The following is a 54202-nucleotide window of genomic DNA, read 5'->3' on the forward strand; positions in this document are numbered from 1 at the left end:
GTACCGATCAGGTCGGGGTATCAACATATCTGGCGTTGACTTTTGGCACGCTGTTGAGTTCTCAAGGAACGGACGCTTCCTTTGTACTCACCCTCTCGGGCTTTCCTCCGGGCGCTTCCCTTCGGTCTTGCGTTTCCGACTCTATCAGATCCTTTTCGATCCGATTCCCGGTCGGCGGGTCTTGTCGAATGCGTTCGGGCTTTCGCTCGTCGGCCTTTCGACATTCACTACGTTAGCCGATTTCTCCGTGGACTCATAATCGAGTCCCGCGAGTTTGAATTCAGGCATGCGGACATGCCGAATTCGCTCCCGCTGAGGGAAGTCGTAGGTAGTGGGTTGGCCGCTTCCGGCTACGGGCGACTGCCCTACCCCGGTCAAGCGGCTCGGGCCACGTTACGCGTCTGCCCAAGGAGAGTCAACTTCGGCGCTTCCTTGGGACATGCGCCCGGTACGGGCTCACCGTCGGGTCGTCGGCGACCCAGTAGCGCCAGGGGTGCACGCCGCCTTCGCCGGCCACACCGGTCCTGGGCCCGTTGCGTACCTGGTCACCGGGGACGGGGGCGCCGGTCAGGATGCGCAGCGGGGTGTCCTCGGTCGTGCACGCGTCCGTGCCGTTCAGGGCGCGGTCCACGCCCAGGGCGGTGGCGAGGCGGGCCGGGCCTTTGGCCAGTTCCTTGTCGTTGCGGGCGGATTGCCGACGGGTCCGGGCCAGCTCGGCGCCCTCGATGATCTCGCCGGCGCGGAGCAGGACCGCGCTCGCCCTGCCCTCGGGACCGCACACCAGGTTCATGCAGAACCACATGCCGTAGGTGAAGTAGACGTACACGTGTCCGGGGGGACCGAACATCACGTCGTTGCGGGGGGTGCGACCGCGGTAGGCGTGGGAGCCGGGGTCGTTCTGACCGTCGTAGGCCTCCACCTCCGTCAGACGGAGGGCGATCGGGCCGTCGGGGGTGCCGCGCACCAGGACGCGGCCCAGGAGGTCGGGGGCCACCTCGAGAATGGGGCGGTCGAAGAAATCCCTGGGCAAGGGCGTACGGTCGGGGCTCGCGATCATGCCGTCCGAGCGTAACGCAGCCGGGACCGTGCGCGGGGTGGTCAGGGAGCGTCCGCCTTGCCAGGGTGTGGGGCGCGGAACCGGCCACGGCCGGATCGCGTTTGTAGGGATCGAGGATTCACACGCAAGCCTGGAGAGGGAGAGACATGGCGTTCAAGAAGCTGCTCGCGAGCCTGGGGGCCGGCGGGGCTTCGGTTGAGACCGTGCTGAGCGAGGTCAACGTCGTACCGGGGGGTGTCGTCCAGGGCGAGGTGCGGATCCAGGGAGGGTCCGTCGACCAGGAGATCGAAGGGCTGTCGGTCGGGCTCCAGGCCAAGGTCGAGGTGGAGAGCGGCGACCAGGAGTACAAGCAGGACATCGAGTTCACCAAGGTGCGGCTCGGTGGCGCCTTCCAGCTGAAGGCCGGTGCAGTGCACGCGGTGCCGTTCGGCCTGGAGATCCCGTGGGAGACGCCGATCACCATGATCGACGGGCAGTCGTTGCGCGGGATGAACATCGGCGTCACCACGGAGCTGGAGATCGCGCGCGCCGTGGACTCCGGTGACCTGGATCCGATCAACGTGCACCCGCTGCCGGCGCAGAAGGCGATCCTGGACGCGTTCATCGGCCTGGGCTTCCGCTTCAAGAGCGCTGACATGGAGCGCGGCCACATCCGGGGGACGCGGCAGCAGCTGCCCTTCTACCAGGAGATCGAGTTCTTCCCGCCGCAGCAGTACCGCGGGCTGAACCAGGTCGAGCTGAGCTTCGTGGCCGACGCGCAGGCGATGGACGTCGTGCTGGAGATGGACAAGAAGCCCGGTCTGTTCAGCGAGGGCAGCGACACGTTCCGTTCCTTCAAGGTCGGGCTGAACGACTACCAGGGCACCGACTGGACGGCGTACCTCAACCAGTGGCTCTCCGAGGTCGGCAGCAAGCGCAACTGGTTCTGATGGATCTAGGCTCGGTCATCTCTGCACCACACTTTTCAGGAGGTACCGAGGTGACCGAGCTGAAGCGGCGTCCGCTCCCCCATGACTTCCACCCGCCCGTGCCGTCGTTCACCGTCACGAGTGAGGACGTCCCGGAGGGCGGGACGCTCAAGGACGACCAGGTCTACTCCGCCGGCAACACCTCCCCGCACCTGCGGTGGGAGGGTTTCCCCGCCGAGACCAAGAGCTTCGCCGTGACGTGCTACGACCCGGACGCTCCGACGGGCAGCGGGTTCTGGCACTGGGTGGTGTTCGACATCCCGGCCTCGGTGACCGAGCTGCCGGTGGGCGCGGGCAACGGCGCGTTCGAGGGGCTGCCCCAGGGCGCCGTACAGGCGCGCAACGACTACGGCACCAAGGACTTCGGCGGTGCCGCGCCGCCGGCCGGGGACGGTCCGCACCGGTACGTGTTCACGGTGTACGCCGTGGACCAGGAGAAGCTCGGTCCCGACGCGGACGGCACTCCGGCGTTCGTGGGTTTCAACCTGCGGTTCCACACGCTCGCGCGGGCCCAGCTCATCGGTGAGTACGAGGTGCCCGCGGACAGCTGAGTGTTCCGAGCGTTCATGGAACGTTTGCCCGCCCCCGGTCTTGGAATGGATCAGGGGCGGGCATTTTTGTTGCCGGGGGTGGCGGGGGCGCGTCCCTCGTCGGAGCAGCAGATATTGCGTTGTCCATCCCGGCGTGCCCGGCCAGAGTTGTTCCAGCCCGCCAGGGGGTGGGCCGGTGCGCACGGGAGGTGGGCTGTGATGCGGGACACGCTGGTGCTGAACGCGAGCTTCGAGCCGTTGTCGACGGTGACGCTGAATCGAGCCGTCGTGCTGGTGCTCCAGGACAAGGCCGTCGTCGAGCAGGCCCACCCCTCGCTGCGGATGCGCGGAGCCGCGCTGGACATACCCGCGCCTCGGGTGATCAGGCTGTGTCAATACGTACGGGTGCCGTTCCGAAGACGCGCTCCGTGGTCGCGGCGGGGGGTGCTGGTCCGGGACCGGCACCGGTGCGCGTACTGCGGGCGGCGGGCGACGACCGTGGACCACGTGGTGCCGCGGTCGCACGGCGGGCAGGACACGTGGCTGAACACGGTGGCCTCGTGTGCGGAGGACAATCACCGCAAGGCGAACCGGACGCCGGAGCAGGCGGGGATGCCGTTGCTGCGGAAGCCGTTCGAGCCGACTCCCGCGGATGCGATGTTGCTGGCGCTGGCCCGGGACGACTTCGCTGCGCTGCCGGAGTGGTTGGTTCTGGACGCGGCGTGACGGCTGCGCCGTCGGGGCTGGGGTTTTTCCGCCGGGTGCGGGCCGGTCGTGGCTGGTCGCGCAGTTCCCCGCGCCCCCAGGGGCGTAGGGACTGCCCGGCGTTCAGGAGAACCCTCAGTCGATCGTCGGCTTCTCGCGGCGTTCCTGGGGCGGGACGCTCGCGCCGCCGTTGCCGCCTCCGCTGCCCGAGCCGCCGCCCAGGCCGCCGAGGTTGCCCATGGCGCCGGAGAGGCCCTTGAGGGCGTCGCCGATTTCGCTGGGGACGATCCAGAGCTTGTTGGCGTCGCCCTCGGCAATCTTGGGGAGCATCTGGAGGTACTGGTAGGAGAGCAGCTTCTGGTCCGGGTCGCCGGCGTGGATGGCCTCGAAGACGGTGCGGACGGCCTGGGCCTCGCCCTCGGCGCGCAGTGCGGCGGCCTTGGCCTCACCCTCGGCGCGCAGGATCTGGGACTGCTTCTCGCCCTCGGCGCGCAGGATCTCGGACTGCCGGACACCTTCGGCCTGGAGGATCGCGGCGCGCTTGTCGCGGTCGGCGCGCATCTGCTTCTCCATCGAGTCCTGGATGGAGGTGGGCGGTTCGATGGCCTTGAGCTCTACGCGGTTGACGCGGATGCCCCACTTGCCGGTGGCCTCGTCGAGGACGCCGCGCAGTGCCGCGTTGATCTCCTCGCGGGAGGTCAGGGTCCGCTCCAGGTCCATGCCGCCGATGATGTTGCGCAGGGTGGTGACGGTGAGCTGCTCGATCGCCTGGATGTAGCTGGCGACCTCGTAGGTCGCGGCGCGGGCGTCGGTCACCTGGTAGTAGATGACGGTGTCGATGTTGACGACCAGGTTGTCCTGGGTGATGACCGGCTGCGGCGGGAAGGGGACGACCTGTTCACGCAGGTCGATGCGGTTGCGGATGGTGTCGATGAACGGGACCACGATGTTGAGGCCCGCGTTGAGTGTCCGCGTGTAGCGGCCGAAGCGCTCGACGATGGCGGCGCTGGCCTGTGGAATGACCTGGATGGTCTTGATCAGGGCGATGAAGACCAACACCACCAGGATGATCAGGACGATGATGACCGGTTCCATCGTGGGTGTCCGTCCCCTTCTCCGCCTCGGCGCTCCGGCAGATCCTTTTGACCAGGTCCTGTTGGGCCTGGCTGACCCTGACTACTGCTGATCTTACGGCTGTTGAGGATCTTGCTGGTCGAGTCTGTCAGACCGTCGTACGACGCGGGGGACGTTCGGGCCACTTGTGCACGACCAGGTCACATGATGACGGCCGTGGCCCCGTCGATCTCCACGACGTCCACTTCCTCCCCGGGCTCGAAGGCACGCCCGGTGTCCAGGGACCGTGCCGACCAGATCTCCCCGGCCAGTTTGATCCGGCCGCCCGAGCCGTCCACCCGCTCCATCACGACGGCCTGTCTGCCTCTCAGGGCGTCCACTCCCGTGGCCAGTTGGGGCTGTTGGGAGCGGTGTCGGGCGGCGATGGGCCGGACGACGGCGATGAGGGCGACCGAGACGATGACGAAGACGAGTACCTGGACGACGAGGTCCGCGCCCAGTCCGGAGGCGACGGCCGCGGCGACCGCGCCGACGGCGAACATCCCGAACTCCGGCATCGCGGTCACGACGAGCGGGATTCCGAGCGCTGCCGCGGCGACGAGCCACCACACCCATGCGTCGATGTCGTTCACGCTGTCATGGTAGGTCCGTTGGGACCACCGGGGACAGGGCGCACGGGGGGCGGGTCAGGACAGCGGGAGCCCCTTCGCGGTCCACCGGTCCCCGGCCTGCTCGACGATGAGCGGGAGTCCGAAGCACAGGGACAGGTTGCGGGAGGTGAGTTCGAGTTCCAGCGGTCCGGCGGCCAGGACCTGGCCCTGACGGATCATCAGGACGTGGGTGAAGCCCGGGGCGATCTCCTCGACGTGGTGGGTCACCATGATCATGGAGGGCGCGATGGGGTCGCGGGCGAGCCGGCCGAGGCGGCGGACGAGGTCCTCGCGGCCGCCGAGGTCGAGACCGGCGGCAGGCTCGTCGAGGAGCAGCAGCTCGGGGTCGGTCATCAGGGCGCGGGCGATCAGCGTGCGCTTGCGCTCGCCCTCGGAGAGGGTGCCGAACCTGCGGTCCAGGTACTCGTTCATGCCGAGGCGGTCGAGGAAGGCGCGGGCGCGCTGCTCGTCGATGTCCTCGTACTCCTCCTGCCAGCCGGCGGTCATGCCGTACGCGGCGGTGAGCACGGTCTGCAGGACGGTCTGGCGCTTGGGCAGCTTGTCGGCCATGGCGATGCCGGCGACGCCGATGCGCGGGCGCAGCTCGAAGACGTCGGTGCCGGGCTTGCCGAGGGTCTCGCCGAGGATGGTGGCGGTGCCGGTGCTCGGGTAGAGGTAGCTGGACGCGACGTTGAGGAGGGTGGTCTTGCCGGCGCCGTTGGGGCCGAGGATGACCCAGCGCTCGCCCTCCTTGACCGACCAGGAGACCTGGTCCACCAGAGCCCGGCCCTCGCGGACCACGGATACGTCCTGAAGCTCCAGAACATCGCTCATGAGCGCGTTGTCTCCCCTTGCATTGTGGCCGGTCTCGGCTGTCGCGTACACCTGTGACTCGGGCCGCGGCGCCGGTGGGCGCAGGCCCCTCCAGGAAATCTACGCCACCGGTCGGCCGCACCGTTCCATCGGTCCGGTCCTTAGGGTGGGGGGATGCTCTCGGAACCACGCGCAGGGCGCCTTGCCGCCTGGGGAAATGCCCTTATTGCCCATATGGTCTCGCCGGACGACGCCGCGGTCGCGGTCGTGGGCGAGGACGCGGTGCACCGGGTGGAGGGGCTGCCGGGTGAAGACGCGCCGGTCGGTCTCACACTGGCGCTGGGGCGGCTGCGGGCGCTCGGGGCGTCCGGGCTGCGGGTCGCGCTGCCCGCGCCGGGGCATCCGCTGGGGCTGAGCGGGCCGCCGGAGTTCAACGCCCGGGCGCTGGAGGCCGAGGAGGCGGTGATCTGCGAGGGGGCCGCGCTGGGGCTGGTGCCGGAGGTGTACGAGGCGGGGCCCGAGGGTGACGTGCACGTCGAGGTCGTGTGGCACTGCCTGCCGGTGCGGGAGGCGCCGCCGGCGGACGTGCCCTCGCTCGGGGAGGCGGAGCGGGAGCTGGCGGAGGCGTTGCGGGACGCGACGGAGATGCTGACGCGGCTCGACGTCGCCGGGTCGGGACCGGTGGCGGAGGCGGCGGTCGCGGCCTATCGGGCGCGGGCGGAGCGGGGCCGGGAGGTGCTGGCGCCGGGGTATCCGCCGCGGGCGGTGCGGGTGCTGGAGCTGGCGCAGCGGGTGGGGATGCTGGTGTCGCTGGCGTCCGAGAACGGGCACGGGGGTGCGGTGAGCGCGTCCGAGATGGCCGCGCGGGGGGAGGCGCTCAGGCCGGTGGAGCGGGTGGCTCGGCGGGCGCAGGTGGCTGCGTACAACTCCGTTGTGGTGGAGCGGGGGATGCGGTGACCGTTTCTCCGGCTTGTGCTCCGTGCTGGTGTGACCGTCCCGGGGGCTGCGCCCCCGGACCCCGCTTTCGGCCCTGAACGGGCCTCGTCCTCAAGCGCCGGACGGGCTGGTTGATGCCGATGCGGCCTCCCAGTGGTCCCGGGAGGCCGCAGGCATCGTTTGCGACCGACGTCAGTGGTTGACGCCCAGGTTGCCGAAGGCCGGGTTGAGGACGCCGATGACGTTGACGCTGTTGCCGACGGCGTTGACCGGGATGTGGATCGGTGCCTGGACCAGGTTGCCGGAGGCGACGCCCGGGGAGCCGATGGCCTCGCCGTGGGCGTGGGAGCCGCCGTCGGTGGCGGAGGCCATGCCCGCACCGGCGGCGATCAGGCCGCCGGCCACCATCGTCACGGCCGCTGCCTTCTTCAGGTTCTTCACTTACAAGCCCTCCTTGCGATCACCGCGGCAGTCGCCGTGGTGCGCACTGAAGAACGGCCGGACCCCTCGAAGGATGCGCCATATGGGGGACATTCCCACGACGGTATGAATCTCCGACCGGAGGGGAACCCTCCGTCGTGCCGCCGCGTACGGGGTCAGCCCGCCACGCCGTGGCGTACGGCCCACAGGGCGGCCTGGGTACGGTCCGCGAGGTCGAGTTTCATCAGGATGTTCGAGACGTGGGTTTTCACCGTCTTCTCCGAGAGGACCAGCGCACGCGCGATCTCCCGGTTGGAGCGGCCGTCCGCTATCAGGCCCAGCACCTCGCGTTCCCGCTCCGTGAGGGACCCGGCCCGGCCGGGCCCGGGGCTGCTCTCCTCCTGGCTCAGGAGGGCGCCCGCGATCTCGGGCTGGAGCAGGATGTGGCCGGCGTGGACGGAGCGGATGGCACCGGCCAGCGCGTCGGGGTCGACGTCCTTGTACACGTACCCGGCCGCGCCCGCGCGCAGAGCCGGGACCACGGTGCGCTGCTCGGTGAAGCTGGTGACGATCAGCACGCGCGCGTGGTTGTCCAGTTCCCGGAGCCTGCGCAGCGCCTCGACGCCGTCCATGCCCGGCATCTTGACGTCCATGAGGATCACGTCGGGTTTCAGCTCCTGGGCGCGGTCGACGCCCGCGGCGCCGTCCGCGGCCTCGCCGACCACCTCGATGTCGTCCTGTACCTCCAGGAAGGTGCGCAGTCCCCGGCGGACCACCTGGTGGTCGTCGACGAGCAGCACCTTGATCGCCTCAGCCACCGGGAACCTCCATCTCGATCGTGGTGCCCTCGCCGGGCGCGGACCGCACGGTCAGCCGGCCGCCGGTGCCGCTCGCCCGGTCGCGCATCGAGACCAGGCCGAGGTGGCGTCCGGCGCGGCGCACCGTGCGCGGGTCGAAACCGCCGCCGTCGTCGGTGATCCGCAGGACGGTTCCGGTGCCCCGCCGGTGCAGGGTCACCTGGACGTGCTCCGCCCCGGAGTGGCGCAGGGCGTTGTGCAGTGCCTCCTGGGCCACCCGCAGCATCGCCTCCTCCTGGGCGGCGGGCAGGGCCTTGACGCCGTGGCCGGTGAAGGTCACGCGCGCGGTGTGGGCGCGGTCGAGGACCTGGATCTGGGTGCGCAGGGTGGCGACGAGGCCGTCCTCCTCCAGCGCGGCGGGACGCAGCTCGACGACGGCGGCGCGCAGCTCGTCGGCGGCCTCGGCGGCGAGCGTGGCGACCTGGTGCAGCTCGCCCTTGGCCCGCGCGGGGTCGCGGTCGACCAGGGCGGTGGCGGCCTGGGCGGTCAGGCGCAGCGAGAACAGCTTCTGGCTGACCGCGTCGTGCAGCTCGTGGGCGAGGCGGGAGCGCTCCTCGGCGATGGTCAGCTCGCGGCTGCGCTCGTACAGGCGCGCGTTGGTCAGGGCGATCGCGGCGTGCTGGGCGAGGATGCCGAGCAGTTCCTCGTCGTCCTGCGTGAAGCCGCAGGTACCCGTCGGTTTCGGACAGTTCTTGTTCGCCAGGAACAGGGCCCCGAGCACCTCGTCGCCGTCCCGGATCGGCAGGCCGAGGAAGTCGACCAGGTCGGGGTGGGCGGAGGGCCAGCCGCCGAAGCGGGGGTCCTTGCGGACGTCGCCGAGGCGCTCGGGGGTGGCCTCGTGGAGCATCGCGGCGAGGATGCCGTGCTGACGCGGCAGGGGGCCGATGGCCTTCCACTGCTCGTCGCTGACGCCGTCGACCACGAACTGGGCGAAACCGCCGTGGTCGTCGGGGACGCCGAGGGCGGCGTACTGCGCGTCGAGCAGCTCGCGGGCCGAGGCGACGATCGTCTTGAGGACGTCGCGCACCTCGAGGTGCCTGCTCATGGCCAGCAGCGCGGAACTCACCGCGGTGAGGCCGGACCGGGGGCCGTGACTCATGTCCTCAAGGTACTCGCGAGGGCCGGGGGCGGGATCGGCCCGGTGACGGGCGTCGCCTAGGGCGGTGGGACTAGGTCCGGGGTCCCGTCCGTCGGGCCTAGGGCGAAGGGCCCTCCCCGGTCGGGACCCGTGCCGGAGGTGACCGCCGGCGCCGGGTTCCTACGTTGGGACCACGCCGGCCGGACGGACGGCGGGGACGACGAAGGGGACGGGTGTCATGCCGGTTGCGATCATCACGGGGGCGTCCAGGGGACTGGGCCGGGCGCTCGCCGAGGCCCTGGCGGCACGGGGGTGGGACCTGGTGCTGGACGCCAGGAATCCCGAGGTGCTGAAGGAGGCGGCGACGGCCCTGGAGGCGTACGGCACGCGCGTGACGGCGTTGTCCGGCGACGTCACCGACTCCTGGCACCGGACCGGGCTGGTGACCGAGGCCCGGCGGCTGGGCGGCGTGGATCTGCTGGTCAGCAACGCGAGCGCGCTGGGCGCCGAGCCGCTGGTGCGGCTGGCCGAGCTGCCCCTGGAGGGCCTGCGGAGGGCTCTGGAGGTGAATGTGGTGGCCGCGCTGGGCCTGGTCCATGAGGCGCTGCCGTTGCTGCGGGCGGCTCCCGCGGGCACGGTGGTGACCATCAGCTCGGACGCGGCCGCCGAGGCGTACGAGACGTGGGGCGGCTACGGGGCGTCCAAGGCGGCCCTGGACCAGCTGGCGGCGGTACTGGGCGCCGAGGAGCCGGGGCTGCGGGTCTGGGCGGTCGATCCGGGCGACATGGCCACGGACCTGTACGCGGCGGCCGTGCCGGACGACGACGCCCCGCGGCCCGATCCGGCGAGTGTGGTGCCGGCGCTGCTGCGGCTGCTGGACGAGCGTCCGGCGAGCGGGCGCTACGGGGCTCCGGCGTTGCTGGAGGCGCGCTGATGTCGTCGCTGGCGGTACGGGTCCCGGAGGAGCTGTCGGCCCGGGTGCCGGTCGAGCAGCGGGAGCCGGGGCTCGACCGGGACGGCGTACGGCTGCTGGTGTCGCGCGGCACCGAGGTGTCGCACCACGCGTTCGCGGAGCTGCCGGAGCTGCTGCGGGCCGGTGATCTGCTGGTGGTCAACACCTCGCCCACGCTGGCCGCCGCGGTGGACGGCCGGGTCGGGCACGCGCGCGTGGTGGTGCACTTCTCGACGCGCGGGGACGACGGCCGGTGGGCGGTGGAGCTGCGGGAGCCGGACGGGAGGGGCACCACGCGCGCGCGTACGGACGTGACGGGCGCCCCGCGCGCGCGTGCGGAGGGAAAGGGAGTGCAGGGGCGCGGGTGCGGTGGCTTGGCGGGGACGAAGGTGCGGCTGCCGGGTGGTGCGCGGCTGGTGCTGGAGGAGCCGCTGAGCGCGCGCGGGGAGCGGTTGTGGTGGGCGCGGGTGTCGGGAGCGGAGGTACCCGCGCTGCTGCGGGAGCACGGGCGGCCCATCCGGTACTCCTACACGGCGCGGGACCAGCCGCTGTCCGTCTACCAGACGGTGTTCGCGCTGCCGTCCGCGGACGGGACGGGCAGTGCGGAGATGCCGAGCGCGGCGCGGCCCTTCACGGCGCGGCTGGTGGCGGAGCTGGTGAGCCGTGGGGTGCAGTTCGCGCCGGTGTCGCTGCACACGGGGGTGGCCTCGGCGGAGTCGCACGAGCCGCCGTATCCGGAGCGGTTCGCGGTGCCTCAGGCGTCGGCGCGGCTGATCAACGCCGTGCGCGCCGGTGACGGGCGGGTGGTGGCGGTGGGGACGACGGCCGTACGGGCGGTGGAGTCGGCGGCCGGGGCCGACGGGGTCGTACGGGCGCGGGCCGGGTGGACGGATCTGGTGGTGACCCCGGAGCGCGGGGTGCGGGTGGTGGAGGGCCTGCTGACCGGGCTGCACGAGCCGGAGGCCTCGCATCTGCTGATGCTGGAGGCGGTGGCGGGGCGGGCCGCGATCGACCGCGGGTACGAGGCGGCGGTGCGGGGCCGCTACCTGTGGCACGAGTTCGGGGACGTCCATCTCCTCCTGCCGTAGGAGGGCCGCGGACACCCACTCACACTTTGCATTGCTCCAGCAACTAACAGTGAGAACTGCGGGGGGTCGATGTGAGCCCGCGCATAGGGCGCACGTCACGTACGAAGGGGAGTAGGAGAGCGACTCGTCCGTTTTGAGCGGGGCAGATGGTCCAATCTGCCCCGCTTTGCCGTTCCCTGATCCACTATCTCGGATCGTACGTCACACCTTTGCCTCGGGATTTTGCGGCCGCTAAGAATTGCACTCGTCGCTCAGCGCCGTGGGTTCTCCCCCGCGGCGTTTGTGCCGGAAGCACCCCCTGTCCCCACCGGACGAGAGCGACCTCCGCGCTATTCGAAGAGGTCTATCCCGCCATGCTCAAGAACATCCTTCCCCGTGGTCGCAGTCGCTCCCTGAACCGCACGCACAAGATCGCGATAGCCGGTGTCGGCACGCTCGGCGCCGCCGCCGTCGCCTTCACCGCCGTCCCGGCCAGCGGTCAGACGACGACCACGAGCGAGGCCGCTCCGACGGCCAAGGTGGCGTACAGCACCAAGCAGATCCAGGACGTGCACGCCGGTGTCACCGGCCAGCTCGCCGGCGCGAGCCAGAAGGCCGCCGCCATCGAGGCCAAGCAGGAGGCGGCCGCCAAGAAGGCGACCGCCGCGAAGAAGGCCGCTGCCGAGAAGGCCGCCGCCAAGCGTGCGGCGAAGGAGACCACCAGCCGGTCCGCCAAGCGCACCGAGGTCAAGAAGGCCGCGCCGAAGTCCTACCCGAACAACCTCGACGGCTGGATCCGCGAGGCCCGGGCCATCATGAAGAAGCACGGTATCCCCGGAACCTACGAGGGCATCCACCGCAACATCATGCGGGAGTCCTCCGGCAACCCGAAGGCCATCAACGACTGGGACATCAACGCCATCAACGGCATCCCGTCGAAGGGCCTGCTCCAGGTCATCCCGCCGACGTTCGAGGCCTACCACGTGTCCGGCACCTCGAAGAACATCTACGACCCGGTCGCCAACATCGTCGCCGCGTGCAACTACGCCGCGGACAAGTACGGCACCATGGACAACGTCGACAGCGCGTACTGAGGTCGGCGCGGATCTCTTCACGACGTCGCCGACGCCGCACCGTACGCCGAAGGGCGGCACCCTCCTGACGGGGTGCCGCCCTTCGGGGCGTGCGCGGGGGCTTTCTGGCCCGCCGGGCCTCGGTCTACTTGCGCATGACCTCGGGCTCGTGCCGGCGCAGGAAGCGGGCGACGAAGAAGCCGCAGATCACGCCGAGGACGATCAGCGCGGCCATGTCCATGCCCCAGGCTCCCACGGTGTGCTCCCACAGCGGGTCCGCCTCGGCCCCCTTCTCGGGCGGGCTGATCTTGTTGAAGTCCAGCGTGGCACCGGCCGCGGCGACCGCCCAGCGCGAGGGCATCAGGTACGAGAACTGGTTGACGCCGACCGCGCCGTTCAGGGCGAAGAGGCAGCCGGTGAAGACGACCTGGATGATCGCGAACATCACCAGCAGCGGCATGGTCTTCTCGGCGGTCTTCACCAGCGAGGAGATGACCAGGCCGAACATCATCGAGGTGAAGCCCAGCGCCATGATCGGCAGCGACAGCTCGACCAGCGTCGCGCCGCCCAGGACCAGCCCCTCATCGGGGATCTCGCGGGTGGCGAAGCCGATCACACCGACCAGCAGGCCCTGGAACACCGTGATCAGGCCGAGCACGAAGACCTTGGACATCAGGTACGCGGACCGGGACAGGCCCGTCGCGCGTTCCCGCTCGTAGATCACCCGTTCCTTGATCAGCTCACGGACCGAGTTCGCGGCACCGGCGAAGCACGCGCCGACCGCGAGGATCAGCAGGACCGTGGTGGCGGTGCCGTTGGGAATGATCCGTCCGGTCTGCGGGTTCGCCGGGTTGGGCAGCAGGCCCTTGTCCGCGTCGATGAGCAGGCTGACCGCGCCCAGCACCGCCGGCAGGATCACCATCAGGGCCAGGAAGCCCTTGTCGGAGGCGATGACCGACACATAGCGCCGCACCAGCGTGACGAACTGGGACATCCAGCCCTGCGGTTTCGGCGGCTTCATCGCCTGCATCGGCGACACCTGTACGGACTGCGGCGCGACGGCGTCAAGGTCCGCGGCGTACATCTGGTAGTGCTGCGAGCCCTTCCAGCGGCCCGCCCAGTCGTAGTCGCGGTAGTTCTCGAAGGCGGAGAAGACGTCGGCCCAGGTGTCGTAGCCGAAGAAGTTCAGCGCCTCCTCCGGCGGGCCGAAGTAGGCCACGGAACCGCCCGGCGCCATCACCAGCAGCTTGTCGCAGGTCGCCAGCTCGGCCACCGAGTGGGTGACGACGAGGACGGTACGGCCGTCGTCGGCGAGGCCGCGCAGCAGCTGCATGACATCACGGTCCATGCCCGGGTCGAGGCCGGAGGTCGGCTCGTCCAGGAAGATCAGCGACGGCTTGGTGAGCAGCTCCAGGGCGACGGACACGCGCTTGCGCTGCCCGCCGGACAGGGACGTGACCTTCTTGTCCTTGTGGATGTCCAGCTTCAGCTCGCGCAGCACCTCGTCGATGCGGGCGTTGCGCTCCGCGCCGGTGGTGTCGGCCGGGAAGCGGAGCTTCGCCGCGTACTTGAGCGCCTTCTTGACGGTCAGCTCCTTGTGCAGGATGTCGTCCTGCGGGACCAGACCGATGCGCTGGCGCAGCTCGGCGAACTGCTTGTAGAGGTTCCGGTTGTCGTAGAGGACCTCGCCCTGGTCGGCGGGCCGGTAGCCGGTGAGCGCCTTGAGCAGGGTCGACTTGCCGGAGCCGGACGGGCCGATGACGGCGATCAGCGACTTCTCGGGTACGCCGAAGGAGACGTCCTTGAGGATCTGCTTGCCGCCGTCGACCGTGACGGTCAGGTGCCGGGCGGAGAAGGAGACCTCACCGGTGTCGACGAACTCCTCGAGCCGGTCGCCGACGATCTGGAACGTCGAGTGGCCGACACCGACGATGTCGGTCGGGCCGAGCAGCTGGGAGCCGCCCTTGGCGATCGGCTGGCCGTTGACGTACGTGCCGTTGTGCGAGCCGAGGTCGCGGATCTCCATGCGCCCGTCGGGCGTCGAGTGGAACTCCGCGTGGTGGCGCGAGACCTGGAGGTCGGAGACGACCAGTTCGTTCTCCAGGGCACGGCCGATGCGCATGACGCGGCCGAGCGAGAACTGGTGGAACGTGGTCGGGCTGCGGTCCCCGTAGACCGGTGGCGCCCCCGCCGCGCCGCCTGATCCCTGCTGCTGGGGGAAGTGCGGCGCGGCCTGCTGCGGCTGCGGCGCGGCCTGCTGCGGTGACTGTTGCTGCTGCCAGCCGGCCTGCTGGGCCTGGTGCTGCTGCCCTTGCTGCTGCGGCGCCTGCTGGGGCGGCGCCTGCTGCTGGAACGGCTCCTGCGCGGGCGGTGCCTGCTGCGCCCAGCCCGCGTTCGCGCCCTGTGCGGCGTACGGCTGCTGCTGCGGCTGGGACTGCGGCGTGCCGGCCGGGGCCTGGGCGCCGGTCAGGCTCACCCGCGGCCCGTCGGTCGCGTTGCCGAGGTTCAGCACCGTGCCGGTGCCGAGCTCCATCTGCTGGACCCGCTGCCCGTGCACGAACGTGCCGTTGGTGCTGCCGTGGTCCTCGACCACCCAACTGCGGCCGTTGAAACTGATCGTGGCATGCCGCCAGGAGACCCTGGCGTCGTCGAAAACAAGCTCCCCCTGCGGATCGCGTCCTAGCGCGTATGACCGGGACGGATCGAGCGTCCAGGTCCGTCCATTGGATTCCAGTACGAGTTCCGGCACTCCATGCCCCACTGAGTTGTCCCCCGATGTGCTCCCGTCGCGGGGAGTCTAGGGATGTCGAACATCGGGGGGAACTATTTCAGGCTCGGGGCCCTGACCGAAAGTCGGGCCTTGTGAAGAGTGCGTAGGCGCCCATCGGCCGTACCCGTTGACGGGGTTGAAACCTGCCCGGAGAGTGGTATTCCACGCGAGGGGGACATGCGCGGCAACCTGACCGCGCAGCGGATCGGGGGGTCTGCCATGAACGCGTCCACGAGCGCCGGAACCGAGGGGGACGGCACCCGTGTGCCGTGGGGCGACGTGCTGCTGTCCGCGATCGCCTCCGTGAGCTGGGCGTTGATCGGCATGGCGGGCACGGCGGCGCTCGGTCTGCATCTGCTGGACGCGGACGCGGCGGGTTCGCTCGGGCCGATGACCGCGGCGGTCGTGGCGCTCGGGGCGGGCGGTGCGGTCACACCGGCCGGTGATGTCTCCTCGTTCGGTCTGAAAGGGGCCCAGGCGCACACGGCCGTCGAGATCACGCCACTGGGGGTGGGCCTGGCCGGGGCGCTGTTCCTGGCCTTCTTCTTCCTGCGGTCCCTGCGGGCGGCCGGAGCCGTCGTCACTCCCGCCGAACTCCTCGCGCGCGTGGGCGCGGTGGTGGCGCTGTTCGTCGCGATGACGGACGGACTGGCCTGGGCGGGGCACGACGTCGTCACGATCGACGGCGCCTCGCTCGGGCTCGACGACCTGCCCGGCGGCGGGGAAGGCGGAGGCGGTGGGCTGGACATTCCCGGGCTCGGTGACGTGGGCGACATCGGCGGACTGCTGCCCGACCGGATCGGTGACCTCGTGGACGCCCGGGCCGCCGTCGGGTTCACCGTCGACACCGCGCCGACGGTACTGGGCGGTCTCGTCTGGTCCGCGGCGGTGCTGCTGATCGCGTTGCTGGCCTCGCGCCGCACTCCGCTGCCGCGCGGGTGGGAGGCCGTGCACCGGGTGGTGCGGCCGGCGGTGTCCGCCCTGGTCACGGTGGCCCTGACGGCGGTGGCGGCCGGGCTCGCGGCTGCAGCCTGGGCGGCGATCGGCGACGACCACCCCCGGCGGATCGCGGGGGCCGCGCTGCTGGGCGCGCCGAACGGGGTCTGGCCCGGCCTCGCGATCGGCCTGTTCGTGCCGTGGGACGGGCGGGCCACCGGTGCGCTGGCCGGGGTCCTCCCGGCTCCTCTCGACGACCTGCTCGGCTCCGGCACCGAGCGGCCGGTCACACTGGGGCGGCTGGCGGAGCTGGACGGACGGGTGTGGCTGCTGGGGGTGGCCGCGGCGCTGATGATGCTGCTGGCCGGGGTGCTGACGGCGGTACGGACGCCGGTGGGGCCCGACGACACGCGTCCACTCGTCTTCTCCCTGCGCTGTGCGCTGCGGCTGGGCGTCGCCACCGCGGTGACCCTGCCGCTGCTGGCCCGCCTCACCGAGGTGTCCGTGGACGCCTCCCTGTCGGTGCTCGGCATCGACGCCTTCGGCGCGGGCATCGACCTGCGCGGCCGTCTCGGCGCGGCCCTGCTGCTGGGCGCCGCCTGGGGCGCGGGGGCGGGAGCCGCCGGGGCGCTGCTGGCGCGGGTGAGCGGGGCGGCGGGGACCCGGGCGACGGGCTTGGCACGCGGTGCCGGGTCGGTGACGGAGGGTGGGGGCGCGAACGCGGGCGCGGGCGGTCCGGCGTGGGCGGGCTCGGAACCGTACCGGCCGGGCACACCGCACCGGCCGCCCGATCCGGGCACCAATCCCTACCTGCGGGTGCGGGAGGGAGCGGGGTCCGGGACCGGCACAGCGCCGGGACCGAGGGGACCCTCGGGAGAACCCGAGGACGCCCGCCCGGCGGGGACGGCTCCGCCGGCACGCGACGAGGCGCCCCCACGGGAGCCCGGGCCTACGCCGTCGGGCTCGCAGCCGCCCGCAGGCACGGGGCACGGGCAGGCACAGGGAGGGAGCGGCGTGGGCCGTCGGGGCGGTGGCCCCGGGCGGTACGCCGAGGGGGCAGGCCGGGAAGACGGCGGGGCGGACCCTCGGTCCGACGACGACGTGTACGGCGCCCCCACGGTGGCCGGGCCCCTGGGACCGCCCCCTGGAACCCCGCGACGACCACCGCGCCCGGGCGAACGGCCACCGTCCCGCCCCTGGGGCGAGGGCCCTCCGCCGCCTCCGCCCCCACCCCCCGCACCGCCCCGGCGCCCCCGGGACGGGCAGTGAGGGCCCAGCCCTCCGGTCCCCGGCGGCGCAGGTCTACCCGCCACCGCGCCCGGGGCGGCCCCGCAGTTGCCGCGCGGGCACCGCGGTGGGGCCGTGGGATCTCCGGTGGTGCGGGCCGTGGGATCTCCGGTGGTGCGGGCCGCCGGGACGGAGGACCCTGCTCGCTCGGCGGTCTCCGCGCGTCCACGCGCCCCGGCCACCGCCCACCGTGGCCGGCCCCGGCCATGCCGGGACTGCTCTCGTGTCCGGGGCCGCCCCGCAGTGCCGCGCGGGCACCGCGGTAGGGGCGGAGGGCCGTCTCCGGTAATGCGGGCCGCCGGGCCGGAGGACCCGGCTCGCTCGGCGGTCTCCGCGCGTCCACGCGCCCCGGCCACCGCCCACCGTGGCCGGCCCCGGCCACGCCGGGACTGCCCTCGTGCCCGGGGCCGCCCCGCAGTGCCGCGCGGGCACCGCGGTAGGGGCGGAGGACCGTCTCCGGTGGTGCGGGCCGCCGGGACGGAGGACCCGGCTCGCTCGGCGGTCTCCGCGCGTCCACGCGCCCCGGTCACCCGCCCACCGGAGCCGGGCCCCGGCCACGCCGGGACTGCTCTCGCCCCTCCCCGCGAGTCCTGTCCGCCAGTCGGACCTCGGGGGCGGGCGGCACCGCGTGCCGGATACGGTGGGAACACCATGAGCGCTTCGCAGACCTCTGACGTTCCCACTCTTCTCGTCAAGATCTTCGGCAAGGACCGGCCCGGCATCACGGCCGGCCTCTTCGACACTCTCGCCGCCTACTCCGTCGATGTCGTCGACATCGAGCAGGTCGTCACCCGTGGCCGGATCGTGCTGTGCGCGCTCGTGACCGAGCCGCCCCGTGGTCTGGAGGGCGATCTGCGGGCGACCGTCCACAGCTGGGCGGAGTCGCTGAAGCTGCAGGCGGAGATCATCTCCGGTATCGGCGACAACCGGCCGCGCGGTCTCGGCCGCTCCCTGGTGACGGTGCTGGGGCACCCGCTGACCGCGGAGGCCACCGCCGCCATAGCGGCCCGGATCACCGAGTCCGGGAGCAACATCGACCGTATCTTCCGGCTGGCCAAGTACCCGGTGACCGCCGTCGAGTTCGCGGTGTCCGGCGTGGCGACCGAACCGCTGCGCACGGCCCTGGCCACCGAGGCCGCGGCGCTCGGCGTGGACATCGCGGTCGTCGCGGCGGGGCTGCACCGGCGGGCGCAGCGCCTGGTGGTGATGGACGTGGACTCCACACTGATCCAGGACGAGGTCATCGAGCTGTTCGCCGCGCACGCCGGCTGCGAGGACGAGGTCGCCGAGGTGACGGCGGCCGCGATGCGCGGGGAGCTGGACTTCGAGCAGTCGCTGCACGCGCGCGTGGCCCTGCTGGCGGGTCTTGACGCCTCGGTGGTGGACAAGGTGCGCGCCGAGGTGCGGCTGACGCCGGGCGCCCGCACCCTGATCCGCACGCTGAAGCGGCTCGGCTACCAGGTGGGCGTCGTCTCCGGCGGCTTCACCCAGGTCACCGACGCCTTGCAGGAGCAGCTGGGGCTGGACTTCGCCCAGGCCAACACGCTGGAGATCGTCGACGGCAGGCTGACCGGCCGGGTCACCGGGGAGATCGTGGACCGGGCGGGCAAGGCGCGGCTGCTGCGCCGGTTCGCCGCCGAGGCGGGCGTACCGCTGTCGCAGACCGTGGCGATCGGTGACGGCGCCAACGACCTGGACATGCTGAACGCGGCCGGGCTCGGGGTCGCCTTCAACGCCAAGCCGGTGGTGCGCGAGGCGGCGCACACCGCGGTGAACGTCCCCTTCCTGGACACGGTGCTCTATCTGCTGGGCATCACCCGCGAGGAGGTCGAGGCCGCGGACACGCTGGACGAGGGCCTCGGCGAGAGCCTGGGGCTGCCCGCAGAGCGGCCCTGACCCGGCGGAAGTACGGACGGACGCCCGGCACGGCGAGGGCCCGGACCGCGCGGGTGCCGGGCCCTGTCACGTGGGGGCGGGTCAGTCGGTCGGCGCCCAGTAGTCGACCAGGGCGGCCCGGCCGGGCTCCACGTCCTTCCAGGAGCCCGTGAAGGTCAGGACGGCGAAGGCGGCGGTCGGGAAGCCCCGGCGGTCGATCCGCGCGCGGACCTCGTCCTCGGCCGAGCCGGCCAGGATCTCGGTCAGCGCCTCCATGCCCGGGTTGTGGCCGATCACCAGCACGTTCCGCAGGTCGTCGGGGGTCTCGTTGAGCACGGCGATCAGCTCGCCGGGCGAGGCATCGTAGATCCGCTCCTCGTAGACGGTTTTCGGCCGGTGCGGGAACTCCTGGACGGCGAGTTTCCAGGTCTCGCGGGTGCGGACCGAGGTCGAGCACAGGGCCTGGTCGAAGGGCACGCCGGTGTCCGCCAGCCGACGCCCGGCCTCCGCGGCGTCCATGCGGCCCCGGTCGGCGAGCGGTCGCTCGTGGTCGGTCACCTGTGGCCAGTCGGCTTTCGCATGCCGGAAGAGAACAATCCTGCGGAGTTCTGCGACGCTCATGTCATCCAGCTTCGCATGAAACAGGCCATGGGGCTCTGGGAGTTGACACGCGGGCTCGACACGGGAGCGGGCAGTCGGGGCTCAGCGCGCGGTCAGCTGCTCCAGCCGCTCCAGGAGGTGGGCCATCGCGGGCTGCTCCGCGGCCGCGTGGGCGTCGGCGGGCTCGAGTATCAGCAGGAGCAGCGCGACGAAGGCGAGCACGGGCAGGGCGAGGGCCCACCAGGGCAGCCGGCTGTCGACGCCGCCCCGGGTCGCCTGGGGAGGCCGGGTGTAGGTAGGGGCCGACATGAGTGCCTCCGCTGGTCTTCGGGCGTCCCTGGTCCGTGCTCCGCGGCCCGCCTGTCGCGGGCACATCTCGAAGGTACGGAATCCACGGGGCCCAACCCATCCGGAGGTCCACCCACTTGACCCTGACCCTGACCCCCTAGGGGACGGGGGGTTAACCCCACCGTCCGGCCGCCGGGGGCGGGGTCGTCACGGCGAGGCGATCGTCGCGATGACGCCGATGATCACGAAGATCGCGAGGAAGGCGCCGAAGACGATCAGCATCTTCTTCTGGCCGTGCTGGGGGTTCGGGTCGAGGACTGGCATACGGCAAGTCTCGCATCCCCCGCGCGGGCCCGGGTCAGCGGGCCGCCGCCTCGTCCTCCACCGTGCGGTCGCGCCCGGCCAGGACGCCCACCACGATCTGCGGCACCATCAGCGCGCTCATCAGGGCGATCGGCAGCCCCCAGCCGCCGCTGTGCTGGTAGAGCACGCCCACCAGGAGGGGACCCGGGATGGAGATCAGGTAGCCGGTGCTCTGTGCGAAGGCGGACAGCTGGGCGACGCCCGCTCCCGTCCTGGCCCGCATCCCGACCATGGTCAGCGCCAGCGGGAAGGCGCAGTTGGAGACGCCGAGCAGCAGGGCCCAGGCCCAGGCGCCGCCGACCGGGGCGAAGTACAGGCCGGCGTATCCGGCGAGCCCGCACAGGCCGAGGACCAGCACGATCGGGCCCTGGTGGGGCAGGCGGGTCGCCACGCGCGGGATGACGAAGGCGAGCGGCACGCCCATCACCATGATGACGGCGAGCAGCAGCCCGGCGGTGCCTGCGGACACTCCGGAGTCCCGGAAGATCTGCGCCATCCAGCCCATCGTGATGTAGGCGGCGGTGGCCTGGAGGCCGAAGAAGACGGCGAGCGCCCAGGCCGTGCGGCTGCGGGTGATCCGCAGCGGGGGCAGTTCCGCGGGCTGCTCGCCCTCCCGTCCCGGCGACGGCGTGGACGGCGCCGTGGAGGTGGACGTCGTCCGGTTCCGTACGAACGGGATCCAGGGCAGGACGGCCAGCGCGGGCAGCACGGCCCAGACCGCGAGGCCGGGCTGCCAGTGACCGCCCAGCGCGTTCGTCACCGGCACGGTCGCCGCGGCGGCGACGGAGGTGCCGAAGGCGAGGGCCATCGAGTACAGGCCGGTCATGGAACCGACGCGGTCGGGGAAGTACCGCTTGACGATGACCGGCATCAGGACGTTGCTGACCGCGATGCCCATCAGTGCCAGGGCGGTGGCGGCCAGGAAGCCGCCCGTGCCGCCGATGTACGGGCGTATCAGCAGGCCCGCGGTGATGGCGGCCATGCCGGCGCAGACCACCGCGCCGGGCCCGAAGCGGCGGGCCAGCCGGGGAGCGGTGACCCCGAAGACGGCGAAGCAGAGCGGCGGCACGGAGGTGAGCAGTCCGGCGATGCTGCCGCTCATGCCGAGCCCGTCGCGGACCTCCTCCAGGAGCGCGCCCAGGCTCGTGATGGCGGGGCGCAGGTTCACCGCGGCCAGGACGATGCCGAGGACGAGCAGCCGGGTCGTCCACGTCGTCCACGCGCGCGTGGCGGGCCCTTCGCCGGGCACCTCGGGCACACCGCTCCCGGCACGCGCCTGGGCGCGTGCCTCCGTAGGGGCCTCCGTACGTGTCTCCGTCCGGGTTTCGTCACTAGCCATGAGACCCATCATAGAATCATGGGATGATTGCTTGTCCACTCACTCGTCCACTCGTGTGGGAAGGTGAGCCATGCCGCTGAGCCATCCCCGCCGTTCGGCACTCTCCGAGCAGGTCATCGCCGCGCTGCGGCAGCAGATCGCCTCGGGCGAGTGGCCGGTCGGCTCCCGCATCCCCACCGAGCCCGAACTGGTCGAGCAGCTCGGCGTCGCCCGGAACACGATCCGTGAGGCGGTCCGCGCGCTGGCCCACAACGGTCTGCTGGACATCCGCCAGGGCTCGGGCACGTACGTCGTGGCGACCAGCGAACTGGCCGGCGTGATGCAGCGCCGCTTCGCCGACGCCGCCCCCCAGCACATCGCCGAGCTCCGTTCCACGCTGGAGTCGGCCGCCGCGCGCCTGGCCGCCGAACGGCGCACGGAGAAGGACCTCAAGCAGATCGACGCCCTGCTGCTGCGGCGGGAGGAGGCCTGGGAGTCGGGTGAGGCGGAGGCCTTCGTGGCAGCCGACGCCACGTTCCACCTGGCGGTCGTGGCCGCCTCGCACAACGACGTGATGACCGCGATGTACGCGGACCTGAGCGAGGTGCTGCGGGACTGGCTGCGGGGCGACGTGGGCGAGGGCATGTCCCCGGCGACGCACATGGACCACGGCCGGCTGGTGGACGCGATCCGCGCGCGCGACGCGGCGACGGCCGCGGAGGAGGCCGCCGCCTATCCGTTCGTGTGCCGGCCGGGGCTGTTCGGTCCGTCCTCGGGCGGCTGACCCGGACCGGCCGCGGCGCCGAGCCGCTCCGGCACAGCACGAGGGCCCGCACCCCGTACGGGACGCGGGCCCTCGGCGAGGGGTGCGGTCAGGCGCCGATGGCGTGCAGCCCGCCGTCGACGTGGACGATCTCGCCCGTGGTCTTCGGGAACCAGTCGCTCAGCAGCGCGACGATGCCGCGGCCGGCCGGCTCCGGGTCCTTCAGGTCCCACTCCAGCGGGGAGCGGGTGTCCCACACGGAGGCCAGCTCGCTGAAGCCCGGGATGGACTTGGCGGCCATGGAACCGATCGGGCCCGCCGAGATCAGATTGCAGCGGATGTTCTGCTTGGCCAGGTCACGGGCCATGTAGCGGCTGGTGGCCTCCAGCGCGGCCTTGGCCGGGCCCATCCAGTCGTACTGCGGCCAGGCGAACTGCGCGTCGAAGGTGAGGCCGACGATCGAACCGCCGTTCTGCATCAGCGGCAGGCAGGCCATGGTCAGCGACTTCAGGGAGAACGCCGAGACGTGCATGGCGGTGGCGACCGACTCGAACGGCGCGTTGAGGAAGTTGCCGCCGAGGGCGTCCTGCGGGGCGAAGCCGATGGAGTGCACGACGCCGTCGAGACCGCCCAGCTCCTCGTCGACCACGTCGGCGAGCCGGGCGAGGTGCTCCTCGTTGGTGACGTCCAGCTCGATGACCTTGGCGGGCTTCGGCAGCTTCTTGGCGATGCGCTCGGTCAGGGTGGGGCGCGGGAACGCGGTGAGGATGACCTCGGCGCCCTGCTCCTGGGCCAGCTTCGCGGCGTGGAAGGCGATGGAGGACTCCGTCAGCACTCCGGTGATCAGGACGCGCTTGCCCTCGAGAATTCCGCTCATGGTGTTCAGTGACCCATTCCCAGTCCGCCGTCAACGGGGATGACGGCTCCAGTGATGTACGAGGCGTCGTCCGAGGCGAGGAACCGCACCGTCGCGGCGATCTCCTCCGGCCGCGCGTACCGCCCCAGCGGCACCTGCGACACGATGTTGGCCCGCTGCTCGTCGGTGAGCACCTTGGTCATGTCGGTGTCGACGAAGCCGGGCGCGACGACGTTGAAGGTGATGTTGCGCGACCCCAGCTCCCGGGCGAGGGAACGCGCGAAGCCGACCAGGCCGGCCTTGGAGGCCGCGTAGTTCGCCTGCCCCGCGGAGCCGAGCAGCCCGACCACCGACGAGATGAGGACGACGCGGCCCTTCTTGGCGCGCAGCATGGCGCGGTTGGCGCGCTTGACCACGCGGAAGGTGCCGGTGAGGTTGGTCTCGACGACGGAGGTGAAGTCCTCCTCGGACATGCGCATCAGGAGCTGGTCCTTGGTCACGCCGGCGTTGGCGATCAGGACCTCGACGGGACCGTGGGTCTCCTCGATCTCCTTGTAGGCCTGCTCCACCTGCTCCGTGTCGGTGATGTCGCACTTGACGGCCAGGAAGCCCTCCGGGGGCTCACCCGAGCGGTACGTGATCGCGACGTTGTCGCCGGCGTCGGCGAAGGCGCGGGCGATGGCGAGGCCGATGCCCCGGTTTCCTCCGGTGACGAGAACCGAGCGGCTCAACGGATCACCCTTTCCCTAGCGGTCGTCCACCCGCCCGGTCACCCGTACGGCGGGCGGCTACGGCAGGCGGCTTCCTCGAAAATCTATCGGTCCCGGGCCCCGCGCAGAGACTCGGGCACCCACAGTGGCTTACGGGGCTCTCTGTCGGGTCCCTACAGAACCGTTCCCCGGCGCGGCGGGAAAGGTGTGGTCGCCGGACCCCCGACGCGACATGATGCGGCGCAGCCCCCGGTGTCGCGGCAGACGACCGGTCACGCCGACAGAAAGAGACGCAGGTGCCTCACAGCATCGACCAAGCCTTCACGGCACTCCCCCTACGCGCCCTCGCCGACGCCGCTCTCGCCCGTGCGCGTGCCCTCGGTGCGGAGCACGCCGACTTCCGTCTGGAGCGGGTGCGCAACGCCTCCTGGCGCCTCCGGGACGCCCGCCCCGCCGGGTCCTCGGACACCACCGACCTCGGGTACGCGGTGCGGGTGGTGCACGGCGGTACGTGGGGTTTCGCGTCCGGCGTGGACCTCACCCTGGACGCGGCCGCCAAGGTCGCCTCGCAGGCGGTCGCGATGGCGAAGCTGTCGGCGCAGGTGATCAAGGCGGCCGGGTCGGACGAGCGGGTGGAGCTGGCCGGTGAGCCCGTGCACGCCGACCGGACCTGGGTCTCGGCGTACGACATCGACCCCTTCACCGTGCCCGACGCGGAGAAGTCGGCGCTGCTGGCCGACTGGAGCGCGCGGCTGCTGGCGGCCGACGGGGTCGACCACGTGGACGCCTCGCTGCTCACCGTGCACGAGAACAAGTTCTACGCCGACACCGCCGGGACCGTGACCACGCAGCAGCGGGTGCGGCTGCACCCGGTACTCACCGCCGTGTCGGTGGACGACTCCAGCGGCGAGTTCGACTCCATGCGCACGCTGGCGCCGCCGGCCGGGCGGGGCTGGGAGTACCTGACCGGGACCGGCTGGAACTGGGACGCGGAGCTGGCCGAGATCCCGGAGCTGCTCGCCGAGAAGATGCGGGCGCCGAGCGTCGAGGCGGGGCTGTACGACCTGGTCGTCGACCCGTCGAACCTGTGGCTGACCATCCACGAGTCCATTGGTCACGCCACCGAGCTGGACCGCGCCCTCGGCTACGAGGCCGCCTACGCCGGCACCTCCTTCGCCACCTTCGACCAGCTCGGCACGTTGCGCTACGGCTCCGAGCTGATGAACGTGACCGGCGACCGCACCGCCGAGCACGGCCTGGCGACCGTCGGGTACGACGACGAGGGCGTCGAGGGCCAGTCCTGGGACCTGGTGAAGGACGGCACGCTGGTCGGGTACCAGCTCGACCGGCGGATCGCGCGGCTCACCGGCTTCGAGCGGTCCAACGGGTGCGCCTACGCCGACTCCCCCGCGCACGTGCCGGTGCAGCGGATGGCCAACGTGTCGCTGCGGCCGGATCCGGGCGGGCTGTCGACCGAGGACCTGATCGGGGGTGTCGACCGCGGGATCTACGTCGTCGGTGACCGGTCCTGGTCCATCGACATGCAGCGCTACAACTTCCAGTTCACCGGTCAGCGCTTCTTCCGGATCGAGAACGGGCGGCTCGCCGGTCAGCTGCGGGACGTGGCGTACCAGGCGACGACCACCGACTTCTGGGGGTCCATGGCGGCCGTCGGCGGTCCGCAGACGTACGTCCTGGGCGGCGCCTTCAACTGCGGCAAGGCCCAGCCGGGCCAGGTCGCGGCCGTCTCGCACGGCTGCCCGTCCGCCCTCTTCAAGGGAGTCAACATCCTCAACACCACCCAGGAGGCGGGTCGATGAGCGTCGGGACCAACAAGCCGCACGAGATCGTCGAGCGGGCGCTGGAGCTGTCCCGGGCGGACGGGTGCGTCGTCATCGCCGACGAGGAGTCCACCGCCAACCTGCGCTGGGCGGGCAACGCACTCACCACCAACGGCGTCACGCGCGGGCGCACGCTCACCGTCGTCGCCACCGTCGACGGGCAGCAGGGCACGGCGTCCGGGGTGGTGTCGCGCTCGGCCGTGACCGCGGACGAACTGGAGCCCCTGGTGCGCGCCGCCGAAGCCGCCGCGCGGGGCGCGGGTCCGGCCGAGGACGCGCAGCCGCTGGTCACGGGCGGGCCGGCGTCGCCGGACTTCACCGACGCGCCCGCCGAGACCTCGTCGGCGGTGTTCGCCGACTTCGCGCCGGCGCTCGGGGAGGCGTTCGCACGCGCGCGGGCGGGCGGCCGGGAGCTGTACGGGTTCGCGAACCACGAGATGACCTCGACGTACGTGGGAACGTCCACGGGGCTCAGGCTGCGGCACGACCAGCCGAACGGGACGCTGGAGCTGAACGCCAAGTCGCCGGACCGGACCCGGTCGGCGTGGGCGGGGCACGCCACCCGGGACTTCAAGGACGTCGACCCGGCCGCCCTCGACGCCGAGCTGGCCGTACGGCTCGGCTGGGCGGAGCGGCGGGTGGAGCTGCCCGCGGGGCGGTACGAGACGCTGCTGCCGCCCACCGCGGTCGCCGACCTGCTGATCTACCAGTACTGGTCGGCCTCGGGACGGGACGCGGTCGAGGGGCGCACGGTGTTCTCCAAGCCGGGCGGCGGCACCCGGGTCGGCGAGCGGCTCGGTGCGCTGCCGCTGACGCTGCGCAGTGATCCGCACGAGCCCGGTCTGGAGAGCGCGCCGTTCGTGGTCGCGCACTCCTCGGGCGGCGACCAGTCGGTGTTCGACAACGGGCTGCCGGTGACGGCGACCGACTGGATCCGCGCGGGTGAGCTGCACCGGCTGACGACCACCCGGCACGGCGCGGGCCTGGCCGGGCTGCCGGTGGCACCGGCGATCGGGAACCTGATCCTGGACGGCGGCGACCCCGGCCGGTCCCTGGACGACATGGTCGCGAGCACGGAGCGCGGGCTGCTGCTGACCTGCCTCTGGTACATCCGCGAGGTCGACCCCGCGACGCTGCTGCTGACCGGGCTGACCCGGGACGGCGTCTATCTCGTCGAGCACGGCGAGGTGGTCGGCGAGGTGAACAACTTCCGGTTCAACGAGTCGCCGGTGGGCCTGCTGGGGCGGGCCGCGGAGGCCGGGCGCACGGAGAAGACGCTGCCCAGGGAGTGGGGCGACTGGTTCACCAGGGCCGCGATGCCCGCGCTGCGGGTCCCCGATTTCAATATGAGCTCTGTCAGTCAGGGCGTATAACCTCGTAGTCGGCCGTCACCCGACTGCCCGAAGATCATCACGTACGCATGAGCACGTAGGAGACACGAGAACCGTGACGGACATCGTCGACGAGCTGAAGTGGCGCGGGCTGTTCGCCCAGTCCACCGACGAGGACGCTTTGCGCAAGGCTCTCGCGGACGGTCCCGTCACGTTCTATTGCGGTTTCGACCCGACCGCGCCGTCCCTGCACGTGGGGCACCTGGTGCAGGTGCTCACCGTGCGCCGGCTCCAGCAGGCCGGGCACCGTCCGCTGGCGCTGGTCGGCGGGGCCACCGGCCAGATCGGCGACCCGCGCCCGACCGCGGAGCGCACGCTGAACTCGCCGGAGACCGTCGCGGGCTGGGTCCAGCGGCTGCGCGGCCAGATCGAGCCGTTCCTGTCCTTCGAGGGCGAGAACGCCGCGGTGATGGTCAACAACCTCGACTGGACCGAGGGCCTGTCGGCGATCGAGTTCCTCCGGGACATCGGCAAGCACTTCCGGGTCAACAAGATGCTGACCAAGGACTCCGTCGCCCGGCGCCTGGAATCCTCCGAGGGCATCAGCTACACGGAGTTCAGCTACCAGCTGCTCCAGGCGATGGACTTCCTCCAGCTCTACCGGAGGTACGGCTGCACGATGCAGCAGGGCGGCAGCGACCAGTGGGGCAACCTCACGGCCGGCCTCGACCTGCTGCACCGGCTGGAGCCGGACGCGTCCGTGCACGCCTACGCGACCCCGCTGATGACCAAGGCGGACGGCACCAAGTTCGGCAAGACCGAGGGCGGCGCCGTCTGGCTCGACCCGGAGATGACGACGCCGTACGCGTTCTACCAGTTCTGGCTGAACGTGGACGACCGGGACATCTCGACGTACATGCGGATTCTGTCCTTCCGCTCCCGTGCGGAGCTGGAGGAGCTGGAGCGGCAGACCGAGGAGCGGCCGCAGGCGCGGGCCGCGCAGCGCGCGCTGGCCGAGGAGCTGACGACGCTGGTGCACGGCGCCGACCAGACGGCCGCCGTGATCGCCGCGTCCAAGGCCCTCTTCGGCCAGGGCGAGCTGGCGGAACTGGACGAGCGGACCCTGGCCGCCGCCCTCTCCGAGCTGCCGCACGTCCGGGTCGCCGAGCCGGCCCCGGTCGTCGACCTGTTCGCCGAGGTGGGTCTGGTGGCCAGCAAGTCCGCCGCGCGCCGCACGGTGAAGGAGGGCGGCGCCTACGTGAACAACGCCAAGGTCACCGGCGAGGACGCCGTCCCCGCCAAGGAGGACCTGCTGCACGGGCGCTGGCTGGTGCTGCGCCGCGGCAAGAAGAACCTGGCCGCGGTGGAGATCACCGGCGCCTGAGCGGGCGCACGCGCGAGGGGCGTGCTCCGGCGCCGTACGGCTGTCGGAGTCCGCCCCTTCGCCCTGCCCGGGTGGTCCCGGGGACGGTCAGGCCCGTTCGCGCCGCCTGTTGCCGCGTACCGCCGTGTAGGCCGCGTCGCCGAGGCCGACGACGATGATCGCCGCCACCAGCTGGAACAGGTGCCGCCACCAGTCGATGCCGGAGGTCGCCGCGACGCCGGCCGCACGAGCGATCGCGTTGCCGATGATCGCGCCGATCATGCCGCAGATGGTGGTCAGCCACAGCGGCATGTGCTGCTTGCCGGGAATGATCGCCTTGGCGATCAAGCCGAGCACGAATCCCACGATGATCGCCCACAACCAGCCCATGGCTGCCTCCTCGTCCGGCTCTACGCGAGCATTGCCACCAGTGTTCGGGCGTACCGCGTACGGCGCATGCCGCGTACGGCCGAACGGGGTACCGGCGCCTACGCCGGGCGGCGCACGCGGTGCGGCCGGATCGGGGGTGCCCCGGTCTCGTGAGCGGCGCGGGCGCGGCGTAACGTGGAGAGTTGTCCGGGACCGGAGTCCCCGAGCGGCCGCGGACGAGAGCGGGGCGGGGAGAGTCCGATGCGGGCGGATGGTGGAACCAGATGCGGAAGCAGAGTGCCGGCGGCAGCGCCGAGGTGTTCCGGATCACCGGGGCCCGGACGGGCCTCCAGGAGGACGTGCGCGGGCGGCAGCGGCGGTACATCATCTCGATGTCGATCCGTACGGCGTCGGTGATCCTCGCGGTCTGCCTGTGGAACGTGGAACGGCACGTCGCGATCGTGGCCCTGGTCCTCGGGGCGGTCCTGCCGTACATCGCGGTGGTGATCGCCAACGCCGGGCGTGAGAACGCGCCATCCTTGCCGTCGACGTTCGTGACGGTACCGACCCCGCCGATGATCATGCCGCCGCGGGACGGGGACGGTGCGGCGGAATCCGTCCCGGAGGGCGCCGCCGCCGATCCGGCGCCCGGTGCGGGCGGTGAGGCGCGCGGCCGGCCGTGACCGGCGCCCCCCTTTGCGGCGGCGTCGATTCCGCGCCAGGCCGAAGAAATGCTCAGATGAATCGTGCTGTTCCGGTCCCGGGCGATGGGTGGGCCGTGACATACTTCCTACGCGCTCCGCATCCCCCGTCGGAGCGACAGACCGACGCCGGGCAGCTCCCCCCGTGGCTGCTCGGCGTCGCCTTGTGTGCGGACCTGTGAGACGAAACCGTGAGTGACGAAACCACCCCGATCTGCTCCGCCAAGGGCTGCCGCACCCCCGCCGTGTGGGTGCTGGCGTGGAACAACCCGAAGCTCCACACCCCGGAACGCCGCAAGACGTGGATCGCGTGCGACGAGCACCGCGAGCACCTGTCCCAGTTCCTGGGGGTGCGGGGCTTCCTGAAGGACGTGGTCCCGCTCACCGAGTGGGAAACCCCGGAGGGGTCCGACAGGCCCTAGGTCCTCCCACCGGTCCCCCGGTCCCTAACCCCCGATCGCCGACATCGGGCGGTCGGGCTGGACGAAGGCCGGGTCGTCGAGGCCCGCGCCCGCCTTCTTGCCCCACATGGCCAGGCGCCAGATGCGGGCGATCTCCTCGTCGGGGGCGTCGGAGCGCAGGGCCGCGCGCAGGTCGGTCTCCTCGGTGGCGAACAGGCAGGTGCGCACCTGGCCGTCCGCGGTCAGGCGGGTGCGGTCGCAGGCCGAGCAGAACGGGCGGGTGACGGAGGCGATGACGCCCACGCGGTGCGGGCCGCCGTCCACCAGCCAGCGTTCGGCCGGGGCCGAGCCCCGCTCCCCGGAGCCCTCGGCGGTCAGCTCGAAGCGGGTGCGCAGGGAGGCCAGGATGTCACCGGCGGTGACCATGCCCTCGCGCTTCCAGCCGTGCTGGGCGTCCAGCGGCATCTGCTCGATGAAACGCAGCTCGTAGTCGTGCTCGACGGCCCAGGCGAGCAGGTCGGGGGCCTCGTCGTCGTTCAGCCCCGGCATCAGCACGGTGTTGACCTTGACGGGGGTCAGCCCGGCCTCGCGGGCGGCCTGGAGGCCTTCCAGGACGTCCTTGTGGCGGTCCCGGCGGGTGAGGGTCTTGAAGACGTCCGGGCGCAGGGTGTCCAGCGAGACGTTGACCCGGTCCAGGCCCGCCGCCTTCAGGGCCGTCGCCGTGCGCCTGAGGCCGATGCCGTTGGTGGTGAGGGACATCTGCGGGCGCGGGTCGAGGGCGGCGACGCGCTCGACGATGCCGACCAGGCCGGGGCGCAGCAGCGGCTCCCCGCCGGTGAAGCGGACCTCCTCGACACCGAGGGAGGTGACCGCGATGCCGATGAGGCGGACGATCTCGTCGTCGGTGAGCAGATCGGGCTTGGCGAGCCACTGGAGGCCCTCTTCGGGCATGCAGTAGGTGCAGCGCAGGTTGCAGCGGTCGGTGAGCGAGACCCTCAGGTCGGTGGCCACTCGGCCGTAGGTGTCGATGAGCACGTGGGCCCCCTCCCTCGACGCGGATCGGCGGAGCACTTCTCTCCTCCGACACCGTCGAGCCTACGTGACGGGTCCGACATCGACAGCCGCCCGATCCCATCGACGCGGGACGCGGCCGCGTCGTAGGGATCTACGAGCGGCCGCGCCGGTACCGGTCGGGCGGGGGCGTCAGTGCGCTCCGGTGCCGGTCAGGGACCGGACCTCCAGCTCCGCGTACTTCGCCTTGTCGGGCTCCTCCTTGGACAGGACCGTGCCGAGCCAGCCCATCAGGAAGCCGAACGGGATCGAGATGATGCCCGGGTTCTTCAGCGGGAACCAGGCGAAGTCCACGTCCGGGAACATCGCCTTCGGGTCGCCGGAGACGACGGGTGAGAACAGCACCAGGCCGACGGCGACGATCAGGCCTCCGTAGATCGACCACAGGGCGCCCTGGGTGGTGAACCGCTTCCAGAACAGGCTGTAGAGGATCGTCGGCAGGTTGGCGGAGGCGGCGACCGCGAAGGCCAGGGCGACCAGCCCGGCCACGTTCAGGTCGCGGGCGAGGGCGCCGAGCGCGATGGAGACGATGCCAATGAAGACGGTCGCCCAGCGGGCCGCCCGCATCTCCTCCTTCTCGGTGGCCTGGCCCTTGCGGATGACGTTGGCGTAGATGTCGTGCGCGAAGGACGAGGACGAGGCGAGGGTGAGGCCCGCGACGACGGCGAGGATGGTCGCGAAGGCCACCGCCGAGATCGTGGCGAGCAGGATCGCCCCCCAGGCCGAGTCGACGCCGCCCACGTGCAGCGCGAGCAGCGGCGCGGCCGTGTTGCCGGACGGGTTGGACGCGATGATCTCGTCCTTGCCGATGAGCGCGGCGGCGCCGAAGCCGAGGGCGATGGTCATCAGGTAGAAGGCGCCGATGATGCCGATCGCCCAGTTCACGGACTTACGGGCGGCCTTGGCGTTGGGCACCGTGTAGAAGCGGATCAGGATGTGCGGCAGACCGGCGGTGCCGAGCACCAGGGCGATGCCCAGGGAGATGAAGTCCAGCTTGGTGGTGCCGTTCGCGCCGTACTGGAGGCCGGGCTCCAGGAAGGCGGAGCCCGCGCCGCTGTTCTCCGCCGCCTTGCCGAGCAGGTCGGAGATGTTGAAGTCGAACTTCAGCAGCACCAGGAAGGTGATCAGGATGGTGCCGCCGATCAGCAGCACGGCCTTGACCATCTGGACCCAGGTGGTGCCCTTCATGCCGCCGATGGTGACGTAGACGATCATCAGGACGCCGACGAGGGCGACGATCAGGATCTTGCCCGCGTCGGAGGTGATGCCGAGCAGCAGCGAGACGAGGACGCCCGCGCCCGCCATCTGGGCCAGCAGGTAGAAGATCGAGACGACGATCGTGGAGGTGCCGGCGGCGGTGCGCACGGGCCGCTGGCGCATGCGGTAGGCGAGGACGTCGCCCATCGTGTAGCGGCCGGAGTTCCGGAGCGGCTCGGCGACCAGGAGCAGGGCCACCAGCCAGGCGACCAGGAAGCCGATGGAGTACAGGAAGCCGTCGTAGCCGAAGAGGGCGATGGCGCCGGCGATGCCGAGGAAGGACGCGGCCGACATGTAGTCGCCGGAGACCGCGAGGCCGTTCTGGAAGGCGCTGAACGACCGGCCGCCCGCGTAGAAGTCGGCGGCGTCCTTGGTCTGGCGGCCCGCCCACACGGTGATGCCGAGCGTCGCGACGACGAAGACGGCGAAGAGCGTGATGATCAGCGGCCGGTGCTCGCTGGCCTCGTTGGCGGCCAGCTCGGCGGCGAATACGGACTGTGCGGGGCTCATGCGCCGCCCTCCATCCGGGACTTGATGGCCTCGGCCTTGGGGTCGAGCTTCGCGGCGGCGTGCCGCGAGTACCACCAGGCGATGAGGAAGGTGGTGACGAACTGGGCGATGCCGAAGACGAACGCGACATTGATGTTGCCGAAGAGCTTGGTGCCCATGAAGCCGCCGGCGTAGTTCGACAGCAGCACGTAGAGCAGGTACCAGGCCACGAAGGCGATCGTCAGCGGGAACGCGAAGGAGCGGAAGGAGCGGCGCAGTTCGACGAACTCAGCGCTCTGCTGCACTTCGGAGAACTCCTCGGCGGACGGAAGCGGGCGTTCCCCTTTCGCGGGGGGTGGTGCGTCGGTGGCCACGGAGTCTCCTCGTACGACAGACATGACGGCTTGGACCTCGGTGTTCTCGCAGGGGGCAGGTGATGCTCGGGCTCCCTGTCCAACGACACGGCGCGCCGCGGGGACCGGTTCAACACCCGTGGCACTTTCCGAAGTCACCCTCGGCGGGTCATTGCTGGCCAGCGACTTCGGGGGATAACTTCACCCTGCACCACTACGTCATGTACCTGCCCGGGCCGTCATCCGTGTCCGGGCTGGTGCCGTTTGCCGGATGCTATGGAGACCCCATGGATCATCTGCGCTTCCCGCGCGACCCGCGCTCCAGACGCGGGCTCGTTTCCCGAGCTTTCCCGACGGACTGGAGACACCACGCATGACCGCACCCCACCCGCGTCACCGCCGCGCCCTCGCGATCCCGGCCGGGCTGGCCGTGGCCGCCTCGCTGGCGTTCCTGCCGGGCACCCCGGCCGCCGCGGCCCCCGCGGCGGAGGCCGCCCCCTCGACGGCGGCGGACGCGACCTCGCTCAGCTACGTCGTCAACGTCGCCGCCGGACACCGTCCTTCGGCCACCCTGCGACGGGCGATAGCCAAGGCGGGCGGCACGATCGTCACGTCGTACGACCGGATCGGCGTGATCGTCGTCCACTCCGCCAACCCCGACTTCGCCAAGACCGTCCGCAAGGTGCGCGGCGTGCAGTCGGCCGGCGCCACCCGCACCGCGCCACTGCCCTCGGCCGCCACCACCGACACGGGCGCTCCGCAGGTGCTCGGCGGCAAGGACCTGGCCGCCGCGAAGGCCGCCGCCGAGGCCGCCGGGGACCAGGACCCGCTGGAGTCGCTGCAGTGGGACCTGCCCGCCATCAAGGCGGACAAGGCGCACGAGAAGTCGCTGGGCAGCAAGAAGGTGACCGTCGCCGTCATCGACACCGGCGTCGACGACACCCACCCGGACATCGCCCCGAACTTCGACAGGCAGGCCTCCGTCAACTGTGTCGCGGGCAAGCCGGACACCGCCGACGGCGCCTGGCGGCCGAGCGCGGCGGAGAGCCCGCACGGCACCCACGTGGCCGGGGAGATAGCCGCCGCCAAGAACGGCGTCGGCATGACCGGTGTGGCGCCCGGGGTGAAGGTCGCCGGCATCAAGGTCTCCAACCCCGACGGCTTCTTCTACACCGAGGCCGTGGTCTGCGGCTTCATGTGGGCGGCCGAGCACGGCGTCGACGTGACCAACAACAGCTACTACACCGACCCTTGGTACTTCAACTGCAAGGACGACCCGGACCAGAAGGCGCTCGTCGAGGCCGTCTCGCGGGCCTCGCGGTACGCGGAGAAGAAGGGCGCGGTCAACGTCGCCGCGGCCGGCAACGAGAACTACGACCTCGCCTCCGACGAGATCACCGACCCGTCCTCGCCGAACGACACCACGCCCGGTGACCGCACGGTCGACCCGTCGAAGTGCCTGGACATCCCGACCCAGCTGCCCGGCGTCGTGACCGTCGCGGCGACCGGCGCCAAGGGCCACAAGTCGTCCTTCTCCAACTACGGCCGGGGCATCATCGACATCGCCGCGCCCGGCGGCGACTCGACGGCCTACCAGACGCCGGAGCCGCCCGCCACCAGCGGTCTGATCCTGGGCACGTTGCCCGGCGGCAAGTGGGGCTACATGGCCGGTACGTCGATGGCCTCGCCGCACGTCGCGGGCGTCGCCGCCCTCATCAAGTCGACGCACCCGCACGCCTCCGCGGCCACGGTCAAGGCCCTGCTGTACGCCGAGGCCGACGCCACGGCGTGCACCGATCCCTACGACATCGACGGCGACGGCAAGGTCGACGCGGTGTGCGAGGGCCCGAAGAACCGCAACGGCTTCTACGGCTGGGGCATGGCCGACGCCCTGGACGCGGTGACCTGGTAGTCGGTACGCGCGCGTGACGCGGGGGCGGCGGTCCGGTTCTCACCCGGTCCGCCGCCCCCGTCGTGCGGCAGTATCTGCGTCATGGAGACCTACGAAGACCCCGCCGCCTGGGCGCCCGAACCGGTGCGCCCCCGCTGGTCGCTGGCCCTGAAGTTCGTCGCGACCCTGCTGTTCTTCCCGCTGCTGTGCGCGTTCTGGCTGGCGGTGGCCGCGGTCCTCTTCGTGGTGGGTCTGTTCGCTGACGCGATCGCGGCGGTCAGTGAGGGATTCGAACGCGGCTACATGCGGTTCATGGACGACACCCTCGGCGGCATCGCCCGGCTCGGTTCCTGGTGCGTGACGTGGCCCGAGCTGCGGCACGAGGGGGACACCGATTACTACCGGGCACGGGTCGACAAGGTGGTGGGCAACTGGACCAGGCAGGCCTCCGCCCCGCGCGAGCCGAAGAAGGCGCGGCCGCCCGTGGAGTGCGAGATACCCCGGCGCGTCTACCGCGGCGTGGGCGGACGGTACGTCGCCGAAGTCGCCCTCGCCCAGGGGTGGGAGCTGCGGCCCACGGACGTGCGCAAGGAGGTGCGGCTGTGGTGGTCGGCCGCTTCCCACCCGCAGGACGCGTCCGCGGCCGACGCGGCGCGGGGCTCGTGAAGGCGACATCGGAACTTGCCCGGATCTGACGACCTGGTGAAGATCCTGGGGTGACCTCGATACGACCCCCGTCCCGGACCACCGGCAGCGGACGCCACTCGGGGCCCTCCGGCACCGGACGGACGGCGGCCGTACTCGTGCTGGTGGCGCTCGGCGCGCTGATACCGGTGCTCGGCCCGGCTCCCGCCCTGCACGGCACCGGCGAGGCCGAGGCGCCCGGCACCGGCGGCATCGCCCTGCTGCGCACGGTGCTCTTCGCCGCGCTGAGCGTTTCGCTCGGCGAACTCCTCGTGGACCGCCTGGCCCGGTCGCTGCCCGGCGCTCCCCCGGACCGGCCCCGCAGCTGGTCGCCGTACGCGGCCGCCGCCGGTCTCGCCGCCGCGCTGGGGCTGGCCTCGGTGGTGGCCACGGGCAATCTGGTCCCGGGCTCCGTCGCCGACATCGACGTCGGCGGTCTCTACGAGTCCCGCGACGGCAAGCTCGCCCTCCTCGAGGTCAACGGATTCCTCGCCGCCTGGCTGTGCGCGACCTCGCGGCGACCCGGGCTGCAGGTGTGGCCGCTGGCCGCGGTGGCCGTCGCGGACGCGCTGCGCGCACACCCCACGACCGAGTACAGCCCGCTGCTCGGCTCCGGTCTGACCCTCGTCCATCTGACCTGCGCCGCCCTGTGGTCGGGCGGCCTGCTGTACGCGCTGCGGGTGCTGCGGCGGTGGCGGGGCGCGGAGGCGGGGCCGGCCCTGCTGGGGCTCTACGCGCGCGTGGCGGCCGTTCTGCTGGCGGCCCTCACGGCGACCGGGGTGTGCAGTTCGCTGCGGCGGATGCCGGCGGGCACGATCCTGGACCAGCTGACGGACACCGCGTACGGGCGGGTCCTGCTCGCCAAGGTGCTCCTGGTGGCCGCCGTCGCCGTCCTCGCGCTGTGGGCCAGGATCCGGCTGAGCCGCGCGGCCGACCCGCTGACCGCCTGCTCCCCCGCGCGCGCGGAGGTCGTCGCCCTGGGCGTGGTGGTGGCCGTGTCGGGGCTTCTGACGGCCCTTCCGGTGCCCATCCGGTGGTGAGTGCGCGGCGAGTGCGCCCGCGAAGTTCCACAACGCTCCCCCGACGCCCGGAACTTGACGGCACGGGGCACCTGCGGGACCGGAGTGTCGGTCCCGGCCCGTATCCTCATTGACCATGCTCGAAGACCGCACGACCGCAGCGCCGTCCGCCACGGCGTGGCCGGCCGCGTATCCGCAGGGGTACGCGGTCGTCGACGTGGAGACCACCGGCCTGGCCCGCGACGACCGCATCATCTCGGCGGCCGTCTACCGGCTGGACGCCCGCGGCGAGGTCGAGGACCACTGGTACACCCTGGTCAATCCGCAGCGCGATCCCGGCCCGGTGTGGATACACGGTCTGACGAGCGAGGTGCTCCGGGACGCGCCGCTCTTCCCGGACGTCGCCGAGGAGTTCGCGGCCCGGCTCGACGGGCGGGTCCTCGTCGCGCACAACGCGGTCTTCGACTGGCAGATGATCGCCCGGGAGTACGCGCGCGCCGAGCGCGAGGCGCCGGTGCGTCAACGCCTGTGCACCATCGCCCTGTCCAAGGCGCTGGACCTGCCGCTGCCCAACCACAAGCTGGAGTCGCTGGCCGCGCACTTCGGCGTCGTGCAGCAGCGGGCGCACCACGCGCTGGACGACGCGCGGGTGCTGGCGGAGGCGTTCCGGCCGAGCCTGCTCGCCGCGGCGGCCGGGGACGTGCGGCTGCCGCTGCACGAGTGCCGGCCGCTGACCGAGTGGTCGGACCGGCCCGCGCCCCGGATCGGGCAGCAGGCGGGCTACGGGAGCTACCGGCCGAACAGTTGGCGCCCCTCCCGCAGGAGACCCGCGTGCGCCCACCCCAACCCGGGCCGGTACGAAGCGGGCAAACGGCTCAAGCAGGGCATGCGGGTGGCCTTCTCGGGTGACACCTCCGTCGAGCGCGACCTGCTGGAGGACCGCGCCGTCGAGGCGGGCCTGCACGTCGCGACGAGCCTGTCCCGGCTGACCAGCCTGCTGGTCACCAACGACCCGGACTCGGGCACCTCCAAGGTGGTCAAGGCCCGGCAGTTCGGCACGCCGGTGGTGGACGAGGCGGCGTTCGGGCAGCTGCTCGGGGACGTCGAGCCTGCGGACGGGTGATTCCGGGCGACTCGCCCGGCGCCCGCTGGCCCGCGTTCACGGCGACGGCCCACCCTGTGGCGCATGGCGACATGTGAAGTCTGCGGCAACAACTACGGAATGTCCTTCGAGGTCCACGCCCAGGGAGCGGTGCACGTCTTCGACTGCTTCTCCTGCGCGATCCACCGGATGGCCCCCATCTGCGAGCACTGCCGGGTGCAGATCATCGGCCAGGGCGTCGAGGTCGAGGGCCACTGGTTCTGCGGCGCCCACTGCGCCCGCGCGGAGGGGAGGGCGGGAATCGTCGACAAGGTCTGAGCCCCGCCGCCGGGCGTGAGCCCGTACCCGCCGCGTGACGCCCCACGACCGAGTTGTACCGTCGTGGGGTGTACCGCTTCCTCTTGTCCCGCCAGTGGGTGATCCTCACGCTGATCGCCGTGCTGCTCATCCCCACGATGATCCGGCTGGGCTTCTGGCAGATGCACCGCTACGAGGAGCGCACCGCCCGGAACGACCTGGTCGCGCACGCGCTCGAAGCCTCGCCGGTGCCCGTGGAGTCGCTGACCGCGCCGGGCCAGCGGATCACCACACGTGAGCGGTACCGCACCGTCACCGCGAAGGGCCGCTTCGACACGGACCGCGAGGTCGTGGTCCGCCGCCGCACCGACTCCGACGACAACATCGGCTACCACGTACTGACCCCCTTCGTGCTGAACGACGGCAAGGTCCTGCTGGTCAACCGGGGCTGGATCCCCGCGGACGGCGCGAGCCAGACCGCGTTCCCGAAGGTCCCCGCGCCGCCCCGGGGCGAGCTCACCCTCACCGGGCGGCTGATGCCCGACGAGACGACCCAGGCGAGCGGCATCAAGGATCTCCAGGGCCTCCCGGACCGGCAGATCATGCTCATCAACAGCGAGCAGCAGGCCGAGCGCCTGGACGCCCGGGTGCTCGGCGGCTACGTGGTCCTGAAGACGCCGGAGCCGAAGAACGGCACCCCGGAGCCGATCGGCAGGCCCGGCAACGAGAACGCCGCGCTGAACTTCGCGTACGCCATCCAGTGGTGGCTGTTCGCCGCGGCCGTACCGGTCGGCTGGTGGTTCCTGGTCCGCCGCGAGAAGCGCGACCGGGAGAGCGCCGAGGACGTGCGGCCGGCGGAGGCGGAACCCGCGGCGGTCTAGCCGCGCGACGGGAGGGTGCGGGCGGACCCGATTGCTCCGCCTCCGGCCGGGAAGAGGTCAACCCGTGCACCCCCACATCGAGGACTACGCGCTCATCGGCGACCTGCAGACCGCCGCCCTGGTCGGCACGGACGGCTCCGTGGACTGGCTCTGCCTGCCCCGCTTCGACTCGGCCGCCTGCTTCGCCAAACTGCTCGGCGACGAGGACAACGGCCACTGGCGCATCGCCCCCGAGGGCGCCGAACGCTGCACACGGCGTGCCTACCGGCCGGACACCCTCGTCCTGGACACCGAGTGGGAGACCGAGGACGGCGCGATCCGCGTCACCGACCTGATGCCCCAGCGCGACCGCGCCCCCGACCTCGTGCGCATAGTGGAGGGCCTGAGCGGCGAGGTCACCGTGCGCAGCGTGCTGCGGCTGCGCTTCGACCACGGCTCGATCGTCCCGTGGGTGCGCCGGACCGACGGGCACCGGGTGGCCGTCGCGGGACCGGACTCGGCGTGGCTGCGCAGTGAGCCCGAGGTGCACAGCTGGGGCCAGGACTTCGGGACCCACGCGGAGTTCACGGTCGCCGCGGGCGAGAAGGTCGCGTTCGTGCTGACCTGGCACCCCTCGCACGAGCCCAGGCCGCCCTTGATCGACCCGTACGTGTCGCTGGAGCACAGCGTCGAGGACTGGCGCGAGTGGGCGGCGCGCTGCCGCTACGACGGTCCGCACCGGGACATCGTGGTCCGCTCCCTGATCACGCTGAAGGCGCTCACGTACCAGCCCACCGGCGGCATCGTGGCCGCCCCCACCACCTCGCTGCCGGAGGAGCCGGGCGGCGTGCGCAACTGGGACTACCGCTTCTGCTGGCTGCGGGACTCCACGCTCACCCTGGGCGCCCTGCTGTCGGCCGGCTACCTGGAGGAGGCCGAGGCCTGGCGCGACTGGCTGCTGCGCGCGGTCGCGGGCAACCCGGCGGACCTGCAGATCATGTACGGCGTGGCGGGCGAGCGGCGGCTGCCCGAGTTCGAGCTGCCGTGGCTGTCCGGCTTCGCCGGGTCCACGCCCGTGCGCATCGGCAACGACGCCGTGAACCAGCTCCAGCTGGACGTGTACGGCGAGGTCATGGACTCCCTGTCGCTGGCCCGGCTGGCGGGGATGCGGCCCCGGCCGCAGATGTGGGAGCTGCAGTGCGCCCTGGTGGAGTTCCTGGCCACGGCGTGGCGGGAACCGGACGAGGGGCTGTGGGAGGTGCGGGGCGGCCGCCGGCAGTTCGTGCACTCGAAGGTGATGACGTGGGTGGCCCTGGACCGGGCGGTGCGCACGCTGGAGGACCATCCCGAGCTGGGCGGCGGTGACCTCGACGGCTGGCGCGCGCTGCGCGACGAGGTGCACCGCGAGGTGTGCGAGAAGGGCTACGACCCGGCGCGCAACACCTTCACCCAGTACTACGGCTCGCGGGAGCTGGACGCCTCGGTGCTGCTCATCCCGCGCGTGGGATTCCTGCCGCCGGACGACCCGCGCGTGGTCGGCACGGTCGACGCGGTCGGCGCGGAGCTGACCCGGGGCGGCCTGGTGCGGCGCTACAGCACCGAGGGCGATCCCGTCGACGGGCTGCCGGGCGGCGAGGGGACGTTCCTGGTGTGCTCGTTCTGGTACGCGGACGCGCTGCACGCGACCGGCCGGACGAAGGAGGCCCGGGAGCTGTTCGAGCGGCTGGTAGCGCTCGCCAACGACGTGGGGCTGCTGGCCGAGGAGTACGACCCGGTGACCGGGCACCAGCTCGGCAACTTCCCGCAGGCCTTCAGCCACGTCGGCCTGGTGAACACGGCCCTCGCCCTGTTCGGGGACGAGGAGGCAGGATAGGGGCCATGGATCTTGGACTGAAGGACCGGGTGTACGTCGTCACGGGTGCCACCCGGGGCCTGGGCAACGCCGCCGCGCGGGAGCTGGTCGCCGACGGGGCGAAGGTGGTCGTCACGGGGCGGGACGAGAAGAGCGCCGCGGAGGCGGCCTCGGCACTGGGGCCGGGGGCGGTCGGGGTGGCCGCGGACAACGCCGACCCGGAGGCCGCCGGTCGGCTGATCGCGACCGCCCGGGAGCGCTTCGGCCGTTTCGACGGCGTGCTGATCAGCGTGGGCGGGCCGCCGCCCGGGTTCGTCGCCGACACCACGGACGAGCAGTGGCAGTCGGCGTTCGAGTCGGTGTTCCTCGGCGCGGTGCGGCTGGCCCGGACGGCGGCGGCCGAGCTGGCGGAGGGCGGGGTGATCGGGTTCGTGCTGTCGGGCTCGGTGCACGAGCCGATCCCGGGCCTGACCATCTCCAACGGCCTGCGCCCCGGGCTCGCGGGCTTCGCCAAGTCCCTCGCCGACGAGCTGGGCCCGCGCGGCATCCGCGTCGTCGGCCTGCTGCCGGGCCGCGTGGACACCGACCGGGTGCGCGAGCTGGACGGTCTGTCCGCCGACCCGGAGGCGACCAGGGCGGCCGCCGAGTCCCGCATCCCGCTGCGCCGCTACGGCGCCCCGGCGGAGTTCGGCCGCGCGTCCGCGTTCCTGCTCTCCCCCGCGGCGTCGTACATCACCGGTGTGATGCTGCCGGTGGACGGCGGCGTGCGGCACGGCTTCTAGGACGGCCGGGCGGGACGCGCCGTGGGCTGCTGTCGAACGCCGGGCCGGACGGTCCCGTTGGCCGGGCGTGCCCTCAGCTGACCCGTTCCGCCCCGTGCTTGACGCCCCGGAGGTGGACCTCCGCCGGGAGGGACGTGAGGTTGGCCGACTCGCGGGCGTGGGTCAGGGCCCGGGTGGTGAGGTCGTGCAGGGCGGTCCCGGGGTCCACGTGGGGGGCCAGGAGCAGCCGGACGCGGGCCGCCGGGGCGTCGCGGCGGCCGGTGAGCCGTACGCCGGCCCGTTCGACCCCGTCCACGCGGTCCGCCTCACCGGCGAGGACGTCCTCCAGCGCCCTGCCGCGCAGCGAGGCGCCCTCGCCGTCCCCGGTGTCGACGAGGACCTCGGTGAGCCGGCGGCGGCGCACCACCGCGACCAGCCACCACAGGGCGAGCAGCAGCAGGACGGCGAGGGCCGCGATGACGACGGGCCACCACCAGCCGGCGTCCCGCCACCGGGTCCGTTCGGCGTCGCTCAGCAGCACGTCGTGCGGCCCCTGGTGGACCCACCAGGAGGGCGCGGGCGCGTCGAAACCCACGGCCAGCACCGCGCCGCCGAGCGCCAGCAGGATCAGGCCCACCAGTCCGGTCAGTACCCGGTTCACCGTCCTCAGCACCGCGTTCACCCCTTCCGTCCGGGTCGCGCCACCCGCAGCGACACGGCGGGCGGCCGGGCCAGGCCGAGGCCGCGTACCGCGTCGTCGAGCACGCCGTCCAGATCGGCCCGTACGTCGTCCAGTTCCCGGAAGTGCGACAGCGCCCGTACGCGGGCCCTGCGGCGGCGCATCCGCACCCGCGCCGACTGCACCCCGGCGACCTCCATGGCCCGGTCGCGCAGCACCGTGGCGGCGGCGTCCCGGTGCAGCCCGGCGCGTACGTCCGGGTGGGTGCGCCGCATCGGCAGCTCCCGGCGCAGTCCGGGCGTGAGGGCCAGCAGGAGCAGCCAGAGCCCGAGGGCCGCGGCGACTCCCGCGCCGACCAGCACCCATGTGTCGTCGACGGGCCGTTCGGCGAGCTGCCGGGCCAGGTCGCGGCGCCAGCCCAGCGCGGTCCGGCCGGCGCGCACGGCGACGACGTCGTAGAGGAAGGCTCCGGCGAGGATCAGGAGCAGTAGTGCGACGAGGCCGGCGGGGACGCGGCGCGTGGACCAGAAGCGGCCGGCCCGTCCGCTCCCGGACGCGTCCGGCTGGTCGGGACCGTGCTTCTCCAAGGACGGGGCCGTGCCCGGCTCCGTGCCGCGTTCCACGACGGGCAGGCGCTGGGTGCTGCCCTCTCCCGTCCCGGCGCCCTGGGGCTCGCTCATCGCGTCCTCCCGTGCCTCGCACCGTATTCCGCCGCCAGGTGCAGCCGCTCCACCTGGACGGCGACCTCCGGCACCGCCATGCCCACCAACGCACGTACCCGCTGGACCACTTGGTGACGCACCCGGCCGCAGCGGGCGCCGATGTCGCACGGGTAGTCGAGTTCCAGATGGACCCGGACGCGGGCGGTGTCGTGGTGGACGTCGACGGTGGCGTACGGCCGTGCGGCGTCCGGGTGGAGCGGGCCGAGCGCCTCGCGCGCCGCCCGTGCGGCGACCTTGGCGACGACCCGGTCTGCGATCCGCGTGGCGCCGCGCTCGCCCGGCGCGACGCGGGTCAGGGGTTCGAGGAGCTCACCGGCCCCGTCGCTCACGCCGGTCACCGCAGCCGGTCGTCGCGGGTGCGGAAGAAGTCACCGAGGTCCATGTCCCCCTCCAGGAAGCGGCCGACCACGAACCCGACGGCCCCCAGGGCCGCCACCAGCAGGAAGGCACCGAATCCGCCGAAGTATCCGGCGAAGCCCAGTGCCATGCCGGCGATCATGCCGACCACGGCCATGCTCATGGCGCGCTCCCCTCTTTCACCGTTTGATTCACGATTCACCGTTCGGTCAGCGTCCGCGTCACTTGATCCGGGGCTCCGGTTCCTCGTCCTCCTCGTCGGGCAGCTTCACGTCGCTGACCGCGATGTTGACCTCGACGACCTCCAGGCCGGTCATCCGCTCCACCGCCGCCACCACGTTCTCCCGCACATCGCGGGCCACGTCCGCGATCGACACGCCGTACTCGACGACGATCTCCAGGTCGAGGGCGGTCTGCTTCTCGCCGACCTCGGCCTTCACCCCGCGCGACACCCCGGACTTTGTCCCGCCGGGCACCCGGTCGCGCACGGCGCCGAAGGTGCGGGACATCCCGCTGCCCATCGCGTGCACACCGGCGACGTCCCGTGCCGCCATTCCGGTGATCTTCTCCACCACGCCGTCGGCGATCGTGGTCCGTCCCCGGGTGCCGGGGTCCCCGCCGCCGCGCCGCAGCGTCTGGCCCTTGGCCGCCCCGGGGGTGTCGATCGTGTCCTGCCCGCTCCGGTGGCTCTCCATGTCGCTCATCGCCGTACGTCCCTTTCGGTCGTAGTCCTGTGTCCACGTTAGGCGGGGTTGCCGTGACTCGCGCCACAGATGCGGCAGGCTGGAGGAATGACGACGGCGGACCGGTGGACGCGCGCGATGCGGGAACAGTTGGGTCTCGGCAGGCTGCTGCCGCTGGGCGGCCCGGGGGACGGAGCATGGATCGCCGAGCGGGCGGCCCGTGAGGTGCTGCTGGCAGTGGCCCGGGAGGTGCCCGGTGTGCGCCCGGGTGACCTGCGGATCGGTCTCGCGGACCCGGACGACACCCGGGAGGCCGCCGTGCCGCCTCCGCCGGGCGCGCTGCCGCCCGGCGCGCTGCGGGTGACGGCCGGCTTCGCGGCGGTCGTGGAGCCCGCGGCGGCGGCCGCGGAACCCCTGCCGGTGACGGCGGCGCGCCTGCGTGTCGCGCTGGCGGACGCGGCGAACGGGCGGCTGGGCCTCGCGGCGGCGGACGTGGACCTGCGGGTGACCGGTCTGTACGACGTGGACCCGGCCACGGGTACGGCACCCGGCCGTGCGCCCGACGCCGGGCCGGAGGCGGGACCCGCCGGCGCCCCCGCCGGGGACGAGGGCGAGGACGGCGGGGCCGTCGGCGGTGACGAGGGCCGGGTCGCCGGGGTCGTGCGGGCGGTGCCGGGCGTGGTCCGGCTGACGGGCGTACTGGGCCGTCCGGTGCACGTGACGGAGGAGCCGGCGCGGGAGGGGGCGCTGCCGCGCCGGCATGTCCGGGTGGAGTTGGCGGTGCACGCGGACCACCGGGCCGTCGAGGTGGCCCGGCGGGTCCGCGCGGTGGTGTCCGAGGCCCTGCCGGACCGCCCGTCGGTGGCGGTGGTGGTGACGGCCGTCGGCTGAGGGGCTCTCGGCGTTCCTACTCGCCGAGCCCCGCCAGGTCGCGCAGCCGGCGTCCCTGGGCGGCCCGTTCGGCGGTGCGCTGGGCCTCGTAGTCCCGCGTCAGGGCGCCCCGGAGCAGCGCCTTGGTCTCGACGACCGCGTCGCGCGGTGCGGCCAGGATCGCGGACACCAGGTCGTGCACCGTGCCGTCGAGCTGGTCCGCGGGCACGGCGAGGTTGGCCAGGCCGGTGCTCACGGCCTCCTCGGCGGTGACGAACCGCCCGGTCGCGCAGATCTCCAGCGCGCGGGCGTACCCGACCAGGGACACCAGGGGATGCGTGCCCGTCAGGTCCGGCACCAGGCCCAGGCTGGTCTCGCGCATGGCGAACTGCACGTCGTCCGCGACGACCCGCAGGTCACAGGCGAGGGCCAGCTGGAAGCCCGCCCCGATGGCGTGCCCCTGCACGGCGGCGACCGACACGAGGTCGCTGCGCCGCCACCAGGTGAACGCCTCCTGGTACTCGGCGATGGCCGCGTCCAGCTCGGCATCACCGCCCCGGGCGAGGTCGACGAACGACGGTTCGCCGTCGAAGCCCTCGGGGGTGAACGCCTGCCGGTCGAGCCCGGCCGAGAAGGACTTGCCCTCGGCCCGCAGCACCACGGCGCGGACGGAGCCCGGCAGCAGCCGACCGGCCTCGGCCAGCGCCCGCCACAGAGCGGGGCTCTGCGCGTTGCGCTTGGCCGGGTTGGTCAGCGTCACCGTGGCGATCGCGTCGTCGACGGTGAGCCGCACGCCGTCCTGGTCGAGTGCGGGACCGGGGTCGTGGGCGGGCGAAGCCATGGGGCGCCTCCGAAAGATGCGGTCGTCGTCCCCGCCGCGCGCCGGACGGTGCGCCGTGCGACGGCAGGGCTAAGTGACTGCACAGTAACCACCCGGACGGTCGGACGACCGACCGGGTGGCCACCGTCACTTTCGGAGTCGAGGGGCCGCCCGGGACATCAGGCCGACGTGGCCTTCTTGCCCCGGGTAGCCCCGCCACGCCCTCGGAGCGTGACGCCCGACTCGCTGAGCATGCGGTGCACAAAGCCATACGAGCGGCCGGTTTCCTCGGCCAACGCCCGGATGCTCGCACCGGCGTCGTACTTCTTCTTCAGGTCTGCCGCGAGCTTGTCGCGCGCGGCGCCGGTAACCCGGCTGCCCTTCTTCAGAGTCTCGGCCACCCGTGCCTCCTCATGGGAAGTGCGCTCTGGTACTCCTCATGATCACCCCTCCCGGCCCTCCTGGCCACCCATTCGGCAAGGTCGATGAGACAAGCTGGTGACGACAGGAGCGGGTCCCCACATACGGAATCCGTGATTCCAGAGAATCGGGCGCGTTCGGCCGAACGGGTTTCTCCGCGTCATTCCAGGTCAGAAAGGCGTCACGGCCGGGCCCCCGGCAATGGGGGCCCGGCCGCGAAATCGTTGTATGACACACCTCTTGATGAGGAGATCTCACACAGATGGTGGATCACGGATCGGCCGAATGATCCATCACCGGTGGATCATCCATTCGGTCAAGCGAGGGCGACGAGGTCCGCGTAGTCGGCGCCCCACAGGTCCTCGACACCGTCCGGAAGCAGAATGATCCGTTCCGGCTGGAGCGCCTCGACGGCGCCCTCGTCGTGGGTGACGAGGACGACGGCGCCCTTGTAGGTGCGCAGCGCTCCGAGGATCTCCTCGCGGCTGGCCGGGTCGAGGTTGTTGGTGGGCTCGTCGAGGAGCAGCACGTTCGCCGAGGACACCACGAGGGTGGCCAGCGCGAGACGGGTCTTCTCGCCGCCGGAGAGGACACCGGCGGGCTTGTCGACGTCGTCGCCGGAGAACAGGAACGAGCCCAGCGTCTTGCGGACCTCGACCAGGTCCAGGTCGGGGTTGGCCGAGCGCATGTTCTCCAGGACGGTGCGCTCGGGGTCGAGGGTCTCGTGCTCCTGCGCGTAGTAGCCGAGCTTGAGGCCGTGGCCCTCGATGACCTGGCCGGTGTCGGGCTTCTCGACGCCGCCGAGGAGGCGCAGCAGCGTGGTCTTGCCGGCGCCGTTGAGCCCCAGGATGACAACCCGGGAGCCCTTGTCGATGGCCAGGTCGACGTCGGTGAAGATCTCCAGCGAGCCGTACGACTTCGACAGGCCCTCGGCCATCAGCGGGGTCTTGCCGCAGGGCGCGGGCTCCGGGAAGCGGAGCTTGGCGACCTTGTCGGACTGGCGGACCGCCTCCAGGCCGGAGAGCAGCTTGTCGGCACGGCGGGCCATGTTCTGCGCGGCGACCGTCTTGGTGGCCTTGGCGCGCATCTTGTCGGCCTGCGAGTGCAGGGCGGCGGCCTTCTTCTCGGCGTTGGCGCGCTCGCGCTTGCGGCGCTTCTCGTCGGCCTCGCGCTGCTGCTGGTAGAGCTTCCAGCCCATGTTGTAGACGTCGATCTGGGAGCGGTTGGCGTCCAGGTAGAACACCTTGTTGACGACCGTCTCCACCAGGTCGACGTCGTGGGAGATCACGATGAAGCCGCCGCGGTAGGTCTTCAGGTAGTCGCGCAGCCAGATGATCGAGTCCGCGTCGAGGTGGTTGGTCGGCTCGTCGAGCAGCAGGGTGTCCGCGTCCGAGAACAGGATCCGGGCCAGCTCGATGCGGCGGCGCTGACCGCCGGAGAGCGTGTGCAGCGGCTGGCCGAGCACCCGGTCGGGCAGGTTCAGCGCGGCGGCGATGGTGGCGGCCTCGGCCTCGGCGGCGTACCCGCCCTTGGTGAGGAACTCGGTCTCCTGGCGCTCGTACTGCCGCAGGGCCTTGTCGCGGGTGGCGCCCTGGCCGTTGGCGATGCGCTGCTCGTTCTCGCGCATCTTGCGGATCAGGACGTCCAGGCCGCGCGCGGACAGGATGCGGTCGCGGGCGAGCACGTCGAGGTCGCCGGTGCGCGGGTCCTGCGGGAGGTAGCCGACCTCGCCGGAGCGGGTGACGTTGCCGGCGGCGGGCTGGCCCTCGCCGGCCAGGACCTTGGTGAGGGTGGTCTTGCCGGCGCCGTTGCGGCCGACCAGGCCGATGCGGTCGCCCTTGGCGACGCGGAAGGTGGCGCTCTCGATGAGGACACGGGCACCGGCGCGCAGCTCGATGCCGGAGGCGGAGATCACGGTCAGACTCCTGGGCGGGTGGGTGGCGGGGTGGGCGGCTGTGGAGGTTCCCGCCGCTCTAATGCACGAGGAGAATGGCCATGAGGGCCAGTCTAACGGGGCGGTGCAAGCGCTTTTCCCCGCGAGCGTTGTCAGTGGCCGGTGGAAGACTGGGCGAACGGGTCCAAAGCGGAACGGACCACCGGCTCACAAGGAAGTGATCGGCATGGCGGGCAACGAGGGCGGGCGTCCGAGCATCTGCCCGACGCTCAGGTACGCGGACGCCAAGGCGGCGGTCCGGCAGCTCACCGAGGCCTTCGGCTTCACCGCGCTCGCGGTGTACGAGGGCGAGGACGGCTCGGTGGCCCACGCCGAGCTGGCCCAGGGCAACGGCGTGGTCATGCTCGGCTCGAAGGGCACGGGCAGCCGCTTCGACGAGGCGATGAAGAGCGGGGGTCCCACGGGTGTGTACGTCGTGGTGGCGGACGTCGACGCCCATCACCGGCGGGCCGTGGAGCACGGCGCGGAGGTCCTGATGCCCCCGACCGACCAGGACTACGGCTCGCGGGACTACATGGCCCGCGACCTGGAGGGCAACGTCTGGAGCTTCGGGACGTACGCGCCGGAGGTACGCGGGTAGCCTCCGGCGGTCCGTCCGTCGGGCCGCGGCCGGTCAACTGCCCCCGGTGTGGACCTGGAAGGCCGCCCGGCGTACGGCCTTGGCCAGGGCGGGGTCCGGGTGCGCGGCGGCGAGCGCCACCAGCACCTGCACGGTGCGGGGGTGGCCGACCGCGCGGACCTCGGCGAGCAGGGCCGGGACGGTGGCCTGCACCGCCGACTCCAGGTGCCGCACCAGCAGCGGGGCCTCCCCGTGGTCGGCGACGGCCGCCGCGGTGTCGACCCACAGCCAGGTGGCCTCCGGACGGGTGAGGACCTCATGGGCGTCCTCGGGGTCGACGCCGTCGTGCTCGGCCAGCCACAGCAGGGCGTACGGCCGGAGCGTCGGCTCGTCGAGGACGCCGCGGACGTCGGGCTCGGCGGGGGCCCCGACGACGCGCAGCGCCTCGAAGGCGAGGCCGCGCAGCAGGGCGTCGTCGCCGCGGGCGGCCCCGAGCAGTTCGGCGACGGCGCTGCCGACGGGGCGGGCGGCGAGCCAGGCGCGGTACTCGGCGCGGGCGGCGTTGGGGCGGAGCTGGGCGCAGCCGCGGAGCATGTCCTCGGCCGACTGTTCGATGTTGCCGGCCGGGCTCTGCGCGGCGACGCAGATCTGCTCCAGCTTGACCCACACCGCCCAGCTGCCGAGCGGGGTGAGCGTGGCGTGTCCGTCGCCGCAGGTGAGGGCGCCGACGGAGGCGAGGGCGTGCAGGGCCCAGTCGAGGAGGGGGGCGAGCGGGGTGTCGGTGGCCGGGCCCGGATCCGGCTCGGCGCCCGGGGTGCCGGGTTCGAGCCGGGGGCCGTAGGGCACCTCGCAGCGCTCGGTGCGCAGTTCGGTGACGCGCTGCTCCAGCAGGTCCAGGAGCTGCGCCACGGGGACGGGTCCGGCGGACAGCTGGAGGAAGGAGAGCAGCTGGGGCATCGCGGAGACGACCTCGGCCACCGCGGCGGGCTCCTGCCCGGCGGGCTCGGGGTGGGCGAGCGACCAGGCGTCGAAGAGGGCGACCCAGCCGCGCAGTACGGCGCTGTCGTCGCGGTTCCAGGCGCGCAGCCGCCAGCCGGGGCGGGCGGTGCCGCCGTGCACCTCGACCAGTCCGGCGAGGCGTGCGGTGTCCCAGTCGGCGCGGACCTTGGCCACGGGCAGGCCCAGTGCGCGGGCCGCGTGTTCGGCGGTGGCGTCGGACAGGGTGGCCTTGCCGTCGGCGGTCGCGCTGCCGCGGCCGGGGCCGAGTGCGGAGTCGGCCCAGCGGGCGACACGGGCCGCGTCGGCAAGGCCGGAGCGCGCCATTCTGGCCAGCTCCGAGCGGGCCGGTGTGCCTTCCGGGGGGCGCGGCGCGGGGCGGCGTGGACGCCGCTGATTCATCGCTGGGGGGGCGGCGGCCAGGGGTCGCGGGCGGACGAGTCGGAGCCTGGAGTCGCGCGGGATACGGGACGTCACGGGTGCAGTCTTCCGGTTGACGGTCCGAAAACCCAAACGGAATGCCCCGGCGGCCTCCCGGGGCGGCGGGCGCGGGGGCCGGGCGCGCTGTCCGGGCAGCGGATCAGGCCAGTGGTACGACGCTAAACGGAAGGTGATCGTCGCGTCCTCGGGCAGGCGTCACGGGCGGGCGAAGGGGCCGCGAGAGGTCTCGCCCCCGGGGGCCGTGGGAGGGGATCACACCAGTGGGGTCATGAAGCGGCGGAGGGTCTCCTCGTAGTCCGCGGGGTCGGCGTTCCACATGGCGCCGTGCGGGGCGTCCCGGACGGTGTGGAGGGCGACCAGGCGCGGGTGGGTGTCGGCGAGGCGTCGGGACAGGCGCCAGGGGGCCACCGCGTCGCCGGGGCCGTGGAAGATCAGGGTGGGGACGGCCGGGCGGTACAGACCGGCGGTGCCGGCGTCCCGGTCGGCGTGCAGCCCGGCGCGGCCCTGCGCGGCGCGGACGGCGAGCGGCAGGAGCGCGCCGGGGGTGCGGCGGGCGGCGGCCAGGGCGCGCAGGGTGGTCTCCCAGCTGAGCACCGGGGAGTCCAGCACGAGCCCCGCGATGCGCTCGCGCACGCCGGAGAGCGCGGCGGTGCGCAGGGCCATGGTGGCGCCGGTGGACCAGCCGAGCAGGACGACCTGGCGGGCGCCGTGGTCGAGGGCGTAGCGGACGGCCGCGTCCACGTCGCGCCACTCGGTCTCGCCGAAGTGGTGCAGGCCGTCGGGCGAGGGCGGTGCGCCGACGTCGCCGCGGTAGGCGAGGGTCAGCACCGGCACGTTCCGGCGGTGCAGGGGGGCGATCAGGTTCAGGGCGTGTTCGCGGGTGGCGGCCAGGCCGTGCACGGCGATGATCCAGGTCGGGCGGGCCCCGGGCAGGAACCAGGCCGGGAGCGGACCGAGTTCGCCCGGGACCTCGACGTCGGCGTACTCGAGGTCGAGGGCCGTGCCCGGGTTCCCGACGTACAGGTTCGGGGTGAACCACGCCCGGTCACCGGTTTCGAGGGTGCCGTGCGTGACGCGTTCGAGGCGGCGTACGACGGTGTCCGCGCCGTGTTCGGCGGTGCCGAGGACCGGTCCCACGACCGCGTGGGAGCCGTCACCGGCGAGCCCGTACCGGCCGGGGCGCAGTGCGGCCAGGTCCCGGGTGAGGGTGATCTGTCCGGCGGCGGTGCCGTGCACGGTGAGCCGGGGCTCGGTCGGCAGGGGCCGGCCGGGGGGCGCCTTGAGCGCCGCGTCGCTGGCGAGACGGCCGACGGCGACGCTCGCCGCTCCGGTCGCCAGAGCTGCGGTGACGGCGGCTGCCGTTGCGGTGACAGTGCGCATGGGGCCAGTCTCCTGGTGGAGTCCTCGGGCGGCCAGTGGACGGGTGACAGGGGGTGACGAGGTCCTCGTGTCCCGTTGCCGGTACCCCGGGAACCGCCCGGCACGCACCTCGCGTCAGCTTCGCTGCCCGTATCCCCTCAGGCGCTCCGTCACCTCCGCCAGCTGGGCCGGCGTCAGCAGGGACGGCGAGTGGCCGGGCACCGAGGCGGCGGTCAGCCAGAGGCAGCACATCCATTCGAGCTGGGCGGTGCGGTCGTAGGCCTGGTCGAGGGAGCCGCCGTAGGTGACCGTGCCGTGGTTGCGGAGCAGGCAGCCGGTGCGGTCGGTGAGGGCGTCGAGCATGACGCGGGCGAGTTCGTCGGTGCCGTAGGCGGCGTAGGGGGCGACCCGGACGGTGCCGCCGAGCGCGGCGGTCATGTAGTGCACCGGCGGGAGTTCGGGGACGAGCAGCGAGACGGCCGTCGCGTGCACGGCGTGGGTGTGGACGACGGCCCGGGCGCCGGGGTCGGCGCGGTACACGGCCAGGTGCATGGGCAGTTCGCTGGTGGGGACCAGCGTGCCGAGCACCTGGCGTCCGTCCAGGCCGACACCGGTCACGTCGCCCGGGGTCAGCCGGTCGTAGGGCACGCCCGACGGGGTGACCAGGACCGTGTCGCCGACGCGCACCGAGACGTTGCCGGAGGTGCCGACGACCAGCCCGTCCGCCACCGTCCGCCGGGCCGTCGCGACGAGTTCCTCCCAGGCCGCCTGCTCGGCCGTCCCTCCGGCCGGCTCCCCGGCCGCAGCCCGCGATCGCGTCACAGTCACCCACTCCTCCGGAGCGCCCGCGCGCCCCTCACGTCCCGTCGCCGAACGGTCTCGCGGTGATCCTGCCAGGGACGTCTCCGGAGAGCACCGGAGCGGGCACACAGAGGGAGGCTCCGAACCCGCTTCCGGTCACCGTGACGCCCTGCCCAGTTCATCTTCCGTTCACCCTGGTTACCTACGTTCGTCGCGCCAACGACCTCGAACGATTGCCTGGGTAAATGGAAAGCTTCTCGCTGATCCTCGCGATTGTGGTGGTAACCGCACTCGCGTTTGATTTCACGAACGGTTTCCACGACACCGCGAACGCGATGGCAACGACCATTTCGACCGGTGCGCTCAAGCCCAAGGTGGCGGTGGCGATGTCCGCCGTCCTCAACCTTGTAGGCGCCTTCCTCTCCGTGGAGGTCGCCAACACGATCTCCAAGGGTCTCGTCGACGAGACCGGCATCCGTCCCGAGGTCATCTTCGCCGCACTGGTCGGCGCGATCCTCTGGAACCTCCTGACCTGGCTGGTCGGGCTCCCGTCCAGTTCCTCGCACGCCCTGATGGGCGGCCTGATCGGCGCCGCCGTCGCCTCGGCCGGTATCGGCGCGGTCCACGGCGACGTGCTCGTCACCAAGGTGCTCCTCCCCGCGATCGCCGCCCCGATCGTGGCCGGACTCGCGGCACTGCTCGCCTCCCGGATGACGTACTCGCTGGGCCGAAAGGCCGACGGCAAGGCCGCGGCGAAGGGCTACCGGGCCGGTCAGATCGCCTCCGCCGGTCTGGTCTCGCTGGCCCACGGCACCAACGACGCCCAGAAGACGATGGGCATCATCACCCTCGCCCTGATCGCCGGCGGCGCGCTCGCCCCCGACTCCGACCCGCCCGTGTGGGTCATCCTCAGTGCCGGTATGGCCATCGCGCTCGGCACCTACCTGGGCGGCTGGCGCATCATCCGCACCATGGGCAAGGGCCTGACCGACCTCCAGCCGCAGCAGGGCTTCGCCGCTCAGACCAGTGCCGCCACGGTGATCCTGGCCTCCTCCCACCTCGGCTTCTCGCTGTCCACCACGCACTCGGTCTCCGGTGCGGTGATGGGCGCGGGCCTCGGCCGCAAGGGCGGCGTGGTCCGCTGGTCCACGGCCACCCGGATGTTCGTCGCCTGGGGCCTGACGCTGCCGGCCGCGGCCCTGGTCGCCGCGCTCGCCGAGTGGGTCTGCCGCCTCGGCGACTGGGGCACGGCCCTCGTCGCGGTGTTCCTGGTCGCGTCCAGCTTCGCGATCTGGCGGATCTCCCGCCGTGAGGTCGTCGACCACACCAACGTCGTCGACGGCGACGCGGTGGGCGCCCAGGAGCCCGAGCCGGCCGGTGTCGTCACCACGGCCATAGCCGCCGTGTCGCCGCCCCCTACGGGCGTGACCGAGGACCTGGCGGCCACCGTCCCGGCCGCCGCCACGTCCGACACCAAGGCCCCCTCGGCCGCCACCACCGTCTGAACCCGCAGCCCGGGTACGAAGGAAGCGAACCTCCATGAGCATCGACTGGGCAGCTCTCGGCTCCGTCTTCGGCGTCAGCCTCGTGGTCACGGTGGCCCTGGTGGGCCTGTTCACCCTCGGCATCGTCGGCCTCTCCCGCCAGGAGCGGGCCGCCGCCCAGGGTGGCTCCGCGACCCTCGCGGTCACCGGCGCGTACGCCTGCTTCGCGGCCTGCACGGCGGCGGTGGCGTACGGGATCTACCTGATCGTCGCCTGACCACCGCTCGACCACCGCTCGATCGCCGCCCGGTCCACGGGCGCACGCGCCGGGGCGGGGGGGGGGAAAGAAGCGAACCACTTCTCGCCCCCCCCCCCCGCTTTTCCGGGCCCCACACCCCCCTTTGGGGGTTCCCCCACCCCCCCATCCCCAGGCCACACCCAAGTGGGGGGTGTGTTTTGGGCATTGTTG

The 54202-nt window shown here is 72.3% G+C and carries 56 protein-coding genes; 27 read left to right on the plus strand and 29 right to left on the minus strand.

The features are described 5' to 3' along the window. Positions 1-415 precede the first annotated feature (415 nt). Positions 416-1057, minus strand: a complete 642-nt coding sequence (locus ACZ56V_RS24555) for a DNA-3-methyladenine glycosylase (RefSeq protein ID WP_468945242.1) — start codon at positions 1055-1057, stop codon at positions 416-418. 146 nt (positions 1058-1203) lie between these two features. Between ACZ56V_RS24555 and ACZ56V_RS24560 the strand changes: the two genes are divergently transcribed. The 3 genes from ACZ56V_RS24560 (at position 1204) to ACZ56V_RS24570 (ending at position 3281) form a co-directional block, all read left to right on the plus strand. Continuing rightward, positions 1204-1986 carry a sporulation protein gene (locus ACZ56V_RS24560; RefSeq protein ID WP_398918771.1) on the plus strand — a complete coding sequence of 261 codons (783 nt, stop codon included), beginning with the start codon at positions 1204-1206 and terminating at the stop codon, positions 1984-1986. Positions 1987-2036: 50 nt separating this feature from the next. Further along, a complete protein-coding gene (locus ACZ56V_RS24565; RefSeq protein ID WP_468945245.1) occupies positions 2037-2576 on the plus strand; it encodes a YbhB/YbcL family Raf kinase inhibitor-like protein in 540 nt (179 codons plus the stop codon). 198 nt (positions 2577-2774) lie between these two features. Then, positions 2775-3281, plus strand: a complete 507-nt coding sequence (locus ACZ56V_RS24570) for an HNH endonuclease (protein WP_003977027.1) — start codon at positions 2775-2777, stop codon at positions 3279-3281. 114 nt (positions 3282-3395) lie between these two features. Here the strand turns inward: ACZ56V_RS24570 and ACZ56V_RS24575 are convergent, their stop codons facing one another. The 3 genes from ACZ56V_RS24575 to ACZ56V_RS24585 all read right to left on the minus strand — a co-directional run bounded on the left by ACZ56V_RS24575 (position 3396) and on the right by ACZ56V_RS24585 (position 5818). Continuing rightward, a complete protein-coding gene (locus tag ACZ56V_RS24575; RefSeq protein WP_356368455.1) occupies positions 3396-4355 on the minus strand; it encodes an SPFH domain-containing protein in 960 nt (319 codons plus the stop codon). Between the two features lie 179 nt (positions 4356-4534). Next, on the minus strand, positions 4535-4966 hold the full coding sequence (locus ACZ56V_RS24580) for an NfeD family protein (protein WP_356368452.1): 432 nt from the start codon (positions 4964-4966) through the stop codon (positions 4535-4537). 54 nt (positions 4967-5020) lie between these two features. Further along, the gene (locus ACZ56V_RS24585; RefSeq protein ID WP_467383840.1) at positions 5021-5818 is read right to left on the minus strand and encodes an ABC transporter ATP-binding protein; all 798 of its coding nucleotides are present in this window, start codon (positions 5816-5818) and stop codon (positions 5021-5023) included. Positions 5819-5971: 153 nt separating this feature from the next. On the opposite strand from ACZ56V_RS24585, the gene ACZ56V_RS24590 reads away from it, so the two are divergent. After that, positions 5972-6754, plus strand: a complete 783-nt coding sequence (locus ACZ56V_RS24590; protein ID WP_398918765.1) for a hypothetical protein — start codon at positions 5972-5974, stop codon at positions 6752-6754. A 171-nt stretch (positions 6755-6925) separates the two neighbouring features. Here the strand turns inward: ACZ56V_RS24590 and chpE are convergent, their stop codons facing one another. The 3 genes from chpE to ACZ56V_RS24605 form a co-directional block, all read right to left on the minus strand. Next, a complete protein-coding gene (chpE, locus tag ACZ56V_RS24595) occupies positions 6926-7174 on the minus strand; it encodes a chaplin ChpE (RefSeq protein ID WP_030184918.1) in 249 nt (82 codons plus the stop codon). 155 nt (positions 7175-7329) lie between these two features. Further along, positions 7330-7971, minus strand: a complete 642-nt coding sequence (locus ACZ56V_RS24600; protein ID WP_104636428.1) for a response regulator — start codon at positions 7969-7971, stop codon at positions 7330-7332. Beyond that, positions 7964-9109: a GAF domain-containing sensor histidine kinase gene (locus tag ACZ56V_RS24605; RefSeq protein WP_356368439.1), complete on the minus strand. Its 1146-nt coding sequence runs from the start codon at positions 9107-9109 to the stop codon at positions 7964-7966. Before ACZ56V_RS24605 ends, ACZ56V_RS24600 begins: the two co-directional genes overlap by 8 nt. Positions 9110-9326: 217 nt before the next feature. Between ACZ56V_RS24605 and ACZ56V_RS24610 the strand changes: the two genes are divergently transcribed. The 3 genes from ACZ56V_RS24610 to ACZ56V_RS24620 all read left to right on the plus strand — a co-directional run bounded on the left by ACZ56V_RS24610 (position 9327) and on the right by ACZ56V_RS24620 (position 12201). After that, positions 9327-10022, plus strand: a complete 696-nt coding sequence (locus tag ACZ56V_RS24610; RefSeq protein WP_467383844.1) for an SDR family NAD(P)-dependent oxidoreductase — start codon at positions 9327-9329, stop codon at positions 10020-10022. Further along, positions 10022-11128: an S-adenosylmethionine:tRNA ribosyltransferase-isomerase gene (locus ACZ56V_RS24615; RefSeq protein WP_398918758.1), complete on the plus strand. Its 1107-nt coding sequence runs from the start codon at positions 10022-10024 to the stop codon at positions 11126-11128. The genes ACZ56V_RS24610 and ACZ56V_RS24615 overlap by 1 nt, the downstream gene beginning before the upstream one ends. Before the next feature lie 353 nt (positions 11129-11481). Continuing rightward, positions 11482-12201 carry a transglycosylase SLT domain-containing protein gene (locus ACZ56V_RS24620; RefSeq protein ID WP_356368430.1) on the plus strand — a complete coding sequence of 240 codons (720 nt, stop codon included), beginning with the start codon at positions 11482-11484 and terminating at the stop codon, positions 12199-12201. A gap of 124 nt (positions 12202-12325) precedes the next feature. Here ACZ56V_RS24620 and ACZ56V_RS24625 read toward each other — a convergent pair whose 3' ends face one another. Continuing rightward, positions 12326-14929, minus strand: coding sequence for an ABC transporter ATP-binding protein/permease (locus ACZ56V_RS24625; protein ID WP_468945257.1), 2604 nt, complete (start codon positions 14927-14929; stop codon positions 12326-12328). Between the two features lie 240 nt (positions 14930-15169). On the opposite strand from ACZ56V_RS24625, the gene ACZ56V_RS24630 reads away from it, so the two are divergent. Further along, positions 15170-17155 carry a streptophobe family protein gene (locus tag ACZ56V_RS24630; protein ID WP_468945260.1) on the plus strand — a complete coding sequence of 662 codons (1986 nt, stop codon included), beginning with the start codon at positions 15170-15172 and terminating at the stop codon, positions 17153-17155. Between the two features lie 669 nt (positions 17156-17824). Beyond that, positions 17825-19069 carry a phosphoserine phosphatase SerB gene (gene serB / locus ACZ56V_RS24635; RefSeq protein WP_356368421.1) on the plus strand — a complete coding sequence of 415 codons (1245 nt, stop codon included), beginning with the start codon at positions 17825-17827 and terminating at the stop codon, positions 19067-19069. An 81-nt stretch (positions 19070-19150) separates the two neighbouring features. On the opposite strand, the gene ACZ56V_RS24640 is transcribed toward serB, so the two are convergent. From ACZ56V_RS24640 to ACZ56V_RS24655, 4 genes are all read right to left on the minus strand, one after another. After that, positions 19151-19669 (minus strand): SixA phosphatase family protein, encoded by a 519-nt coding sequence (locus ACZ56V_RS24640; protein WP_468945264.1) that lies wholly within the window; start codon positions 19667-19669, stop codon positions 19151-19153. Between the two features lie 81 nt (positions 19670-19750). Beyond that, entirely contained in the window at positions 19751-19957 is a 207-nt protein-coding gene (locus ACZ56V_RS24645) for a hypothetical protein (protein ID WP_104635945.1), read from the minus strand. A gap of 186 nt (positions 19958-20143) precedes the next feature. Further along, positions 20144-20260: an SGM_5486 family transporter-associated protein gene (locus tag ACZ56V_RS24650; RefSeq protein ID WP_037922852.1), complete on the minus strand. Its 117-nt coding sequence runs from the start codon at positions 20258-20260 to the stop codon at positions 20144-20146. 34 nt (positions 20261-20294) lie between these two features. Beyond that, positions 20295-21650, minus strand: coding sequence for a CynX/NimT family MFS transporter (locus ACZ56V_RS24655; RefSeq protein ID WP_468945268.1), 1356 nt, complete (start codon positions 21648-21650; stop codon positions 20295-20297). Between the two features lie 58 nt (positions 21651-21708). Between ACZ56V_RS24655 and ACZ56V_RS24660 the strand changes: the two genes are divergently transcribed. Next, positions 21709-22401 (plus strand): FadR/GntR family transcriptional regulator, encoded by a 693-nt coding sequence (locus ACZ56V_RS24660; RefSeq protein WP_356368410.1) that lies wholly within the window; start codon positions 21709-21711, stop codon positions 22399-22401. Positions 22402-22489: 88 nt separating this feature from the next. On the opposite strand, the gene fabI is transcribed toward ACZ56V_RS24660, so the two are convergent. Together fabI and fabG are read right to left on the minus strand one after the other, a co-directional pair. Further along, positions 22490-23257 carry an enoyl-ACP reductase FabI gene (gene fabI, locus ACZ56V_RS24665; RefSeq protein ID WP_468945272.1) on the minus strand — a complete coding sequence of 256 codons (768 nt, stop codon included), beginning with the start codon at positions 23255-23257 and terminating at the stop codon, positions 22490-22492. Positions 23258-23262: 5 nt separating this feature from the next. Beyond that, positions 23263-23967, minus strand: a complete 705-nt coding sequence (gene fabG, locus ACZ56V_RS24670) for a 3-oxoacyl-[acyl-carrier-protein] reductase (protein ID WP_271415179.1) — start codon at positions 23965-23967, stop codon at positions 23263-23265. A gap of 275 nt (positions 23968-24242) precedes the next feature. On the opposite strand from fabG, the gene ACZ56V_RS24675 reads away from it, so the two are divergent. From ACZ56V_RS24675 to tyrS, 3 genes are all read left to right on the plus strand, one after another. Then, positions 24243-25766, plus strand: a complete 1524-nt coding sequence (locus ACZ56V_RS24675) for a TldD/PmbA family protein (protein WP_398918743.1) — start codon at positions 24243-24245, stop codon at positions 25764-25766. After that, positions 25763-27160 (plus strand): metallopeptidase TldD-related protein, encoded by a 1398-nt coding sequence (locus tag ACZ56V_RS24680; protein WP_467383855.1) that lies wholly within the window; start codon positions 25763-25765, stop codon positions 27158-27160. The genes ACZ56V_RS24675 and ACZ56V_RS24680 overlap by 4 nt, the downstream gene beginning before the upstream one ends. Before the next feature lie 73 nt (positions 27161-27233). Then, positions 27234-28502 carry a tyrosine--tRNA ligase gene (tyrS, locus tag ACZ56V_RS24685; RefSeq protein WP_398918740.1) on the plus strand — a complete coding sequence of 423 codons (1269 nt, stop codon included), beginning with the start codon at positions 27234-27236 and terminating at the stop codon, positions 28500-28502. Between the two features lie 87 nt (positions 28503-28589). Here the strand turns inward: tyrS and ACZ56V_RS24690 are convergent, their stop codons facing one another. After that, complete coding sequence (locus ACZ56V_RS24690; RefSeq protein WP_104635952.1) at positions 28590-28871, minus strand: GlsB/YeaQ/YmgE family stress response membrane protein; 282 nt, start codon at positions 28869-28871, stop codon at positions 28590-28592. Positions 28872-29134: 263 nt separating this feature from the next. Between ACZ56V_RS24690 and ACZ56V_RS24695 the strand changes: the two genes are divergently transcribed. Continuing rightward, a complete protein-coding gene (locus ACZ56V_RS24695) occupies positions 29135-29533 on the plus strand; it encodes a DUF3099 domain-containing protein (protein WP_398918738.1) in 399 nt (132 codons plus the stop codon). Between the two features lie 209 nt (positions 29534-29742). Next, positions 29743-29973, plus strand: a complete 231-nt coding sequence (locus ACZ56V_RS24700) for a hypothetical protein (protein WP_468945280.1) — start codon at positions 29743-29745, stop codon at positions 29971-29973. 24 nt (positions 29974-29997) lie between these two features. On the opposite strand, the gene moaA is transcribed toward ACZ56V_RS24700, so the two are convergent. The 3 genes from moaA to ACZ56V_RS24715 form a co-directional block, all read right to left on the minus strand. Then, on the minus strand, positions 29998-30987 hold the full coding sequence (gene moaA, locus ACZ56V_RS24705) for a GTP 3',8-cyclase MoaA (RefSeq protein ID WP_356368391.1): 990 nt from the start codon (positions 30985-30987) through the stop codon (positions 29998-30000). A gap of 168 nt (positions 30988-31155) precedes the next feature. Further along, positions 31156-32790 (minus strand): solute symporter family protein, encoded by a 1635-nt coding sequence (locus ACZ56V_RS24710; protein ID WP_104635956.1) that lies wholly within the window; start codon positions 32788-32790, stop codon positions 31156-31158. Continuing rightward, entirely contained in the window at positions 32787-33143 is a 357-nt protein-coding gene (locus ACZ56V_RS24715; RefSeq protein WP_104635957.1) for a DUF485 domain-containing protein, read from the minus strand. Before ACZ56V_RS24715 ends, ACZ56V_RS24710 begins: the two co-directional genes overlap by 4 nt. 352 nt (positions 33144-33495) lie before the next feature. Here ACZ56V_RS24715 and ACZ56V_RS24720 point away from each other — a divergent pair, with 352 nt between their 5' ends. The 8 genes from ACZ56V_RS24720 to ACZ56V_RS24755 all read left to right on the plus strand — a co-directional run bounded on the left by ACZ56V_RS24720 (position 33496) and on the right by ACZ56V_RS24755 (position 41609). Next, positions 33496-35034 (plus strand): S8 family serine peptidase, encoded by a 1539-nt coding sequence (locus ACZ56V_RS24720; RefSeq protein ID WP_468945285.1) that lies wholly within the window; start codon positions 33496-33498, stop codon positions 35032-35034. Between the two features lie 81 nt (positions 35035-35115). Continuing rightward, on the plus strand, positions 35116-35679 hold the full coding sequence (locus tag ACZ56V_RS24725; protein ID WP_467383860.1) for a hypothetical protein: 564 nt from the start codon (positions 35116-35118) through the stop codon (positions 35677-35679). Positions 35680-35729: 50 nt separating this feature from the next. Then, positions 35730-36737, plus strand: a complete 1008-nt coding sequence (locus ACZ56V_RS24730; RefSeq protein WP_398912464.1) for a CopD family protein — start codon at positions 35730-35732, stop codon at positions 36735-36737. A gap of 115 nt (positions 36738-36852) precedes the next feature. After that, positions 36853-37839 carry a DEDDh family exonuclease gene (locus tag ACZ56V_RS24735; RefSeq protein WP_467383861.1) on the plus strand — a complete coding sequence of 329 codons (987 nt, stop codon included), beginning with the start codon at positions 36853-36855 and terminating at the stop codon, positions 37837-37839. A gap of 63 nt (positions 37840-37902) precedes the next feature. After that, positions 37903-38136: a hypothetical protein gene (locus ACZ56V_RS24740; protein ID WP_052841811.1), complete on the plus strand. Its 234-nt coding sequence runs from the start codon at positions 37903-37905 to the stop codon at positions 38134-38136. Between the two features lie 68 nt (positions 38137-38204). Further along, on the plus strand, positions 38205-38996 hold the full coding sequence (locus ACZ56V_RS24745; RefSeq protein WP_467383863.1) for an SURF1 family cytochrome oxidase biogenesis protein: 792 nt from the start codon (positions 38205-38207) through the stop codon (positions 38994-38996). A gap of 64 nt (positions 38997-39060) precedes the next feature. After that, positions 39061-40848 (plus strand): glycoside hydrolase family 15 protein, encoded by a 1788-nt coding sequence (locus tag ACZ56V_RS24750; protein WP_467383864.1) that lies wholly within the window; start codon positions 39061-39063, stop codon positions 40846-40848. Between the two features lie 5 nt (positions 40849-40853). Beyond that, entirely contained in the window at positions 40854-41609 is a 756-nt protein-coding gene (locus ACZ56V_RS24755) for an SDR family oxidoreductase (RefSeq protein WP_104635964.1), read from the plus strand. Between the two features lie 73 nt (positions 41610-41682). Here the strand turns inward: ACZ56V_RS24755 and amaP are convergent, their stop codons facing one another. The 5 genes from amaP to ACZ56V_RS24780 are packed head-to-tail and all read right to left on the minus strand — an operon-like array spanning position 41683 to position 44050. Next, the gene (amaP, locus tag ACZ56V_RS24760; protein WP_356368365.1) at positions 41683-42270 is read right to left on the minus strand and encodes an alkaline shock response membrane anchor protein AmaP; all 588 of its coding nucleotides are present in this window, start codon (positions 42268-42270) and stop codon (positions 41683-41685) included. Further along, the gene (locus ACZ56V_RS24765; RefSeq protein WP_398912468.1) at positions 42267-42947 is read right to left on the minus strand and encodes a DUF6286 domain-containing protein; all 681 of its coding nucleotides are present in this window, start codon (positions 42945-42947) and stop codon (positions 42267-42269) included. The genes amaP and ACZ56V_RS24765 overlap by 4 nt, the downstream gene beginning before the upstream one ends. Then, positions 42944-43327, minus strand: a complete 384-nt coding sequence (locus ACZ56V_RS24770) for a hypothetical protein (RefSeq protein ID WP_398912469.1) — start codon at positions 43325-43327, stop codon at positions 42944-42946. The genes ACZ56V_RS24765 and ACZ56V_RS24770 overlap by 4 nt, the downstream gene beginning before the upstream one ends. Further along, positions 43324-43509, minus strand: a complete 186-nt coding sequence (locus ACZ56V_RS24775; RefSeq protein WP_398912471.1) for a hypothetical protein — start codon at positions 43507-43509, stop codon at positions 43324-43326. The genes ACZ56V_RS24770 and ACZ56V_RS24775 overlap by 4 nt, the downstream gene beginning before the upstream one ends. Positions 43510-43567: 58 nt before the next feature. Next, complete coding sequence (locus ACZ56V_RS24780; RefSeq protein WP_398912472.1) at positions 43568-44050, minus strand: Asp23/Gls24 family envelope stress response protein; 483 nt, start codon at positions 44048-44050, stop codon at positions 43568-43570. Positions 44051-44137: 87 nt separating this feature from the next. Between ACZ56V_RS24780 and ACZ56V_RS24785 the strand changes: the two genes are divergently transcribed. Further along, positions 44138-44920 carry a nucleopolyhedrovirus P10 family protein gene (locus ACZ56V_RS24785; protein ID WP_467383868.1) on the plus strand — a complete coding sequence of 261 codons (783 nt, stop codon included), beginning with the start codon at positions 44138-44140 and terminating at the stop codon, positions 44918-44920. 16 nt (positions 44921-44936) lie between these two features. On the opposite strand, the gene ACZ56V_RS24790 is transcribed toward ACZ56V_RS24785, so the two are convergent. From ACZ56V_RS24790 to ACZ56V_RS24800, 3 genes are all read right to left on the minus strand, one after another. Further along, positions 44937-45740, minus strand: a complete 804-nt coding sequence (locus ACZ56V_RS24790; RefSeq protein ID WP_468945295.1) for an enoyl-CoA hydratase/isomerase family protein — start codon at positions 45738-45740, stop codon at positions 44937-44939. A 158-nt stretch (positions 45741-45898) separates the two neighbouring features. Further along, complete coding sequence (locus ACZ56V_RS24795; protein ID WP_003976983.1) at positions 45899-46120, minus strand: helix-turn-helix domain-containing protein; 222 nt, start codon at positions 46118-46120, stop codon at positions 45899-45901. A 335-nt stretch (positions 46121-46455) separates the two neighbouring features. Continuing rightward, positions 46456-48054 (minus strand): ABC-F family ATP-binding cassette domain-containing protein, encoded by a 1599-nt coding sequence (locus tag ACZ56V_RS24800; RefSeq protein WP_398912475.1) that lies wholly within the window; start codon positions 48052-48054, stop codon positions 46456-46458. A 205-nt stretch (positions 48055-48259) separates the two neighbouring features. On the opposite strand from ACZ56V_RS24800, the gene ACZ56V_RS24805 reads away from it, so the two are divergent. Continuing rightward, positions 48260-48673 carry a VOC family protein gene (locus ACZ56V_RS24805; protein WP_468945300.1) on the plus strand — a complete coding sequence of 138 codons (414 nt, stop codon included), beginning with the start codon at positions 48260-48262 and terminating at the stop codon, positions 48671-48673. Positions 48674-48706: 33 nt separating this feature from the next. Here ACZ56V_RS24805 and ACZ56V_RS24810 read toward each other — a convergent pair whose 3' ends face one another. The 3 genes from ACZ56V_RS24810 to ACZ56V_RS24820 all read right to left on the minus strand — a co-directional run bounded on the left by ACZ56V_RS24810 (position 48707) and on the right by ACZ56V_RS24820 (position 52270). Next, positions 48707-50125 (minus strand): hypothetical protein, encoded by a 1419-nt coding sequence (locus ACZ56V_RS24810; protein WP_398912477.1) that lies wholly within the window; start codon positions 50123-50125, stop codon positions 48707-48709. A gap of 216 nt (positions 50126-50341) precedes the next feature. After that, complete coding sequence (locus tag ACZ56V_RS24815; RefSeq protein WP_356368340.1) at positions 50342-51469, minus strand: alpha/beta hydrolase family protein; 1128 nt, start codon at positions 51467-51469, stop codon at positions 50342-50344. A 114-nt stretch (positions 51470-51583) separates the two neighbouring features. Continuing rightward, on the minus strand, positions 51584-52270 hold the full coding sequence (locus ACZ56V_RS24820; protein WP_468945304.1) for a class II aldolase/adducin family protein: 687 nt from the start codon (positions 52268-52270) through the stop codon (positions 51584-51586). A gap of 224 nt (positions 52271-52494) precedes the next feature. On the opposite strand from ACZ56V_RS24820, the gene pitH reads away from it, so the two are divergent. Next, positions 52495-53754, plus strand: a complete 1260-nt coding sequence (gene pitH, locus ACZ56V_RS24825; RefSeq protein WP_468945307.1) for a low-affinity phosphate transporter PitH — start codon at positions 52495-52497, stop codon at positions 53752-53754. Between the two features lie 34 nt (positions 53755-53788). Beyond that, positions 53789-54010 (plus strand): hypothetical protein, encoded by a 222-nt coding sequence (locus tag ACZ56V_RS24830; protein ID WP_030404451.1) that lies wholly within the window; start codon positions 53789-53791, stop codon positions 54008-54010. The last annotated feature ends 192 nt before the right edge of the window (positions 54011-54202 follow it).

This window comes from Streptomyces sp. NPDC034099 (genome assembly GCF_055575415.1).

Coding starts and splice junctions, on each gene's coding strand:
- ACZ56V_RS24555 (WP_468945242.1), bottom strand. CDS start 1,057: ATGATCGCGAGCCCCGACCGTACGCCCTTGCCCAGGGATTTCTTCGAC.
- ACZ56V_RS24560 (WP_398918771.1), top strand. CDS start 1,204: ATGGCGTTCAAGAAGCTGCTCGCGAGCCTGGGGGCCGGCGGGGCTTCG.
- ACZ56V_RS24570 (WP_003977027.1), top strand. CDS start 2,775: ATGCGGGACACGCTGGTGCTGAACGCGAGCTTCGAGCCGTTGTCGACG.
- ACZ56V_RS24575 (WP_356368455.1), bottom strand. CDS start 4,355: ATGGAACCGGTCATCATCGTCCTGATCATCCTGGTGGTGTTGGTCTTC.
- ACZ56V_RS24585 (WP_467383840.1), bottom strand. CDS start 5,818: ATGAGCGATGTTCTGGAGCTTCAGGACGTATCCGTGGTCCGCGAGGGC.
- ACZ56V_RS24590 (WP_398918765.1), top strand. CDS start 5,972: ATGCTCTCGGAACCACGCGCAGGGCGCCTTGCCGCCTGGGGAAATGCC.
- ACZ56V_RS24605 (WP_356368439.1), bottom strand. CDS start 9,109: ATGAGTCACGGCCCCCGGTCCGGCCTCACCGCGGTGAGTTCCGCGCTG.
- ACZ56V_RS24610 (WP_467383844.1), top strand. CDS start 9,327: ATGCCGGTTGCGATCATCACGGGGGCGTCCAGGGGACTGGGCCGGGCG.
- ACZ56V_RS24615 (WP_398918758.1), top strand. CDS start 10,022: ATGTCGTCGCTGGCGGTACGGGTCCCGGAGGAGCTGTCGGCCCGGGTG.
- ACZ56V_RS24620 (WP_356368430.1), top strand. CDS start 11,482: ATGCTCAAGAACATCCTTCCCCGTGGTCGCAGTCGCTCCCTGAACCGC.
- ACZ56V_RS24630 (WP_468945260.1), top strand. CDS start 15,170: ATGAACGCGTCCACGAGCGCCGGAACCGAGGGGGACGGCACCCGTGTG.
- serB (WP_356368421.1), top strand. CDS start 17,825: ATGAGCGCTTCGCAGACCTCTGACGTTCCCACTCTTCTCGTCAAGATC.
- ACZ56V_RS24640 (WP_468945264.1), bottom strand. CDS start 19,669: ATGAGCGTCGCAGAACTCCGCAGGATTGTTCTCTTCCGGCATGCGAAA.
- ACZ56V_RS24645 (WP_104635945.1), bottom strand. CDS start 19,957: ATGTCGGCCCCTACCTACACCCGGCCTCCCCAGGCGACCCGGGGCGGC.
- ACZ56V_RS24650 (WP_037922852.1), bottom strand. CDS start 20,260: ATGCCAGTCCTCGACCCGAACCCCCAGCACGGCCAGAAGAAGATGCTG.
- ACZ56V_RS24655 (WP_468945268.1), bottom strand. CDS start 21,650: ATGATGGGTCTCATGGCTAGTGACGAAACCCGGACGGAGACACGTACG.
- ACZ56V_RS24660 (WP_356368410.1), top strand. CDS start 21,709: ATGCCGCTGAGCCATCCCCGCCGTTCGGCACTCTCCGAGCAGGTCATC.
- fabI (WP_468945272.1), bottom strand. CDS start 23,257: ATGAGCGGAATTCTCGAGGGCAAGCGCGTCCTGATCACCGGAGTGCTG.
- ACZ56V_RS24680 (WP_467383855.1), top strand. CDS start 25,763: ATGAGCGTCGGGACCAACAAGCCGCACGAGATCGTCGAGCGGGCGCTG.
- ACZ56V_RS24690 (WP_104635952.1), bottom strand. CDS start 28,871: ATGGGCTGGTTGTGGGCGATCATCGTGGGATTCGTGCTCGGCTTGATC.
- ACZ56V_RS24695 (WP_398918738.1), top strand. CDS start 29,135: ATGCGGAAGCAGAGTGCCGGCGGCAGCGCCGAGGTGTTCCGGATCACC.
- ACZ56V_RS24710 (WP_104635956.1), bottom strand. CDS start 32,790: ATGAGCCCCGCACAGTCCGTATTCGCCGCCGAGCTGGCCGCCAACGAG.
- ACZ56V_RS24720 (WP_468945285.1), top strand. CDS start 33,496: ATGACCGCACCCCACCCGCGTCACCGCCGCGCCCTCGCGATCCCGGCC.
- ACZ56V_RS24725 (WP_467383860.1), top strand. CDS start 35,116: ATGGAGACCTACGAAGACCCCGCCGCCTGGGCGCCCGAACCGGTGCGC.
- ACZ56V_RS24735 (WP_467383861.1), top strand. CDS start 36,853: ATGCTCGAAGACCGCACGACCGCAGCGCCGTCCGCCACGGCGTGGCCG.
- ACZ56V_RS24740 (WP_052841811.1), top strand. CDS start 37,903: ATGGCGACATGTGAAGTCTGCGGCAACAACTACGGAATGTCCTTCGAG.
- ACZ56V_RS24755 (WP_104635964.1), top strand. CDS start 40,854: ATGGATCTTGGACTGAAGGACCGGGTGTACGTCGTCACGGGTGCCACC.
- ACZ56V_RS24765 (WP_398912468.1), bottom strand. CDS start 42,947: ATGAGCGAGCCCCAGGGCGCCGGGACGGGAGAGGGCAGCACCCAGCGC.
- ACZ56V_RS24775 (WP_398912471.1), bottom strand. CDS start 43,509: ATGAGCATGGCCGTGGTCGGCATGATCGCCGGCATGGCACTGGGCTTC.
- ACZ56V_RS24780 (WP_398912472.1), bottom strand. CDS start 44,050: ATGAGCGACATGGAGAGCCACCGGAGCGGGCAGGACACGATCGACACC.
- ACZ56V_RS24785 (WP_467383868.1), top strand. CDS start 44,138: ATGACGACGGCGGACCGGTGGACGCGCGCGATGCGGGAACAGTTGGGT.
- ACZ56V_RS24790 (WP_468945295.1), bottom strand. CDS start 45,740: ATGGCTTCGCCCGCCCACGACCCCGGTCCCGCACTCGACCAGGACGGC.
- ACZ56V_RS24805 (WP_468945300.1), top strand. CDS start 48,260: ATGGCGGGCAACGAGGGCGGGCGTCCGAGCATCTGCCCGACGCTCAGG.
- ACZ56V_RS24815 (WP_356368340.1), bottom strand. CDS start 51,469: ATGCGCACTGTCACCGCAACGGCAGCCGCCGTCACCGCAGCTCTGGCG.
- pitH (WP_468945307.1), top strand. CDS start 52,495: ATGGAAAGCTTCTCGCTGATCCTCGCGATTGTGGTGGTAACCGCACTC.
- ACZ56V_RS24830 (WP_030404451.1), top strand. CDS start 53,789: ATGAGCATCGACTGGGCAGCTCTCGGCTCCGTCTTCGGCGTCAGCCTC.